This is a genomic window from Collinsella aerofaciens (assembly GCF_015554145.1).
Lineage (GTDB): Bacteria > Actinomycetota > Coriobacteriia > Coriobacteriales > Coriobacteriaceae > Collinsella > Collinsella aerofaciens_AA.
In genome coordinates this window covers 1-57,671 of sequence record NZ_JADNHZ010000015.1, presented here as the reverse complement: position 1 = coordinate 57,671, position 57,671 = coordinate 1, and the positions used below count along the sequence as shown (strand labels likewise).

The following is a 57,671-nucleotide window of genomic DNA, read 5'->3' as shown; positions in this document are numbered from 1 at the left end:
CCGGAGGCGAGGGGCGGCTTTCCGCAGCCGACCTCATCGAGTGGATCGTCGCCCACCATGAGGGAATCGAGCGCGATGACCTGCCGAGACTGCTCGCGAACGATCTGGGCATCACGTGCCCGGCACCGCTTCTGACGACGACCATTTACAACTCCGACGTCTACTACGACGACATCGGGGACGCATATTACTCATCCATGGAGGCATGGAAGAAGGAGGCACGAAATGAGCTTGCTTGAGGAAGGGATCGCGACTGGCAACGTCCTGCCGACGGGTCGCAAGGAGAAGCACTCCATCGACAACGTGACGCGCGACTTCGACATCTACCGCATCAAGTGCGATCTGCTGTTCTACAACGACCAGAACGACCGCATCGCCACTTGGGTAAGCGAGTACAACTCCGCGCAGGGCGCGGATCTGCTCGCCCTTGGCCGCGACGAGTACAACGGCGTCATCGAGGACTTCATCGTCGAGAGCAACCCCGGCGCGCTCAGGAAGACCGAGAAGAGCATCGCCCTTCGCGGCCAGCTTAGGCCGGGCATCGTGCTCAACGACGGACGCGTCATCGACGGCAACCGACGCCTGACCTGCGTCCGCCGCCTCGCGCGGGCGAACAACGAGGCGGGCTGGTTCGAGGCCGCCATCCTCGACGACGCCACAGGCAGCGACCCCAAGCGCATCAAGCTGCTCGAGCTCGCCATCCAAATCGGCGAAGAGGAGAAGGTGGCGTACGATCCCGTCGACCGCCTCGTCGGCGTATACCGCGACGTGGTTAAGAACCACCTCATAACCCCTGCGGAGTACGGCAACGCGACGGGCATGACCGAGGCGGAGGTGAAAAAACTCGTCGACCGCGCCCAGTACATGGAGGAGTTCCTCGAATTCTGCCAGGCCCCCGAGCAGTACCACCTCGCCCGCGCCCTCAAGGTCGATGGCCCCTTGGGCGAGTTCAGCCGCGTGCTGAAGAAGTACGACAACAGGCGCGACAAACAGCTTGTCAAACGACTCATGTTCGCCAACATGGTGGTGCAGCCCGAGGGCGACATCACCCGATACGTGAGAGACTTCGGCAGCGTGGCAGGCACGGATGCGGAGGCCGACTTCAAGGCCGCCGAGCTGCAGGCCATGTCCGAGCTCCTCGAGAAGATGGGTCCCGACGCCCTCACGCGCGAGAAGGTGAGCGAGCTGCGCTCGGACGGCAACCTCGTCGACGGCTTCAAGCGCGCAGGCGACCGCGCAAGAGAGACCGTGCGCCGCGTCAAGCTCATGGACACGCCCGCCAAGAAATCCGCCGACTGCCTCTCCGAGCTCGAGAAGATCCTTCCCGAGATGCTCGACGTGCTGGGACCCGACGAGCTCGAGAAGGTGCGCCGCAACCTCGTTGCCGTCGCCGACAAGGTGGAAGAGCTGATCGGTGAGATCGATGAGCGCGCCTAGGGCCGTCGTCTGCTACGACGAGGCGCGCCCCGGCATGTACCTGCGCATCGAGGGGCAAGACATCGCCTCGTTCATGGCCTCGGCCGCATGGCGCGCCTGGCTGTACTACCCGGCGAGCGCCGTCGACGGCACCGATCGCGACCGCATCCTACTCGACGGCGGCATGGGCCTTCGCGAGTGCCAGGACATGCTCGAGGCGATCATGGAGGCCGACGGCCACGGCGTCGAGGTCGCGGTTGGCCCGAGCTTCGGCGCCTTCGTGAACGCCGGCGAGACCTACATCCGCGAGCGCTCCGAGGTGGGGTTGGCCATCAAGGCGCAGACCGCCGAGGGCATCGCCGACGACCCCCAGCTGGGGCCGCGCTTCCGGGAGTTCCGCGACGTAGTGAACGCCTCGATGGTGCGTCCCCTGCGCGACCGGCAGATGCTCGACGCCTTCTTCATGGCGACGGTTGGGCGCGCGGCCGACTTCTCGGTGCCCGGCGCCGGCAAGACCGCGACGGTGCTCGGCGTGTTCGCCTACCTTCGCCATTTGGGGCTCGCGCGCCGCATCGTGGTGGTTTGCCCCAAGAACGGCTTCGAGTCGTGGGAGAAGGAGTGGGTCGCCACCTTCGGGGATAAGCTGCCTTTGAGCTGCTTCTCGCTGGGAGACCCCGCCATAGCGGCGATGTCGACCGAGCGCAGGCGCAACGCGCTGTCGCTCGACAGCGGCGCGTGCAACCTGTTCACGTTCAACTACGAGTCGCTCTCGGGCTACGTGCGGGAGCTGCATGCCATCATCCCCGACCAGACCCTGCTCGTCTTCGACGAGGTGCACCGGGTGAAGGCCATCGGCGGCAGGCGCGCGGAAGCCGCGCTCGAGGCGGCCGACGGCGCGAAGTTCGTGATCGCCCTTACGGGAACGCCCATCCCGAACACCTACCAGGACATCTACAACCTGCTGCACATCCTGTACCCCGAGGACTACGACACGTTCTTCGGCTACGAGCCGGGCGAGCTCCGCGCGCCCGATGCGGACCTCCAGGCAAGCCTCAACGACAGCCTGGCGCCCTTCTTCTGCCGAACGAACAAGGACGAGCTCGGCGTGCCGCGCCCGGAGCCCGACGAGATCGTGGAGGTCGAGGCGACGCCCGATGAGGACACATTGCTGCGAGTCCTGTACGCGTCTTGCCCCAACGCGCTCGCGAGGATCATACGCACCCTGCAGCTCGAGAGCGACCCCGAGATGCTCTGCTCTGCAGTGGACCCAGGCGACCTCGAGTACGTGCTCGACCAGGTCGGCGATGACTACTCGGATATCGACTACGTCGACTTCTCGCAGACGTTCTACGAGGCCATCGAGCGAAGCCGCCCGAGCTCGAAGCTCGTGGCGTGCGAGCGGCTCGTGGAGCGCATCGTCGCCGAAGGCCGCCCCGTCATAGTATGGTGCATCTTCGTACGCAGCATCAGCAACCTCCGCCGCGACCTCGCCGCCATGGGGATTCCGGCAGAGGCGATCTACGGCGCCACGCCACAGGAAGAGAGACGCGAGATTCTGGACGACTTCCGCGCGGGGCGCTTCAGGGTGCTCGTGACCAACCCGCAGACGCTTGCCGAGTCGGTCTCTCTGCACAGCGTCTGCCACGACGCGGTGTATTTCGAGTACAGCTACAACTTGGTGCACCTGCTGCAGTCAAAGGACCGCATACACCGTCTGGGCCTGCCCGACGACCAGAAGACGCGCTACTACTTCATGCGCGAGAAGTTCATGCGCGACGGCAGGGAGCTATCCCTCGACGCCGTGATCTACGACCGCTTGAAGGAGAAGGAGCAGACGATGCTCGACGCCATCGACCGCGGCTGCCTTGAGGGCGGCTACCTCGATGACGAGGACCTGCGTATCGTCTTCGAGCGCCTGCTGGGAGAAGATGCCAAGAGCCTGGAATACTAAGAGGCCGAACGGCGCACTGACGATATTGGCTCATAAGTAACAACTGCGAAGGAAAGATAGGGCTTTAAGGATGGATGCAGGAAAATCTACGATAAGCGGCGTGTTCAACGGATCGCGCCTGCTCGAAATACCTTTCTACCAAAGGGCGTACGTCTGGGGAGAAGAGCAATGGGAGCGCTTCCTCGGCGACATGGAGTTCGTCACGGCTTCGAAGCGACCTTATTTCCTGGGCTCGATCATCCTGAAGCAAGCCTCCTCCGGCAACACTTGGTCCGAGGTGTCCGAGGTTCGCACAGTCATCGACGGCCAGCAGCGCCTCACGACCATGGTCATCTTCTTCAAGGCACTCTGCGCGAGAATCGACGCCGATAGGCTGTTCGAGCGAGATTTCGTCCTGGAGACCGGCGAAGTCGCCTTGAGACATGGCAAGTACGACCGGCAGGATTTCGAGAAGGTCGTCAGCGCCACGGGCTGCGAGCCTGTCGAGGGCTCCTCGTCCATCGTCCTTGCCTACAACTATTTCCTCAAGAACATCGACCCAGAGAAGGTCGACAGGAACACGATCAAGTCGAACGTCCAGTTCGTCTGCATCGATCTCACCGAGGGCGAGGACGAGCAGCAGATATTCGACACCATCAACTCGCTCGGGGTGCGCCTGACGACGGCGGAGCTCCTCAAGAACTACTTCTTCAACCGCGAGAACGAGCAGGCGTTCAAGGAGTGCTGGGAGGACGTCTTCGAACCCACGGCGGAGAAGAGGGAGTATTGGGAGCAGGAGGTCGTTACCGGGCGCATCAAGCGCACGCTCGTCGACCTGTTCTTCGACGCGTTCCTCCAGATCCTGGTTCAGGACAAGAAGCGCGGCGTCACGACCGAGGACAAGCTCTTCTATTCGCGCACGTCCAACCTCTTCCAGTCCTACAAGGACTTCATCGGCAGGTACTGCAACGGAGACAAGGACGAGATCCTCGACAGCATGAAGGCGTATGCCGAGGTGTTCGAGTCCACGTTCGACCCCGGCTACTGCGACGCGGACATCCCCTCCGCTCCCGGCGTCGAGCGCCTGAACGTGCTGATATTCGGCCTCAAGAACTCGACGCTCATCCCGTACGTGCTCTACGTTCGCAAGAACGCGGAGTCTTCGGGCGAGGAATCCGAGGTCTTCGCCCTGCTTGAGAGCTACATCGTCCGCCGAACGCTGGTTCAGGCGACCACGAAGAACTACAACAGGCTGTTCACCTCGCTGATCCTGAACGAGGTGAAGGACGCGGAGACGCTGAGGAAGGCTCTTGAAGCAAACGAAGAGGCGACGACGTACATGCCCGGCGATGACGAGGTTCGAAGGGCGTTCGAGGAATCGTGTCTGTACAACCTTCAGTCCAAGGGCGTTCTCTATCTGCTGGAAAGCGCCATTCGCCCAGGCATGAGCAGCACGGCCCTGCTCGGGTTCAACCAGTACACCCTCGAACACATGATGCCCAAGAAGCGGCGCAACAAATGGGGAGCCCTCGACGATGAGGCTGCCACGCGAAGGGACAGGAAGCTCCTCACGCTCGGCAACCTCGCCATCATCACGCATTCGCTCAACGCCTCCATCCGCGATGCCGATTGGCCCACCAAGAAGCAGGGAAAGGGATACAAGGACGGTCTTGCCCTCTGCGCCGCCGGCCTTGCGACCATGGCCGGCGCCCTGGAGAAGGAGTCTTGGGACGAGGGCGATATCGCCGATCGCGCCGAATGGCTTGCGGACAAGGCGTTGGAGGTCTGGCGTTAAACCTTACATGCGCCCCATCTCGAAGATGCTTGCGGTGTCGGAGCCCGCATCCATGACGGATGTTGTCGGCTCTTCCAAATGCGAGGTTTGCGGTGGCGCTTCCGTCACTGGTGCCTCAACCCCCTCGCCGAGCGCCAGGAAGAACCTCATCACGAGCTCGATCCTCTGCTGCAGGGACTCGCTCAGCTCGCCGTAGGAGGCCGCCAGCCGTACTTCCTTGGACAACTCCGCCATCGAGTCCTTCAACGCCTTCTGCACGCTTACAGAGGGCCTCACCTCGACCTGGGTATCGGTGAGCTTGGCGATGATGTAGTCCTGCCTGCTCATGCCGCTCCAGGCTGCCATCTCGCATATGAGCTTGTGCTCCTCGGGCGTGCAGCGAAACGCCATCGTCTTGCTGCGCTTGCGGGCGCTGTTCTCGCACGGCATCTTGCTTACCCCCTCGCTCCATCGAGCGCGGCGGCCATCTCGTCCTGCTTCGTGGGGAACAGGTGCGCGTAGCGGTAGGTGATGTCCACCGCCTCGTGGCCCATGCGCTCGGCGATGGCCAGCGCGGAGAAGCCCATCTCGATCAGCAGGCTCACGTGGCTGTGGCGTATGTCGTGTATGCGGATGCGCTTCACGCCCGACGCCTTGCACCCGCGCTCCATCTCGTGGGCCAGGAAGTGCTTGGTCACGGCGAACAGGCGCTCGTCGGGGGCGACGTCGTCGCGCATCTCGATGAAGTCCGCCATCTCGTCGCGAAGGAAGGCGGGCATGACGATCGTGCGCACGGACTTGGGCGTCTTGGGGTCGGTCACGGTGTCCACGCCGTGGAGGCTCTGGTACGACTTGTTGATGCGCAGCCGCGAGCTATCCAGCATGAAGTCGGACGGCGTGAGCGCCAGGAGCTCGCCGCAGCGTATGCCCGTCCAGTACAGCAGCTCGAAGGCGTGGAACGACAGCGGCTTGTCCATGACCGCCTCGCTGAACCTCAGGTACTCGTCCTTGGTCCAGAACTGCATCTCGCCGCCCTTCTTCGAGCCTATCTTGTCGACCCTGCGCACCGGGTTGTCGGTGAGGCCGTAGTAGCGCTCGGCGTGGTTGAAGATGGCGTTCAGTTGGTTGTTCACCGTGCGCAGGTACGTCGGCGCCCAGGGCTTCCCGTCGGCGTCCCGGTGCTCGGTGAGCTCGTTTTGCCACCTGATGAGGTCGATCGGCCTCACGTCGCACATGCGCATGTCTCCGAAGAACGGCACGAGCTTGTCGTTGATGATGTACTCCTTGGTGATCCACGTGTGCTCGCGTACGCGCGGCTTCACCTCGGAGGCGTACACCTCGACGAACTCGGAGAACGTCATGTCCATGGCCCCGCCGTTAAGGCTCTTGAACTGGCTCTCCCACACTGCGGCCTCCACCTCGGAGGAGAAGCCGCGCTTCGTCTTGTGGCGCTTCGAGCCGCGGGCGTCGCGGTAGTAGCACTGCACGTAGAACGTGCCGTTGTTGCCATCCTTGTACACGGGCATGTCAGTCCACCTCCGGGAAGTACAGGGCGTCGAAGACGTCGCTCCGGACGCGTCCGCGGATAACCACGCGCCCGCGCGCCTCCTGCTCGGCGTTTATCTTCCTGATCACCTCGTAGGCGCTGCCTTTCTTGATCCTCAGCAGCTCCGCGACCTCGTCGGCGTCCAGCATGTGCGGCCTCGGCGTCTTCGCCACCTTCTCGTCCATGGCTCCTCCAATCAATGGCGTACGAATACGTACGGTTTACAGATTCAGAGTAAACGTACGTATCTGTACTGTCAATAGAATTGCGTACATTTACGTACGCTGATAAGATGTGCTGGTACGTAATTCCAGGAGGAGGGCTCATGTCCGTAGGCGAGAACATAAGGCGGTACCGCAAGTCGCGCGGCATGACGCAGGCGCAGCTCGCCGAGGCGGTCGGCCTGACCGAGGGGGCCGTGCGCCACTACGAGAGCGGCATCCGCGCCGTGAAGCCCGAGCTGCTCGAGTCCATCTCCGCGGCGCTCGGCGTGTCCGTCAACGCCCTCAAGGATTACGGCGTCGAGACTGCGGGCGACCTCATGTCGCTGCTCGTGCGGCTCGAGGACTCCTTCGGCATCGTGCCCGCAGCCGACGGCACGGGCCTCTCCCTGAACCCCAAGGCGCCGCACGCGCCCAAAGCCGCGATGGCGATCGAACTGTGGGCAGAGAAGCGCGCGCAGCTCGAAAACGGCAAGATCGACGCCGACGAATACGAGGACTGGAAAGCCTCGCTGTAGCGGCTCTCCGCATTTCGCGATCAACGCAACCGAATCAGGACGGTGGACCAGGCGGCGAGCGCCGCTCGGGCCTGCGTAAGCTGAGTTTTTACTCCCCATTGCATGCCAAGGCATTTCCGGCGCACCTGGGGAGTAAATGACGCGGTGGCTTACACGGCGGCACGCGGCAGTACGCCGCGGCATTTCCCCTGGTTACTCCCGTTTTCATTGAGGCGGCGAGATTCTTTACTCCCCATTAACCACCTGGGAAAACGCTGTGAGAAGACCGCCGAAAAGCCTATTGAGTTCGATTTGAGTTTCACAGGCCCCGAAACGGCCCCGTTTGGCTCTCGGAGACAAAAATCGCGCGTCTACTCACTTGGGATGAATCCTTACTCCCGTTCCTCCGAATGCCGCACCGTGCCTTGCCGTCTTGAAACACGGGGGAGTAAATTGCGAAATCGCAGGTGAAAGGGAGTAAAACGACAAAGAAAAAGCCTCCGTCCCAACGCGGGAACGGAGGCTCGGTTATCGTATTTACTCACCAACATCGCTGGCGGCTTTGCCATGACTCTCGTACGAAACGAAACTCAGCGGCACAGTGCGGCACTCAAAAATGCAGGTCAGAACCCTATCAGCCTACTCCCACTCGACCGTGCCGACAGGCTTAGGCGTGAGGTCGTAGCACACGCGGCAGATACCGGGGACCTCCCTTTATACGTTCGGCACAATCGTAGGCGATACCCACAAATTCCAGTCCCGAGCAACAAGAGTACAATTGCTGCTAGTGTTGCCAGCTGTTGGGAGATGGAAGATGGACTGCGATGGCTACCCATGCGTTCCCATGCCGTTAATGTGCACCGCCTTTGTGCCGGGGCAGATTGACGCTGCGGTTGCAGGCATTTCCGACCCCGATTCACGCGCCATCGCCACGGCAGAAGCGCTGTACTTTCGCGGACAGGCCGCACTCGCCGCCAAGACGGCGCACCCCTATCTTGACGTCACCGATCCCGCGCTGCGCTATTCCGCATGCTTTATCTGCGGATACGCCAGTCTGTCGCTCAACCGTATCGCCGACGCCCGCCGGTGCCTTGCGGGCATCCTCGATACGCCGGCCGACGAGGAATCGCCCGCCGTCCACGCCACGCATATCCTGTTCGCCTCGGCCGCGAGCGTCCTGCTGCACTTGCCTTCCCCGTATTCTGCCGAAGAGTTTTATCCACTTGCGGCGCACCTACCCGAAGGCCTGCGACTGTTCGCCAGCTACGTGATGGCGCACGCCTTGTATCTGCGCGGCGAATACGGCCGCAGCCTGGGCATGGCGGAAAACGCCCTAATTATGAAACAGGGAAGCTATCCCATCTCGGAACTGTTCCTGCACCTGGCAGCTTCCATGGCATGCATGAGCCTCAAGGACATCGACGCCGCAAAAGCGCATTTTGGAGCCGCTTGGGACATTGCGCGCCCCGACGGACTTATCGAGCTCATTGGCGAGCACCACGGCCTTTTGCAGGGGCTCATCGAGGCATGCCTAAAAACGCAATACCCTGACGACTTCGCACGCATCATCGAGATCACGTACCGCTTCAGCTACGGCTGGCGGCGCATCCACAACCCCGGTTCGGGCGAGGACGTTGCCGACGATTTAACGACCACAGAGTTCACCATGGCCATGCTCGCCTGCCGCGGATGGACCAACGCTGAAATCGCACGCCATATGGGAGTATCGCCGGGCACCGTCAAAAACCGCCTATCCGGCGTATACGCAAAGCTTGGCATCGGCACACGCGCCGAGCTGGTCGCGCACATGTTGCGTTAGCGACCGGGCTGCCAAGCGCATCGAACGCGTTCCGGAACCCGGCGCCTCGCTCGATCAATTTGGACATTTTGACCCTTGAACGGCACTACCGCCACGAAGCGTCTTCTCGCAAAATTGGATTATTTCCACCGATATTTGCGGGATGGGAGCCCAAGATGCTTGATCGCCGTTCGTTACTTGTTGCTGGAGCGTCCTCGCTGGCGAGCATTATGTTGCCTCGCGTGCCGGGAAGCGAAAATGCCTTCCTGCTGCCGTTCGCGCCCACCGCGGCCTATGCCGACGAAGAAGATCCCTTCAAGGTGCTCGTTCTCTCGCGCACCATGTTTGGTGTGGTCGTGGTCGACGTCGCCAACAAGAATACGCCCATCGCAGGTGCCCAGGTCACGCTCACATCGCGCTATGCCGTAGGCAAGCAGCTCACCGCCACGACCGATGACGAAGGCACGGCCATCTTTGAGGTCGCCCCTCTTTCGGAAGACTACGTGGACGAGGCAACGCTTCTCGACGCGTACGACTTTAACGGCGGCATCTCCATTAGCATGGCGGGCTACCGCGATGTCGAGATTCCCCTTGCGCGTATCCAGGGCGGCACCGCCATAACCGCGCCCACGCGTCCGCTGTCCGACGGCGAGCCGTACTTCCGCCAGCTCACATTCGACGAATGGGACATCCAGTACGCTGATGCCACGTTCATGGCATTGCCGAAGGACGACGCGGCAAACGACCAACCCGACACGCATGCCTTTATTGTACAGGCACATCTGCCACAGGGTGGACAGGCAACGCTGCACATCAACAAGGTAATGCCCGCCACGGGTAGCTCGCCCGAAACCGTCACGCAGATCGGCCAGATCAAGGCCAGCGCATCAGGCGCGGATAATCTGGCGACGTTCACACTCGAAGACAAGTTTCTCGACGCGGCATCGGGCCTTCTGGAGGAAGGGTGCAAGCTGCGCTTTGTCCTCGACTATCAGGGCAAAACCTACACGCTCTCATCCCCCATGGCCGTTGTCACCGCGCCGGCCGCAAAGGCGGAATCGGGCTCGACCACTATCGTCCCCACTACCATGGACCAAGAGGTCACTCCGTTTGATTTCCCCGCGGCGTTTCCCGGCATCGGCGGCAATAAGTTCACGTGCTGGATACCCACATTTCCGATCCTCTTCGATTTCTCGTTTGCTGGATACGTGCTGTTTGGCGGAGGATACAAACCAGCCAGCTATATGAACGATTCGGGCAATCCGGATCCGGAGTACTGGAAGAAGTCACCGCGCGAGTCGGGCGCCAAGCAGGCAAACCGCTACCTCGACGAAATGGAGGGGAAGTGGAATCAGTACAAAAGTATGAGTGCCGGTTCGGGCACCGATCCAAGAAACACCAAGCTCCTTCGCCACCATTGCACGCCGCTGTTCACGATGGATATCGCCACACAGCTGTACGGCTCGCTCGCCTACGATTGGGTGGGCAAAACCTGGGGTAACAACAACGACCCCGCATACGGCAATATTAAGGCCCTCTTCCAGGTAAGAACTGACCTCAATTGGACCGAGCAGTTTACCCTAGGACCGGTGCCATTTTTCCTAAACGTCAACCCTTGGGTGCTGGCGAAGCTGACGCTCGCTGTGGGTGCCCACACGCACGGCAGCGGCGCGGCGTTTTTCAAGAACATTTCGCTCGACTATTCCAACACGTCGGGCTCGTTCACCATCCAGATCGGACTTGCCGTCACCTTTGGAGCCGGCGTTGCAGGCGTCGCTTCGTCTGCCGTGCGCGGTGCCGCATCCCTCACGCTGTTCATTGGGTACGAGAAGGCAGATGGACACCAGCTTCCGCGGCTGCGCGTGGGTGCAGACGTCGATGTCGATGTGATACTCCAGTTCGTAATGTTCAAGTGGACCACCAAGGCTTGGTCGGGGTCGTGGCCCACACTCATCGATTCGTGGAATATGTCGGTGAACAATGGCGACCAGTATGTGCTCCAACGCTCTGAGCTGGCATTGGGTGGAGATACGCCTTATACGCTGGATGCCTGCTTCGGCTCGGCCGGCAACGCCGAGGCAGGTGGTGTGCCGCAGTTTATCGCATCGGCCACCATCGTCACCAACGCCGAGCTGCTCGCACGCGCCGAGGTTAAGGCCACTGCCGTAAACGCCGCGCCTGTCGTGCGCGATTGGGATCAAGCGGTCACGCGCATTGAGCTCGAGACGAACGCGGAGAGCGACGACACGGGACAGGTCGAACATTTCGTCCACGCGCTGATGGAGAACGACGAAAATGCCGCGCCGATGTATGAGTACACCTATATCGGTCAGTCAACGAACGCCGTTGCGGACCCGAACGCCAATTCTGCCGGCGTGTCGGAGGACGAGCGTGGCGGCATAAAACCCTCGAGCGACAACGTGCTGTTTTCCAGCGTGCTCAGCGAAGCCCACATGAAGCTAACGATGATTGCCGGCGTAGAATGCCTGTTCCGTATCGCCTCGGTGCGCTACGGCGACAATGGCCGCTCGCGACTGGTGGTGCACACAAAGGCAAACGGCACGTGGTCCGCTCCCACGCCCGTGGACTTTCCCCTTGGGTTTGGCGAGGGCGACGTGGAGCGCGACGGCATATTCGATTACGACTTCGACGTGGTGGAATATACGGACGGAAGAGGAAACCAGGACGCCTACGTGCTGCTGGTCTCGGGCGAGCGCCCCGCCGGCGACAACACCCTTTTCGATACGGCAAGCACAGCCGGCATACTGTCCGTTGTGCGCCTGCGCATAAGTAATGACGAGATCCGCGTGGTGTCGCATACGTCATGGCGCAGCATCTCGCGCGGCCGCCTGCAAGAGGATGGCTACCATTGCCTGCAGTGCCCGCGCATCACGGTAGGCAAGACGCTGGTCGACGGACGCCTGTCGGGTGCCTACCTCCACCGCCGCGGAACCACCGCAGAGAAGGCGCTCGGCAGCGAGGCCGAGGTTGCGCTGGAATGCTTTACCCTGTGGTCGGATGATTTGGGCGACAGCCTGACGTTCCGCCAAGTTCTTCGCTTTCCGCAGGCACCGTCGAGTATCGAGCTGAGCGAGCCCGAGAATATCAACGGCAAAATGGTGGTGCCCGTTGCGTACGAGACTGCAGGCGGTTGCGGCTGCGCATCGTACGCCGTGATCGGCCAGTCCATTGCGGGCTGGGGCGTTATGCCACCAGACGCCACGGTGCCCCATGCGGTGCCGTGGCCACAACATTCGGGCTTTTTGGCCACCGTCAACGAGCAGCTGCAGCATATTACTTGGACGCGAGGCGCACCGGCATTTGCAACGCAGCCCGTGGGTGCCGCAGGCTGTGGCCCGGCATCGTTTAGCGTAAGCAACAACGGCAGGTGCGCGCTCTATGTAGAGAACACCGATGGCAAGGTGGGGCAAACCTACGACGAAGAAGGCAACCCGGTAGCAGTGATGGGCAAGCACTTCCGCGTCTTCGCCAGCACCTTGGCAGGCGATCTGTTCACGGAGCCGTTCGTGATGTGCGAGCTGGACCATCCCGTCGATCAGATAACGACATTTTTGACGTCGGGAGGCATGCTCTCCGCGCTCGCCACGCACATTGTGAGCGCGGAGAAGAGCGAGGCAGAGCTGCACGGCATCGAAGTGCCCTTGGTGGCGTGTGCCACTCCGACGGGCGCGGTCGCTACCTCGGGCGCGGTGGTGCCCGGAGCAGCAAGCGAATCCTTCATGGTCACGGTGCGAAACGACGGCAACACCTTGCTGGCCGCCGGCACGATCGATCTGTACCGAGAGGGCTCCAGCTAGCCGTTCTCCAGCGCATCCATCGGGTTCGGAGCGAACGCACGCATGGCTTCGATCTACGATCCAGAACTTGCCGAGGGTGCTTCGGCCAACGATATGGCACGCGAGAAATATGCGCTCGAGACGCTGGGCGCGCGTTTTGCAACGCACCCGCTGGTAGCCGACAACGGCAACGCCGTGCTGGCACCGGGTTGCACGGCACAGTTCCGCATGAGCTTTGCCATCCCAGAGAGTTGGAGCGACGAAGTGGGCAAACGCGTCACGCTCTACGCAAAGGCGCGTGACCTGGTGGCACTCGACCCCGTGACGCTCGAGGAAATTCGACCCGGCGCAAACTCGACGCTGGGTGCCGTACTGCACGAGCTTCATGTGCCCGACGCGGCATGCGAACGCTCAGAAGCTCAGGTCGGCGTATGCGACAGTGCGGATACGACAGGACTTCACGACGCCCCGATGACAGCAGACGGCGATGGTGGCTCGAGTGGCGGCGGTACTGACGAGGGCGGCGGCTCCGGCGGAAGCAGCTCCGGCAGCGGCAAGGATCACGGCAATAACAAGCGCTCCGGAAAAGCGGGCGCGCTCGCCGGCACGGGCGACAGCAACGTCCCCCTAACCGCAGCCGCAGCAGCACTCGCCGCAGTTGGGGCCGGCCTTGTCGCCTACAGCGCCCGCCGCACGGCGCTCGAAAAAGACACCGCCAATGAGGTCAATTCGGATAGGCCTCGCTAGCTCCTAGTTACTTTTGTGTGAGACGCCGACTCGGCTTATCGAACACCAAAAGGGGCTGGCCCCGATAACTCGGAGCCAGCCCTGAGTCGCCTGACGTGAGAATCGCGGCGTTATTTGAGCTTCAGTGCCTCCATCATGGGCACGGCGGCGTCCCAATCGATCTTCCAGCCGATCGACACGCGGACGGTTTCACCCGTTGCGGGAGCCGTCGCAAACAGTGTATGGCCGTTGTCGGGACCGGTAAAGCGCAGCCACGTTATGCCGTTGTACTCGACCTGGTCGGTTGTTGTCTCCTTGCCTTCGTAGACCTGCTCTAGGCTTGCAACCTCTTCCTCCGGCGAACGCGGGAAGATGCTGATGTTCAGGCGTCCTCCAGTCTCGTCGTGGAAGAAGTTTGCCTTTTCGCGCTCTTCGTCGGACGAATCCAGCGTGTACCCATCGGCGGCCTCGATGCTGTACGATGCGCAGTCGATGCCCGTTAAATCTGCCTTCTCGCCAGAATCGGCCACGCCGCCGGCCGCCTTGAACTCCTTGGTCTCGCATCCCGTGGTGTCAAAGTGCATGGCCTCATAATTCTTGGCGGGGGCGTAAGCGTCTACGAACTCGACAGTGATGGGCCCGTAGTACGCCGTCTTGGGGGCCCAGAAATACACGTACTCAACGGTCTCGCCCGGGCCGATATCTGGCCTCTTGGAAAGATCGATGCCCTCGTGAAGCTCATCGGGAGCCTCGCTTGCAACGTAGTCGAGCACGGCCGCCTTGCCGGAAGTAAACAACGGGTCGCCTGCCTCAAGATCGCCCTGGGCAGCATGCACGTTAAAGGAACTGAACGTCCTGTTCTTTGTGTTGTTGTTGGTAATCTTGATGTGCAGGTAAAAGCCGTCCTGCTTCTTGGCATCACCGCGATAGAACGTACCGTGAGCCACCGACTCATAGGTAATGCCTGCCACCTCGACCGTCTGCGACTCATAGGCCTTGGGCTTCTCGGCCTTCTCCTGCACAGGTGCGCTCCCGCCCGAGCCACTCGGCGCATTACCGCCGCAGCCGGCCACCGTACATGCCAGCACGGCCGAAAGCGTCACGGTGGGAATTCCTAACAGCAGCTTCTTCGTCATGGGCTTCATCATCCTCACCGCTCCTTTCGGCTTGCAGCTCATCCGTTGCCCGAGTCCCAAGTCGACCCCGTGGCATCGGCTTCCGCTATGAGCGTATGACGAAACACGACGCCGGCGAAGTGACCCACGGCCCAAATAACGACCCGCCAGCGTTCCTTATGGGCCAAAGGGACTCGCACACGCACGCCCGTGGCCCATAAAACGAGACGCTTGTCCCACTGTTCGATTCGGAACAACAATCCGCACGACACGTTTTACCCGTTAATCCGAACGATTGTTCGATGGATTTCGTGTTGGGTGGAATCGCCCAAGGGCTGGGCTATGCTACCTTGACTATCTATATGACTTAAACGCAGCAAAGGAGTATCGAGAGAGCGAGCATGGCAAAAAACACCGCAAACTATGGTAACGACAGTATTCGTCAGCTCAAGGACGAGGAGCGCGTACGCCTGCGCCCCGCCGTCATCTTTGGCTCGGACGGGCTCGACGGTTGCGCGCATGCCGCCTTCGAGATCCTGTCCAACGCCGTTGACGAGGCGCGCCAGGGCTACGGCAAACTCATCACCCTTACCGCCTTTCGCGATGGCTCCATTCAGGTAGAGGACAACGGCCGCGGCTGCCCGCTCGACTGGAACCCTTCTGAGAAGCGCTTTAACTGGGAGCTCGTCTTCTGCGAGCTCTACGCCGGCGGCAAGTATAACAACAACCAGGGCGGCGACTACGACTTCTCGCTCGGCACCAACGGCCTGGGCTCCTGCGCGACCCAGTACGCTTCCGAGTACATGGACGTCACTGTCTGGCGTGACGGTAACAAGTACTCCTTACACTTTAAGAAGGGCAAGGTCGTCGGCGCCAAGAAGAAGGCGCTCGAGATTGAGCCCAGCGACGAGGACCGCACCGGCACCACCATCAAGTGGCGCCCCGATCTTGAGGTCTTTACCTCCATCAGCATCCCCCACGATTGGTATCGCGAGACCATGCGCCGCCAGGCCGTGGTCAATGCCAACGTGACCTTCCGCCTATGCATTGAGGGCGACGATGGCGAATTTACCGAAGAGGATTTTTGCTATCCCAAGGGCATCGAGGACTACGTGCTCGAGAAGGTCGGTGCCGACTACCTCACCGAGCCCTTCTTTATCGAGGCCGACCGCCGCGGTCGCGACCGCGAGGACCTGCCCGACTACAACGTCAAGATTACCGCGTGCATGTGCTTCTCGCGCACCTTCATGATGCAGGAGTACTACCACAACTCATCATGGCTCGAGAACGGCGGTTCGCCCGAAAAGGCCGCCCGTAGTGCTCTGACCAGCGCCATCGATGCCTACATCAAGCAACAGGGCAAGTACAACAAAAACGAGAGCGGCATTAAGTGGCAGGACGTCCAGGACTGTCTGGTGCTGGTGACCAACTGCTTCTCCACCCAGACGTCCTACGAAAACCAGACTAAGAAGGCCATCAATAACCGCTTTATCCAGCAGGCGATGACGGCATTCTTTAAGGAGCGCCTCTCGACCTATCTGATCGAGAACAAAGACGCCGCCAACAAGATCATGGAGCAGGTGCTCATCAACAAGCGCTCGCGCGAGAACGCCGAGAAGACGCGCCAGAGCATCAAGACCAATCTGCAACAGAAGACCGACATGGCCAACCGCGTGCAAAAGTTCATCGATTGCCGCTCCAAGGACAAGAGCCGCCGCGAGATCTACATCGTAGAGGGCGACTCGGCAGCAGGCGCCATTCGCACGTCGCGCGATGCCGAGTTCCAGGGTGTCATGCCCGTCCGCGGCAAGATCCTCAACTGCCTAAAGGAAGATTATCCGCGCATCTTTAAGTCCGACATCATCATGGACCTCATGCGCGTGCTGGGCTGCGGCGTAGAGATCAAGGACAAGCGCATCAAGAACCTCGGTGCCTTCGACCTGGACAACCTCAACTGGAACAAGGTCATCATCTGTACGGACGCCGACGTCGACGGTTATCACATCCGCACGCTTGTGCTCACCATGCTCTATCGCCTGGTGCCCACGCTTATCGACGAGGGCTACGTCTATATCGCCGAGTCGCCGCTCTACGAGATTAACTGCAAAGAGAAGACCTACTTTGCCTACACCGAGCTCGAGAAGAACGGGATCCTCAAGGAGATTGGCGACCAGAAGTGCTCCATCAACCGCTCCAAGGGTCTTGGTGAGAACGATCCGGACATGATGTGGCTCACCACCATGAACCCCGAGACGCGCCGCCTGATCAAGGTAGAACCCGAGGACGTCACCAAGATGGAGACCATGTTCAACCTGTTGCTGGGCAACGACGAGACGGGCCGCAAGCGTCACATCTCCGAGCACGGCAAGGAATACCTGGACCAGCTGGACCTGCAGTAGCAGCAAATCGATAACGACGGCCCATAAGAAGTTCAAGAGGAAATCGTGGCAAAGAAGAAGACGAAGAACCAGCCCAAGAAAAAGCAGGTCAACGCCGAGAACGTCATCGGCCTGCACTCCGAGGTCACCGATCAGCCGATCACGCAGACGCTCGAGGTCAACTACATGCCCTACGCTATGAGCGTCAACGTCTCGCGTGCGTTCCCCGAGATTGACGGCTTTAAGCCCTCGCACCGCAAGCTGCTCTACACCATGTACAAGATGGGTCTGCTCAAGGGCGAGCGCCAGAAGAGCGCCAACATCGTGGGCCAGACCATGAAGCTCAACCCGCACGGCGACGCCGCGATCTACGAGACGATGGTGCGCCTGGCCACCGGCAACGAGGCGTTGCTCGCCCCCTTCGTGGAGTCGAAGGGCAACTTTGGCAAGTACTATTCGGGCGACCTGAGCTACGCCGCCTCGCGCTATACCGAGGCAAAGCTCTCCCCCATTAGCGCCGAGATCTTCAAGGACATCGACAAGGACCCGGTCGACTTCGTCGACAGCTACGACGGCGCCATGAAGGAGCCACGCCTGCTGCCCACCACGTTCCCCAACATCCTCGTCTCGGCCAACAAGGGCATCGGCGTCGCCATGGCATCCGATATCTGCGGTTTCAACCTCAACGAGGTCTGTACCGCCACAATGCATTACCTGCAGGATCCCGACTGCGACCTGCTCGAGTACATGCCCATGCCCGACTTCTCGACCGGCGGCGAAATTATCTACCGCCGCGAGGAGATGGAAAAGATAATCGAGACCGGCCTTGGCAGCTTCCAGATCCGCTCCCGCTGGCGCTGGATTCCCGAAGAGCGCATCATCGAGGTCTACGAGATCCCCTACACCACCAAAACCGATGTCATCATCGAGCGCATCGTCAAGCTCTCCAAGGAGGGCAAGGTCAAAGAGATCGCCGACATCCGTGACGAGACCGACCTTTCGGGCCTGCGTATCGCCATCGATCTTAAGCGCGGCGTCGACCCCGACAAGCTCATGGCCAAGCTCTATCGCTCGACCACGCTGCAGGATTCGTTCTCGTGCAACTTCAATGTGCTGGTCGATGGTTACCCTCGCGTTATGGGTGTGCGCCAGATCCTGCACGAGTGGGTCAAGTGGCGTATTGAGTCCACGCGTCGCCGCATTAACTTTGACCTGGGCAAAAAGTCCGAGCGTCTGCACCTGCTGCACGGCCTCGAGGCAATTCTGCTCGACATCGACAAGGCGATCGCCATCATCCGCGGCACCAAGCTCGAGGCCGAGGTCGTGCCCAACCTTATGAAGGGTTTCGACATCGACGAGACCCAGGCCGAGTTTGTTGCCGAGCTCAAGCTCCGCAACATCAACGAGGAGTACATCCTCAACCGCACCAAGGACATTGCCAAGCTTGAGGGCGAGATTGCCGAGCTTGAGGAGATCCTCTCCAGCGAGGAGAACATCAAGAAAGTCATCAGCGACGAGCTGGCAGCGGTCAACAAGAAGTACGTGATGCCGCGCCGCACGGGCAGGATCGAGCCCCATGAGGTTATCGAGGTGAGCCTGGAGCCCGAGGTCGAGGAGTACCCGGTCACCATCATGCTCTCGCGCGATGGCTATCTTAAGAAGATGACGGACCGCGTGCTCAAGAAGGCGACCACGCTCAAGTACAAGGACGGCGACAAACCCTTTATCGAGTTCCCGTCCTCCAACACCCACGAGCTGCTGGTCTTTACCAATAAGAGCCAGGTGTACAAGTGCAAGGTTGCGGCGTTTGAGGACACCAAGTCGGCCCAGCTGGGCTCGTACCTGCCGACCGATCTTGAGATGGAACCCGACGAGAGCGTCATCTGGGTCATCGACCCCGAGGATTACAAGGCCGATGTGCTGTTCGTCTTTGAGAACGGCCGCGTGGTGCGCGTCGCACTTTCCGGATACGTCACCAAGACCAACCGCAAGCGCCTCAAGAACGCCATCTACGGCGGCAGCAAGCTGCTGTATGCGCAGGTGCTCAAGGAAGACCGCGACCTCGCGCTGGTCTCGAGCGACTACCGCCTGATGAACTTCAACACGTCGCTGCTCAAGACCAAGACGACCACCAACACGCAGGGCGTCCAGGCTTTCACGGCCAAGAAAGGCCGCTCGGTCACCACCGTCGGCACGACCGAGGAGATTCTTGGCGCCGGTGTCTCGGCCGAGAAGTTCACCGCACAGAGCCTCCCCTCTGCCGGTGCGCTCATGAAGGAAAACGACATGCCGAGCTTGTTTGACTAAAACAACGGCGACCAAACCGTCATGGGTTCACAAAGCAGCGGGGCCCGGAGCGCATCAGCATTGCGCTCCGGGCCCCGCTCGTTGCAACGTATATCATATGCCCCACACGGGAATCGCTTGGACATCCTTGGTAATAAGGTATGGATCCGGGGTTTGACAGACAACGTGTCCAAACCCAATTTCATAGCCGGTCAGGCCCTCGAGACAGGAAAAATTCTTTACTGCATCTTTGCCCACCGTGGCTGACATCTTCACCTCGACGGGATGGAGAATATGGCCCTCTTGAATGAGCAAATCAATTTCGCGCTTCTTTTGGTCTCGATAGAACCATACGTCGCGAAGGCTCTTCCCCGCGTTCATAAAGCTCTTCAAAATTTCCGAGACAACGAACGTCTCAAATATATGCCCCGCCGCGGCCCCGTTGCGCAATTGCTCCGGCGTTATCCACCTCGTTAGATGACAAACAAGACCTGTATCCATAAAGAATATCTTAGGGGTCTTGGTCAGACGCTTATCGACATTAGGCCAAAAGGGCTCGACAATCCGAACGATGTTCGACGCCTGCAAAACCGAGAGCCAAGCCTTCACCGTCTTACGGTCGACGTCAACGGTGTTTCCAATATCGGTGGCATTTAACAGTTGCCCCGTTCTCGCTGCGCACGCGACCATAAAGCTGTAGAACTTCGCCTCATCCTTCACGTTTACAAGATCGCGAACATCGCGTTCGAGATATGCGGCAACGTAGTCGGAATAATAGGAGTCCCAATCGATATTTGGGTCTTGCAGTTCGGGCATCGAACCCCTATGGATGATGTTCCAAATATTTCCCGAAGACATCTTAGAGGCCAAGGAAACCTTTTTGGGGATATACGGACGAGGGCCCTGGGAACCACCAACAAGCTCTCGCAAGCTTAAAGAGGGCATCTCCAGAATTCTAATCCTCCCCGCCAAAGATTCGCTCACCCCTTTCATGAGGTGATATGTCTGGGATCCCGTGAGGACGATTCGGCCCTTCTCCTCTGATTGATCGACAACCCACTTCACCGGAGAAAAAAGCTCAGGCACGCGCTGAATCTCATCAATGATGATCGGCAAATCATGAGACTCGAAAAACAGGGCGGCATCCTCTTTTGCAAGAAGATAGTCCCGCGGGTTCTCCATCGAAACATAGTCGAATCGGTCGCCTAGATGTTGCTTGAGAACCGTCGTCTTCCCAACTTGGCGCGCTCCGGTCACCAGGACAACTTTTCCCTGTCCCAGCATCGAATCTATCGTCTGTTCAATTTCGCGCTCGATGTACATAGAATCGCCTCCCGTTATGGAGCCTATTATCTCGTACAAACGTTAATTGGTCAAAATCGGGAGTGCTACTCCCGATTTTCACTCACAATCTTCTGCCTGATTCTGGATCCAGCAGGGTCTCGGAGATCGCCAAGCGTATGGGCGTCGCCAGCAACTATGCAAGCCAGTACAAGCGCCGCCTCCTCGAGGACGGCGTTATCGGGGAACGTGGACGTGGCCTCGTCGGCTTCGACATCCCCGCGTTCAGGGAATTCTTGAGCGAGAAGGCGTTTTAGCACACCGGAATTGTCCGCTGGGGCATCGACGCATGGCAATCAGCATTCCTCTTGATAAGGACAGCAAGCATTTCCACCAACGCCGATTGCCATGCGTTCTTCTTACCCTTAGGCGAGCTTGCGAGCGAGCTCGCGCACCTCTTTCAACTTGGGCGAGGATGCCATGCTGTCGCGCTCGGTCTCATTGCCTGACAACTCCTCAACTGTCTTGATTCTCTCTCCGAGAATTGAACAGCAAATCGTTGGCCGCAAAGTGTCGACTGTGGGAAAATTAACTAGAGCTTTCTCCTGCTCGCGTGAGCGTTCGCGTGTATGAGCCTGGCCGAATCGGGCAGGCGCAATATAGATCCACGGAAACCGGCCTACGAACAAGGAGCGCCTTATGTATGGACAGCATGTTACACCGCAAACCCATAACAAACGCACTGGCCTGTCTATCCGCAACGTCAAGCTTCATGCAGGCGCCAGAGTCGTCGCCTTCGGATTAAGCATTCTTATGGCAGGGCAGCTTTTGCTACCCTGCGTAGCACTGGCGACCGAAATGCCCGAATCCGATGTCGCAACACTCATCACCTGCGACGAAGTCAACGCGGAAGGCAGTCTCACAGCAACCACCGTCGTCGATCATTACTACGATTTGGAGCTACCCCCTGCTTTCGAGTTGGTCCAGAACGAGGCTCTTGTATACGATTTTCCCGACAAACCCGAGGACTTCATCAACGGGCTTAACGACACCGTCCATCTCTTCAAGATCGACACCGATACCGAAAGCCTTATAAAAACCGAGAACCCCAAAGAGGCCAGCGTCTCTATTGCCCTGACCATGATCGACAATCACGTTAGAGCAACCGTAGTCTTTACAGGCAGTTACGCCGACGACCAAATCCCTTACAGGCTGAACCTCAACAGCTCAACCTACCTTGGCACACACGTTGACCGTGACTTCGACAGCGGGCAAGGGATTATGCACGAAACGCGGCACGATTACTACATCCGTTACGTCTTCGACAGTGACGTGCACTTGATTGCAACCGATACGAGCGGTTCCAAACCCGAACCGGAAACCAAGACCGAGCCCACACCGCAGCCCAATGCAAAAAAGCCCACGGCAAATCCCGTTTCCACCAAGGCAGTAGCGGCGGTTAAACCAGCCGGGGCCACCCTACCCGCGACGGGCGACAACGGTGCGATGGCAGCCGCCCTGAGTGTTGCCGGTGCTGTAGTTGCGGCAGTTGGCATTTCTGCAACAAGGCGTCGCAACCGCTAGCCAGCATTTCGTACCCCGCAGACAAAGCTCTATCCCCGCTCCGATGAGCTTTACTCACCGAGAAGTTTCTTCCCCACGAAAATGAGCTTTTCCAACGGTCGCCTTCACGCCATCAACGCCCCGCGAAACCGACGAAACAGACTGTGCCGAACCGCCATCGAGCTCTGCCCCATCGCAAACAGCGTCGACGGCGTCTTCTGGCAACATTTTTGGTCGCCATAGCTCCGATTCGGCAGGGCCCAGTCTCCGCTCGATCTCGAGCAAGACTTGTAAGGAGTCCTCAGTCAAGATCAACTACGGAAATCGTGACGAGCCGATACCGCTCGCAAGCCTCCTTCGGAATAGGTGCTGAGCAGTTCCTGGGCATGGGCGAACTCGGGTCCCCGCCTCCAACCGAGCAGGCGGTTGACCGCGAGGTTTCCCTGAACGCTGTGGACAAAGAGCGGTACCGCAAGGTAACCGACTGGTTCGATGCGCACGCGCATCAGAAGATTCTTTTCCTTGAACTGGGCGTGGAATTGCGCAACGGCGTCATAAAGCGCATGCTCGCTCAGATCGCAAACGCCTGCGAACACATCACGTACACCGAGTTCAACTACAGCCAGGCCATGGCGCCCGATACTTCGTGCGAGACGATTCTCGTTGATGGCGATATGGCCCCGGCCTTCGCGCGAGAACCTCGAGCGACACGAGCGCTTTGTGCGCGAGCGCAGCAACGGCCGCGTGCTGTTGCTGGAGCTCGGCGTGGGCGAAATGACCCCTGGTATCATCACGCTCCCGTTCTGGAGCATGGCCGCGAAGCTGCCGGATGCGCACCTGTTGAGCGTCAACATCACGGGCGACTCAGCCCCATTGCAGCTCGGGAGCAAGGAAGAGGCGATTCAGGCCGATTTGAGCACGCTGCTCTCGGTGACGCGGACGGGCGACGGTGCTTAAGCCTCCTTGTTGGTCGCTTTAAGGTACGCGTCGTCGTCCACAGGCTCCAGCCACTCGCTAGAGCCATCCTCGCCCGGAACCTCCAGCGCCAGATGGGAGAACCAGCTGTCGGGCACGGCGCCGTGCCAGTGCTTCACTCCCGGGGCGATGTTGACCACGTCGCCGGGGTGCAGCTCCTGTGCCGGCTTGCCCCACTCCTGGTAAAACCCTCGACCAGCCACGCAGACGAGGATCTGTCCGCCACCGCTTTTGGCGTGATGGATATGCCAGTTGTTGCGGCAGCCAGGCTCAAACGTCACGTTGTAGACGCCAACCTGCTCGGTGGAAAGGGGCGCGAGGTAGCTTTGACCGATAAAGAACTTCGCGAAGGCGTCGTTGGGGGCACCGATGGGGAAAACCATCTCGTTTTGGTGCTGAGCCTTTGCGTCGGCGGCATCGTCGTCCACCCAGACCTCCTTCGCCATGCGGAAGGCCGCCCATGCCTTGGGCCAACCCGCGTAAAACGCCGCGTGCGTAAGGATTTCCGCTATCTCCGCCCTGGTCACGCCGTTGTTCTTCGCGGACGTCAGGTGATATTTGAACGAAGAGTCCGTCAGTCCCTGCGCCATTAGGGCCACCACCGTCACCACGCTGCGGTCGCGCAAGGAGAGCTCGCCCTCCCGGCTCCATACCTCGCCGAACAGCACGTCGTCATTGAGCTGTGCGAATTTGGGAGCGAACTCCCCCAGGGCATCTCTGCCCGCCGTCTGCTTAATCGTCATGTTTGATTCCTCCTGCCGATGGTTTTGAGTACAAACTGCTTTCGCGCAGCTAAGCCGCGCCTAGATTTCCATGCCCATTCGTTGCGCCTGCTCCAGAGCGGGATGCCCGGCGATATCGCCCACACCGTTCACGCCGCCGGCGAATACCGTTCCGGCAAGCGTGCAGCGGGGGAAGCAGTCAACCCATCCCTGCACTGCCTTCTTCGCGCCGTCGAAGGTCGAGCGCCCGTCCTCCGCCGCCGTCGCCAGCAGATACGCCTCGGTGAATGCGTAATCGGAGCCGAAGAGCGGGTTGGCGCGGTCCAGCATGGTCTTGAGCTGGCCGCAAACGCTGTAGTAGTAGACGGGCGTTGCGAACACCAACACATCCGCATCGTGCATCTTGGCGGCAATTTCCACGGCATCGTCTTGGATGACGCAGTGCCCCAGCTTTAGGCAGGCAAGACAGCCCTTGCAGAAGCCGAGCTGCTTCTCGCGCAGGTGCACGGTCTCCACGCTGTGGCCTGCTTCCCGCGCGCCTTTGGCGAAAGCATCCACCAACGTCTCGGAATTGCCATTCTTTCGAGGGCTTGAAGAGACTATCAAAACCGTTTTGCTCATTACGGAATACCCCTTGCACTCCTTATATATATTGACGAAAATAAAGGTAATATCTAAACCTAACTTTAGGTCAAGGAGTAAATTCGAAATTCGTCCGGAGGGACCATGTACACAATCGGACAGGTAGCGGAGATGTTCGGTCTGCCCGTTTCCACACTGCGGTATTACGACAAACAGGGATTGTTTCCGGAATTGGAGCGGACGTCCGGCATTCGCCGATTCGGCGATACGGAACTCGAGGCGCTTCGGGTCATCGAATGCCTAAAGAAGGCAGGGATGGAAATCAAGGACATCCGGCTGTTCATGAAATGGTGTTCGGAGGGCCCATCGACATATCCCAAACGCAAGGCCATGTTCGAAGAGCGGAAGGCCCACATGGAATCGGAGATCGCGAAGATGAACCGTGCACTGGACATGCTGAAGTTCAAATGCTGGTACTACGAGCAGGCAATCCAAGATGGCAACGAGGATAGAGTGAAGGCGCTGATTCCCGACAATTTGCCAGAAGAAATCAAAGATACCTACGATAACGCCCACGCTCAATAATACCACCCGATGCTCAAGGGGCTTTGGCAAGGGGCTCTTTCCGAGCAGAACGAAAAAGAAAGCCTCCGAGCCAGAGGGTCCAGAGGCTGTTATTCCCGTTATTTCGCTGGTGGCTTTGCTCTGTGGCGACGCCGAAACAGCATCAGGCGGTACTCGACAGCACCAGAACGCGAGTTTAGAAGCCAGTTCCCGCTATTCCCACTCAGCGACTAATCCAGTCCGAGTGTTGTCGATGCGTGTCGCATCGTGCCGCCCAAGGGCTGATTCGTGCACAATTTGGGCGAATCAGGCCCTTGATTCGCGATTTAGGGAATGACTCAATTGATTCGCAAAACCGCAGGTCGCTCCTTTAATGACTCCCTGGTTTCCGCCGGGGTTCGTAGCGGGTGGCGTAACAAGGGGTGATTCAAAGGGTCGGAGAGATGCCCATAGCGCAATCGTCAGGTATTGGCGCGGTGAGGGACTTCTCGCCTCCATCAGTCCAAATCGTCAAGCTCCGAAAGACGTCGAGCTAGAGAAAAGGACCTATTTTCCCGTCATGGATTGGATTTACCTGCATGACTAGAGCCCTGGTGTAATTGGCTGGATCACCGTTCCGAGAACCAGTTTCGACCCACCTGTCCGCCAAGCTCCTTCTTCAGCTCCAGCCTAGCATCTGACTCGCGCCGCTATAAGCGAAAGCCGAAGAGATGCGTCTTAGCCAAGAAAATAAGGTTAGTCCTATCTTACTACATGATACGCGTGTTATAGTTAGATTGCTCTAACTATTTGGGGGCGATAGCCATGCACGAACGCAAGGGCTTCTGGGACAAGAATGCCGGTCGGTACAACCGTTTCATGCGAAACGACCGGGCGGCGTATGAGAAGATGTATGGGCTGATCCGGCCGGTGGTGAAAGCAAAAACCGTACTGGAGGTTGCCACCGGCACGGGGCTTATCGCAAAGAGCATCGTGGATGCGGCGGCGCACATCGAGGCTACGGACGCTTCTGCAAAGATGATCCTTGAAGCAAAGCGGGACAATCAATCCGCAAAGCTGCACTTTTCCGTACAAGATATGTTCCGCCTGCCCTATGCACAGAAGTCCTTCGAAGTGGTGATCGCGTCCAACGCGCTTCACATAGTGCCGCATCCGGAAAAGGCCCTGCAAGAAATCAGACGGGTGCTGAAGGACGACGGCGTGCTCATCGCGCCAACCTTCACTCACGCGGGGAGCTCGGTTTCCGGCAAGGCAAAAGCCTTTTTCATGAGTATGGCGGGATTCCCCCTCCACAGCAGGTGGACAAGCGAGGAATACCTATGTTTCCTGCGTCAAAACGGCTGGGCGGTGCAGAAAAGCGCAGTGCTGAAGGCCTCGTTCCCGTTGACCTATGCGGAATGCACGAAATCGGAGGGGCCAGATGTCGTTCTTTGAAAACACCCGCAAGCCCGTGGGCCTCGGCGGAAAACTTATGGTTGCCATGATGAATCTGGGCCACAGCCCTGTGGCGCGGTGGGGGCTTCGATTTCTACGACTTGCGCCAAACGCCAAGGTGCTGGATTGCGGCTGCGGAGGCGGGGCGAACATAAAACGGCTGCTGAAAAAATACTCGCATGGCATCGTCAAGGGCATCGACTATTCGCCCGTCAGCGTGGAGAAGGCTAGAAAGCTCAACCGAACTGCAATTCAGGAGGGGCGTTGCGCCGTTCTGCAAGGCAGTGTGGCGGATATGGCGTTTGAGAATAGCTACTTCGATGCTGCCACGGCCTTTGAGACCGTCTATTTTTGGCCTGATTTGCCCCGATGCTTCCGTGAGGTCTGGCGGACGCTGAAGCCAGGCGGGACAATTCTTATCTGCAACGAGAGCAATGGCGATACGGACAAGGACGAGAGGTGGACGCAGATCATCGGCGGCATGACCATCTACAATGACATTGAATTAAAGGCGTGCCTGGAGCAGGCGGGTTTTCACGAGGTGCAGATACACAAAAAGAAAAAGTGGCTCTGCGTCACGGCGCGGAAGTAGGGGTATCAAGCACGGGTATTTTTGCATCCATCCTGCACATGGCGATAGGCATGACGGTCATAGCGGCTATGCTGGCGGCAATTATGACAGTTTTTATTCACTGAGGAAGAAACCTATGAAATGTAAAACTGAGAAAAACACCGTGCAGGAGACGCTGATCCTCCCGCTGTATTCCCGGAAGCTGTGTACGGAGTTGTACCCGAACCTTTACAGGGATGAAACAGCGGTTCGTCTGCTCGACCAGATCGACTACGACTTTTCAGAGGCAGAGAAAAACTCCCGCAGCCTGATGCAGCGCTTTGGTGCGCTGGAGGTGGCCACACGGCAGAGTGATCTTGCTTTCGAGGTGCGGGATTACCCGAAAGGCCACCCCAATGCGGCGGTGGTCAATCTGGGCTGCGGGCTGGACAACACCGGCAGAACCTGCGACAACGGTAGATGCAAGATCTACAATCTGGACTTCCCGGATGTGATTGCCTTGCGGCAGCAGCTACTGCCCGCCGGGGATCGAGAACAAAATATCCCCTGCGACCTGAAAGACACCGCATGGTTTAGCAAAATCGATGCCTCCGGCGGGGCGGTGTTCTTTGCCTCCGGGGTGTTCTATTACTTTCTGACCCAGCAGGTCCGGGAACTGGTGCGGGGGATGGCGGACGCTTTCCCCGGCGGCGTGCTGGTCTTTGATGCTGCCAATCGGACGGCAGTAAAGATGATCGCAAAAACATGGCTTAAGACTGCAAAAATCAAGGATGTGGGGGCATATTTTGCGGTTTCGGATGCCGCCAAGGAAATCGGCACGTGGAACAGCCGTCTGCAGGTCGTAAGTCGCGGCTATATGCTGGGTTACAACGATTTGAGAGACCCTTCTGTCAGCGGCTTTTTCCGGTTTCTCGCAAGGGTCGGTGACAACGGGATGAAAATGCAAATCGTGAAAATAAGATTTTGAGAGGCAAAAATGAAGCGCATTCACTTTGACGTTGAAGAAGACGGCTTTTACGGCGCATATTGGGCGTGCAAGGACACGCATACAGCAGCGGGCACGGATTCGATTGAAACCGTGCCCGCTATCTGATGCTATATTATTTTATCGAACGTCTGTTCTATTCCCATTCAATGGTCGCGGGCGGCTTGGACGTGATGTCGTAGCACACGCGGTTGGCGCCGGGGACCTCAGCCACGATGCGGCCGGAGATGCGGGCCAGGATGTCGTAGGGCAGCTTGGCCCAGTCGGCGGTCATGGCGTCGCTGGACTCGACGGCGCGCAGGATGATCGGGCGCTGGTAAGTACGCTCGTCGCCCATAACGCCGACGGACTTGATGTCGGGCAGGACCGCGAAATACTGCCAGCAGCTGTGCTCGGAGTTGCGCTCGCCGGTCTGTTCAAACAGACGCTGGTTGTAAGCATCGAGCTCCTCGCGCACGATGGCGTCGGCATTCTTGAGAATCTCGAGCTTCTCCTTGTCGACCGCACCGATGATGCGGATGGCCAGACCCGGGCCCGGGAAAGGCTGACGGAACACAATGTGGCCCGGCAGACCGAGCGCCAGACCAAGCGCACGGACCTCGTCCTTAAAGAAGTGATCGAGCGGCTCGATAAGGTCGAAGTGCACGCCCTCGGGGAACGGGATCAGGTTGTGATGGCTCTTGATGGTGGCCGTCTTGCCGCCCGTCTTACGAGCGCCGGACTCGATGATGTCGGGGTAGATGGTGCCCTGAGCCAGATACTTGACCGGCTTGCCATCGCACTCGAGCTGCTGAGCAACCGCGAAGAACTCTTTCCAGAACTGCGTGCCGATGATGCGGCGCTTCTCCTCGGGCTCGGTCACGCCGGCCAGAAGCTCGGCATAACGGTCCTCGGCGTGGACGTGGATAAAGTCGACGTCGAACTGTTTGGTGAAGACCTCCTCCACCTGCTCGGGCTCGCCCTTGCGCAGCAGACCGTGGTTGATGAACACGCAGGTCATCTGCTTGCCCACGGCGCGAGCGCCCAGCGCAGCCACGACGGAGGAGTCGACGCCACCGGACAGGGCCAGAATCACGCGGTCGTCGCCGACCTTCTCGCGGAACTCGGCCGTCATGGTCTCGACCAGGTTGTCCATGCTCCAGTTGGGCTCCAGGCCGCAGATCTCAAACAAGAAGTTGCTCAGCAGCTGCTGACCGTACTCGGAGTGCTTGACCTCGGGGTGGAACTGCGTGGTGAAAATCTTGCGCTCGACGCACTCCATGGCGGCAACCGGGCACACGTCGGTGCTGGCGGTAACGGTAAAGCCCTCGGGCACCTCGGACACGGCATCGCGGTGGCTCATCCACACGGTCTGCTCCATAGGCGTGGAGTTAAAGAGCTTGGCGCCGGCCGTACGCGTGATGGTAGCACGGCCGTATTCGCCCACCTCGGAGTGGCCGACCTTGCCGCCAAGCGTCACGGCCGTGATCTGATGGCCGTAGCAAAAGCCCAGGACGGGAAGGCCCAGGTCAAAGATGGCGGGGTCGATGGACGGAGCGTCCTCGGCATACACAGAAGCCGGGCCGCCAGAAAGGATGAGCGCAGAGGCGTTCATCTCGCGAATCTCATCGGCCGAGATGTCGCAGGGAACGATCTCGGAATACACGTTGAGGTCGCGGACGCGACGGGCAATGAGCTGACCGTACTGCGCACCAAAGTCGAGTACGAGGATCTTTGCGGAAGCCTTTTGATCCATGGTTTCCCCCTCTTGTTGGCGGGGAGCCGGTGCCCACCCGCGCGAATAAACGAAAACAACTTTCATAGTGTACACGTTATATGGGGTTTCTCGTCCCTCGCAGCCATCAGCGCACGGCAAACGCACGACCTGGGCCCCTATTTGACGGCAATTGGAGTGTTACCAAACGTTACAGATGATGTAATACGTTTGAACATTGGACGCCCTGTGCCACAATACTGCCGAACGACTCCGCCTCTGTGGCGGCAAATACGATAGGAATACCAGAATGAAGCGCATCCTTCTCATCGCCACGGGCGGCACCATCGCATCGACCGAGGACGGCAACGGCCTCTCCCCCGCCCTGACCGGTGAGGAGCTCGCCCAGAGCGTCCCCGAGATCTCGGGCCTCTGCGAACTCGACGTCGTGCAGCCCATGAACATCGACAGCACCAACATGCGCCCCAGTGACTGGATGCGCATCCGCGACGTCATCGTCGAGGGTTATGCCGACCACGACGGCTTCGTGATTCTGCACGGCACCGACACCATGAGCTACACCGCGGCAGCGCTTTCCTACCTGATTCAGGACAGCCCCAAGCCCATCGTGCTCACCGGCTCGCAAAAGCCCATGGGCAATCCATTTACCGACGCCAAGCTCAACCTGTACCAGAGCCTGCTCTATGCGCTCGACGAGCACTCGCACGATGTCTCGATTGTGTTTGGCGGCGTCGCCATTGCCGGCACGCGCGCCCGCAAGCAGCGTACCATGAGCTTTAACGCGTTCATTAGCGTCAACTATCCGCCCATTGCCTATATCCGCAACGACCGCATCGTTCGCAACGGACTCCACGGCACTCACCAGAACGAAAACCCGGTTCGTTTCTACGACAACATCGACCCGCGCGTATTTGTACTCAAGCTTACGCCCGGCGTAAACCCGGGCATCCTCGATGCCCTTGCCGATAGCTACGACGCCGTGATTCTGGAGACCTTTGGCATTGGCGGTATCCCCGAGTTTGGTGAGTCGGGCGAGTCATTCCAAGAGGCAATTTTCCGCTGGGTCGATTCGGGCCGCACCGTCGTTATGACCACGCAGGTCCCCGAAGAGGGCCTCGATCTGGGCGTTTATGAGGTCGGCCGTGCTTACGCCGATCATCCGGGCATTCTGCGCGGCGACGATATGACAACCGAGACGCTCGTGGCCAAAACCATGTGGGCACTCGGCCAGTCACGCGATGCCGCCGAGATCCAGCGCCTGTTCTACAGCCAAGTCAACCACGACCGAATCCCGATGGTGTAATCCCTAAGGCAGTTCCACTTATCGCAGCCTTAAACGACAGGTGGGCCCCCTCGGGTCGTGCAAAAATCGGAGTATTCTGCAATTTCTCCGCCGGAGGCATAGAATCGGCCGATTGTTAGACGAGCTTTTAGGACGAAGGGGCCGTCTAGTAAATATTTATTCCTCATTTTTATTTAGCGTGTGGATTAACTACTGCCAAAAAGGCAAAGCCAGCCGCTCGAGCTACCATCTACGGCTGAGCAGGTGCTGAATACTCGCGATTTTGCACATCGCAACCAGGGGGACCCGCCCAAAGAGCGTCAAATACAGCGGTGGAACGCCCTATTCGATACCCTCGAGAAGCTCTGACACCGTCATGCCGAGTGCGGGCGCGATCTTAAATAGAACCTTGATCGTGAAATTTGCCGTCCCATCTTCGATTCGGTCGAGGTAGGGTCGACTGATTCCTGTCGCCACACAAAAATCAACCTTGGAGATACCAAGGTCTCTGCGTGTCTCTTCGACCCGCCTGCCAAGAATCTGTTTCGCACGTTCGTCCATGCAGCCGAGTTTGAAATGGAGCCGAACATAAACGTAAACTATAGTTTACGTTTTGCCTAATACACAGGAGTTTTCTATGTCGGGTTCTTCGGTCCGCACGTACCGAGCCACGCTTCGCACAAACAGCGCACCGCCCAAGCTCGTCGTCGTTGAAGCAGAATGTCTTTCGCCCGATGAGCGCACAGCATTTGCATTGCTATCAAGTCGCGTCGCCGCCGTTCTGGTCCCTTGCCCGGCGCAAGGTGAACTTGCCATCCAATGCCAAACGCATAGCTGCTCGCTCAATCAGGCTGCCGTAATCGCAACCAGCCAACGCGGCCTGCCCCTTCTCCTGGAAGCCGGTACCGCGCTCACCCTTCGCGGCGCCGGATACGAAAACGAGGCCGCCGCCGATATGGTCTTTAAGCCACGATCGAGCGGCGGCCTCGCAGCAGCCATTGAATATGCGTGCAGGCTCGTTGCCTAAAAGGACAGGCTAGAAACCAAAGCCAAAGCCCGTTCCGGTAATCGCCGAGTACATAAAGTAAACGTTGATAACGTTGAGGAACACACCCGTGATGCAACCGTTGCGCAGGTAGCGCTCGCACACGATGCGCGCCATGGCGGCGGAGTCCTCATTGTTCTTGGCCTGGCGTCCCGCCGTAAAGTACGTCGCCACGCTCAGCAGCAGGTTGAGCACCGGCAGTGCCAGCAGCTCGTAGCTCTTGCCCCAGCGCGTCACCTCGCCGGCTGCGTTAAACTTCGTTGCTACCTCGGGACCAATGTTGGGGATAACAAACGCTGCGACCACCAGCGGAAGCACCGCGAGCACCAGCAGCGCGATGCCCATGTAGCCAGCTTTTTTGCCATATTTAAACATGCGCGTCGTCCTTACACGTTAAAGCGGAAGTGCACGACGTCGCCATCGGCCATGACATAGTCCTTGCCCTCGATGCGCAGCTTGCCGGCAGCCTTGGCGCCCTGCTCGCCGCCGAGCTCGATGTAGTCGTCGTAGCCAATGACCTCGGCCTTAATAAAGCCGCGCTCAAAGTCGGTGTGGATGACGCCGGCGGCCTGCGGGGCGGTCGCGCCCTGACGTACCGTCCAAGCCTTGACCTCCATCTCGCCAGCCGTAAAGAACGACTGCAGGCCGAGCAGCTTATAGGCCGCCTGCGCGAGCACGTCCAGGCCGGGCTGCTCCAGGCCCAAGCTCTCCAGGTAGTCGGCCGCGTCCTCGGGATCGAGCTCGGAAAGCTCGGCCTCGATCTTGGCACAGATGGGCAGCGGCTTGACGCCGTCGATGGGCGCCAGGTCCTCGTTGAGCATGTCCTCGTCTACGTTGGCCACGTACAGGATGGGCTTCATGGTGAGCAGGAACAGGCCCTTAGCGGCAGCACGTTCCTCGTCGGTCATCTCCATGGACGCGGCGCGCTTGCCCTCGTTGAGCCAGGCAAGCAGGCGCTTGGCGACCTCGAACTTGGGCATGAGCTCCTTGTCGCGCTTGGCCTCTTTCTCGAGCTTGGGCAGCTGCTTCTCGAGCGTGCCCATGTCGGCCAGGATAAGCTCGGTCATGATGGTGTCGGCGTCACCGGCGGGGTCGACGAACTCGCCCGTGCGGCCCACCTCACGCATGACGTTGGGGTCCTTAAAGTAACGTACGACCTCGCAGATGGCGTCGGTCTCGCGAATGTTGGCCAGGAACTGGTTACCCAGACCCTCGCCCTCGTTAGCGCCCTTCACCAGACCTGCGATGTCGACGAACTCGACCGTCGCTGGCACAATGCGACCCGGGTTAACGATGTCGGCGAGCTTTTGCAAGCGGCTATCGGGCACATCGACGATACCCACGTTGGGGTCGATTGTGGCAAACGGGTAGTTGGCGGCAAGGCCGGTCTTTTTGGTAAGCGCGGTGAACAGCGTCGACTTGCCCACGTTGGGCAGGCCCACGATACCGATGGAAAGGGACACGACAGCTCCTTTTGGTACAAGCATTTCAAACTGCATAAGTATAGCGCCGCCGCAGCATCTGGGCGAACCCGGACGCCACGGCGGCACGAATGAAGCAGAGATAGGGGTCGCTGACTAGTCCGCGAGCTTTTCCACCTGGTCGAGCATCTTGTCAAGCTTGGCCTTTGCCTCGGCCTTGACCTTCTCAGCTTCTTCGTGAGCCTTCGCCTTCTGGGCGGCCTTTTCCTCGGCTTCGGGATCGACGACGACCAGATTGGACGCGTCATGCTCAACCAACTTGAGCGCGTGCTCGGGGCACACCTTGACGCATGCTCCGCAGCCTAGGCAATACGTGGACTCCAGTGCAAAGCGCCCGCTTCCCACCAGATCGCAGGCAAACGTGGGGCACACATTGACGCACTCGCCGCACGACGTGCACTTGTCAAAATCGCACTCCGGCGTGCTCACCTGCATGTTCTGGGCAAGCTCGGGATGGTTTTGCAGCGTCGAGAGTACCAGCTGTCGCCCGTGCGTAAGCGTACGGCGACGTTTGGCCGTCGTGGTGCCGCACATGGTGTTGAGCGTACGCTCAAGCTGCGTAATCTGGTGACGGTGGGCCTTCAACTTCTGCGTCACCGAGGCCAGTGCCGCAGTCGCCGGGTTGAGCTTAGTCACGGTTAGGCCCGTGGTGCGGGCGATCTTTTCCATGTACTCCTTGCGCTCGTACTCGCGGCGCTTATGACATTTGAGGCTCTTGGGGTCGACCTCCAGGCCCATGCCCGTACCGGCCCACTCCTCGGCAGTGGCGATGGCCTCGCCCAGAATATCCTCGCCACCGGTGTTGCGGCACTTATCGCACACGCCCAGCGGCAGGTACACGCTCACGTTGGGATAGTCGGCCAGCACCGAGAACCAGGTCTCGGCCGTAATATCGCCCACACAGGCGACGACGACTTCATTTTCGCGCGGCATGCGCTTGAGGGCGCGCGTGCAGGTAACGTAGGCGGTCTCGTGGCTCGTAGCAGCAGAGACGATATCGTCATACAGGTTTTTGGGCGCCAGGCGCGGCGAGATGATCGCCTCGGTCGGACAGGCAGCGGCGCACAGGCCGCACTTGCGACAGGAGTCGAGGATCTCAATGGCGTCTTCCTCGACCTCGATAGCGTTGACCGGGCACACGTCCATGCACGCGGTGCAGCCGCTCTTTTCGTTTTTGCAGTTCAGGCACGGAATCGTGTTGCCGCGCGGACGCTCCTTATAGTCGGCAGGATTCCACTGCGGCGCTGACGGATCGAGTGCATCGGTCACGCCGCCAAGCGGGTTTTTAAGAAAGTCGAAACCCTTGCTGATCTCAATAATGTCATCAAATAGATCGTGTTCCTGCGCCATGCGCGGCCCCTCCCTGAGCAGTGCAAACAAGCAAGAGATAATGATACGCTATCGGCCCACGCCTCGGGCAAATTACACGCGGAGCACCTTTGAGGCAAATAGCCCATGGCCTATCGCCGCCTCGATTGCACAGGGTCGATCAAGCGCCAAACTATGCCTCGCGCATGAGCTCGACGAGCTTTTGTTTGGTCACCTTGGCCTGCTCGTTGGCCATATTGCGTTCGTTTCTAAAGGCCGCATCCGCAACGCTCATCAGGTCGGCATCGGAAATCTCGCCAAGGCCCAGCTCCTCGAGCGTCGTCGGCAGACCGACACGCCGGCAAAACTCAAGCACCTGATCCAGCTCGGGCGCACGCTCCAGGCGCAGTTGAACCACCAGACCAAACGCCACGGCCTCGCCGTGCATGGCCTTGCACTCAGGCAGAATCGTCAGGCCGTTGGCGATGGCATGCGCCAGCGCCAAACCGCCACTCTCAAAGCCAACGCCCGAAAGCAGAATATTGCACTCGATCAGGCGCTCAACCGCTAGTGACATGCGGCCCTTCTTGAGGTCGCGCTTAGCAGCGACACCACACTCCATAAGCGTGTCGTAGCAGGCACGTGCCGCGACCAGGGCCAAGTGCCCCGGCGTTCCACCATGCTCGTTGGCGCCGTGCGCCGCGGCGCACGAACGCGCCTCAAAGTACGTTGCCAGCGCGTCGCCCATACCGGCGACCGTCATGCGCAGTGGGGCCGCTGCGACCACATTGGTATCGACCACGACCAGGTCTGGATTCTTCTCGAGCATCAGATAGCGATCGAACGATCCATCCTCGTGATACAGCACCGAAATCGCGCTGCACGGACCGTCCATCGAAGCCGCCGTGGGGCATACGCACAACGGCAGCTCGGCATAAAACGCAACGGCCTTAGCGATATCGAGCATCTTGCCACCACCGATACCGACTACCATGTCGCAATACTCAGCCCGGGCTTCCTTGGCCATTTCGACAACGGCATCTTCCGTACAGGGACCGTTGTAAATTTTAAAGAACGGCTCGCTTAGATCTTCATCCAGAAATCCATCGACGATCTGCCTGCACAGCCGATCCTCGGTGCCCTGGTCAAACAATACATAGGCAGCGCAGCCCAACCATGACAAATACCTGCCCTGACGCGAAAGTTCGCCCGGCCCCTGAACATACCGGCCGGGACCGCCATAAACCATAGGAAGCGCCATACGCGAATCCGCCCTTCATCGAACAAAGATTGATGCAAAGTAACCTGTCCCCCCTGCACCAACTTGTGCATTGGAACAGGTTACTTTGCACCATAGCAAAAAGGGGCAAAGCCATCTTCCGGCTTTGCCCCTTCCTTAGCTTGATTTACTCATCCATGAGATAGTAGTGGCCCAGCGCGTCGGCACCCAGGATGGCGTTTGCGACCATCTCGGGCGTCACCTCAAAGGGCATGTTGCACATGGTGTCATCGGGTGCGCAGGCGGCCTCGGCAACAATCATGGCCTGCTCGCGCGTAAGCTCGGCAACGCCAAGTTCCTTCATCGTGACCGGCAGGCCAAGCTCAATGCAGAAGCCCAAGACTTCCTCGAGCTTCTCGGTCGGGGCATCCTCGAGTACCAGCTGGACGATAGTGCCGAAGGCGACCTTCTCGCCGTGATACATGCCGTGGCACTCGGGCAGCATCGTCAGACCATTGTGGATGGCATGAGCAGCGGCAAGGCCCGAGCTCTCAAAGCCAATGCCCGAAAGCAGCGTATTGGCCTCGATGATGTGCTCGACGGCAGGCGTGAGCGCGCCCTTCTCCAGCGCGACCTTGGCCTTGACGCCATCGGCCATAAGCGTCTCGTAGCAGAGCTTGGCGAGCGCCAGACCGGCCATTCCGCCCTTGCCGCCGGCGCAGGTGCCGCCGTCGGCATCGTGCGTCGCCTGAGCCTCGAAATAGGTTGCGAGCGCATCGCCCATACCGGAAACCGTCAGGCGCACCGGGCTCGCCGCGATAACCGTCGTATCCATCAGGACGATATTGGGGTTTGCCTTAAGGAAGAGGTACTTATCAAACTGGCCGTCATCGGTGTAAAGCACCGAAAGTGCCGAGCACGGTGCATCGGTCGAGGCAATGGTGGGGCAAATGATAACCGGGGACTCCAGGTAATAGGCGACGGCCTTCGCGGTGTCGAGGATCTTGCCGCCACCGACGCCGACGATGATGTCGCAACCGTTGTCGCGAGCGAGCGCAACCAGGCGATCGACCTCGCCCTTGGAGCACTCGCCGTTAAAGTCCTCAAACAGCAGCTCGGCCTTGGCCTCGGCAAAGCCGCCCTCGATCTTGGCACCGACGCGCTTCTTGCCCGAAGGCGTCACGATGACGAGGGCCTTAGCGCCGAGCGGCTCGACATAGGAGCCGAGCTTGGCCAGCTCGTCCGGACCCTGGATGTACTTGCTGGGGCTATTGAAAATTGCAGCCATAACTATCCCATTCTCTAAAAAAGAAAGGGGCTCCGTACGGATACGTGCGGAGCCCCTCGTTACGATAACAAGAGTCGATTAGAAATCGATGTCGGTGTCGTAGTAGCAGGCCTTGAGGATCTTCTCGAAGTCGGCAGCCTTGGTCTCACGCGGGTTCTCGGGCGTGCAGGCGTCCTGCTCGGCGTTCGCGGCGATCTCGGGCAGCTTGGCGAGGAACTCCTCCTCGGAAACCATCTGCGGGTTCTCGGCGTCGACCTTCACGCCACCATTCGCGTAATCCTTGATGGACTGCGGAATGTTGAGCTGGTCGTTGAGGTCGCGGATCTTCTGGACGAGCGCAGCGATGAGCTCCTCGTTGGTCTCGCCGGGAAGGTGCAGGATCTCCTTGGCCACGTAAGCGTAACGCTCGGCAGCACGGGGATCCTTGGAGTTCCACTGGATGACCTTGCCCAGGTACATGGCGTTAGCGGCACCGTGGATGATGTGGCCGTTCTCGAAGGCAGCACCGGTCTTGTGAGCCATGGAGTGAACGATGCCGAGCAGGCCCGAGGAGAAGGCGATACCGGCGATGCACTGAGCCTCGTGCATGTGCTGACGGGCCTCATGGTCGCCAGCATAGGACTTGGGCAGCCACTCGACGATCTCGCGGATGCCGTGCAGGGCGTTGGCGTCGGTGAACATAGAGGCGCAGGTGGAAACGTAGGCCTCCATGCAGTGGGTCAGAGCATCCATGCCGGTGTGAGCGCACAGCTTGGCGGGCATGGTGTAGGTGAGCTCGGGGTCGACGATGGCGACATCAGGGGTGATGTTGAAGTCGGCCAGCGGGTACTTGATGCCCTTGGCGTAGTCGGTAATGACGGAGAACGCGGTGACCTCGGTAGCGGTGCCGGAGGTAGAGGAGATGGCGCAGAAATGAGCCTTCTGACGCAGCTCAGGGAAGCTGAACGGCTGGATGATGTTATCGAAGGACTCCTCGGGATACTCGTAGAAGACCCACATGGCCTTAGCGGCATCGATGGGCGAGCCGCCGCCGATGGCGATAATCCAGTCGGGCTCGAACTCGCGCATGGCCTCGGCGCCCTTCATGACCGTCTCGATGGACGGGTCGGACTCGACGCCCTCGAACAGCTTGACCTCGAAGCCGCCCTCTTTGAGGTCGGCCTCAACGTCCTGCAGGAACCCGCCGCGGCGCATAGAGCTGCCGCCAGAAACGATGATGGCCTTCTTGCCCTTGAGGTTCTTCACCTCGTGGCGAGCGCCCTCACCAAAGTACAGATCGCGAGGATTGGTAAAACGTCCCATACTGTGCCTCCTAAACAAGCCCCTCTTAGACTTGCGTATATAACGGAGCACCCAATTGGCTCCGTTAGGACCGGTTTGCGCGTTGCCGGCGATGACAATGCGCGATGTCTAAACGTCTCAACGCTCAGACAAACACTATTTTACCGTTCTGGTTGGTCAGTTATTCACCTAAAGCCAACAATGATGAAACGTTTTTTCTATCCCTGAAGACCCTTGTGCGGCATCCATACTCCCAAGCTGGGCAAACGTTTTATCAAGGTTGACCACATATCCCGGGCAGGACTGTGCCCCTCCAAAATGCGCCCCGTTCGCCGCCAAAAATCGACCGTTTGCGGCACAGTGATACCACTCAGTCGTCCAAGGTGCCGACATTTGTGCGACATCCGTCTTCGTGGTGCAAAGGTGCATGTCCAAGTGCGGCACCCCCGGTGTGCCACATGCGGGTAAACTAGAACCTCATATAGAGATATTTGAACCCTAACCGCAGCAAAGGAGGCCCCATGGCATTCGATCCCATTCAAGAGGATTGCCATCGCCTCGTTCTTGAGGCCTTGCGCCGCGACAATATCCCGCTCACCGACGCTGCCGCCGTAGAGCGTCTGATGGAACAATTCACCCGCAACCCCGCACCGCTCATCGTGCACGACCGCGACCGCGCCGGGCACCTCATTGCCAAGGTGGTCGAGGCTGTCGACTACCGCATTCCCTTTATCCCCGACGATGCCCAGGCCGAGCAGGAAGAGGCCGCTGCCGAGAACATGCTTCGCGAGGCCGCCGCACTCGATCCGGCCAACTGGGACGCCCAGCGCATGCTGACGGCACTCACCGCCGAATCCAACGAGGAATACGTACAGTACCTGGTGTCCAAGTGCGATGAGGTCGAGCACGACCTGGCGCTCAAGATCGCCTCGGCGCAAGACCCCTACGAGCGTGAGGCCGCAGGCGACCTGACCCGCCGTCCCTACCTGCGCTGGCTTGCCGGCCTTGCGTCGCGCGCCCTCATTAGCGGCCGCTACCGCATGTCGCTCGAAGCCGCAAACCGCAGCTTGGACTTTGCGCCCAACGACCCCGCTGGTGTCCGCCACACCGCGATGCTCGCCATGGCAAAGCTCGAATACCCCGCCGAGGAGCTCAAGCGCTTTCGCTCTGCCCACTCCGTGCCGTACCTCGCGAATACCCCGCTGCGCCGCCGCCCCAAAGATGCGGAGCGCGACTTGGACCCGTGGACGCTCATCGCACTGATGAGCGCAGCCTGGCGCGAGCTGGACTACGAGGGTGCCGAGCACTACCTGCGTATCCTTGCACGCTCGTGTCCGCACGCGGCCGAGGCGCTCTACTTCCAAACCGAGTTTCCCGATGGCGTCTATGCCCGCGTCAACGTGGGTGCGGGCTCCACCGACGAGCTTGTCCTTGCGCTATCCGAGGCGACGCCGGTACTGCAGGAGGGCCTGGGCGCCCCCGACAACGCCAGCTTTGCCGCCTGGGTCGCCACCAACGATATCGTGCGTTCCCAAATCGATGAGCGCATACTGCGGGCGGCCGAGCAGGGTTTGCCGTTTAAGGGAGGAGACCTCTAATGGATCCGAGCGTCTACATCCCCGCCTACCTGGAGCGCGCCTACGTTGCGTCGCACCCCGAGCTCACCGATGCAGCACGCGAGCTTGTCCATAACGACATTAGCGCGAATCCCCAAAAGTACGCGCAGTCCGAGCATGCCCAGGCGCTGCTGTCCTATGCCGGTGTTCATCGCCACCTGCTCGACGAGCTCCATCGCATCGAGGACATGGGCAGCGACGAGGAATTCGAGCAGACGCGCAATCGTCTGTTCGACGACATGCGCGATGAGCTGCTCAAGATTGTCCGCGTCGATGCGTATGTCCTCGATGCCCAGCTGCTCGCCATCATCCTGGCTGACACGCCCGTTGACGCCTGCCTGGGCGACCTGATGAAGCTCGAGGCGACCACAACCGATTACCTGCAGCAAAGCGTGCCCGGGTTCGACATGGAAGCCCCGCACTACTGGGCCAATAAGGTTTTGACGGACGGTGTGACGGCGGCAGAGCTCACCGTGAGCGAGCCGGCTCTTATCGGGTGGCTTCACACACTCGAGGCCATCTCGCAGCTGTGCATGGCGAGCGCTCGCTACCGTGCTGCCGCCAACTACGCCCGCCGTGTTCTTAAGGCGGAAGGCTACCCCACCCGAGCCGCAGGCACCGTGTTGCTCGCCCTCGCTCGCCTGGAAGACCAGGACGGCTTTTTTGCCCTGGCCCACCAGCTCGAGGAAGAGATCGGGGCTGACGCGCTCGAGAACTCTCCTTGGTATCTGCTCGCCCGCACGATTCTGCTGTTCAAAACAAACAAGATGCGCCCGGCGACACGCGCGCTGCGTGAGTTTGCCAACCGTTGCGAGGGCGGTGCGTTCTTCTTACTGAACCCCATGTACCAGACACCGTACCTTCCCTGCCGGCCCGAGCCACACGATCCCTGGGATCTTTCGCACCAGGCCGTTTGGGAAGCGGACGGTATTATCTCGGACACTCCCGACTTTGCCCCCTGGGCCAATGCCTGCGAAGACGTGTCGCAGCTTGCCCAGGAATTTGCGCGCCGCTACGGTTTTTAGTGACGCACTCGACCCGACCATGTCGTTTACGTTAGGAACGGTTTCATGAACCTCCGCTCATCTCTTGCCTGCACCTCGAGCGATATCGCTCGCTGGGGGCTGCGCTCCGTCCTTAAGCGCCAGGGTGGCGTGCTTCCCGGCCGCATCGCCATGAAGATCGACCCCGAGTTGCTGAGCGACCTCGCTGCCCTTGTCGACCGCAGCGTGGTGATCACCGGCACCAACGGCAAGACCACCACCTCCAACCTCATCGCCGACGCCGTTGCCGCCAGCGGCGCCACCGTGGTATGCAACCGCGCCGGCAACAACATGGAGCCGGGCGTGGTGGGCGCACTGCTCGAGGCGCGCAGCGGCCTCAAGCGAGCCGGTGGCAAGCGCGTGGGCGTTTTTGAGTGCGATGAGCTTTACACCGTACGCGTTCTGCCCAAGCTCAAGCCGACGTACTTCGTGCTGCTCAACCTGTTCCGCGACCAGCTAGATCGCTATGGCGAGATCGATCACACCCAGGAGGTCATCGCCCATGCGTTGGAGCTTTCGCCGGCAACAACGCTCATCTACAACGCAGACGACCCGCTGTGTGCCGCGATCGCCGCACGCGTTCCCAATGCAAGCATCGCCTTTGGCATCGACGGCGCCACCAACACCGAGTCCGACCGTATTAGCGACTCGCGCTTTTGCTCACAGTGCAACGCGCCGCTGGAGTATGACTACGTGCAATACGGCCAGCTTGGCGCATACCATTGCCCCTCGTGCGGTTGGGCACGCCCCGCACTGGTCCGCCGTGTGACGGGCGTGAAGCTCGGCTGCGACGGCTACGGCTTCGACCTGGTCTTTGGATCTGCGCCCGACGCGGCTGCCGTACACATCGCCACACGCTACAACGGTCTGCACATGGTCTATAACGTTGCCGCCGCCTTCTTTGCCGCACGCGAGTTGGGCGTGGACACGGCGTTTCTACAGCCTACGCTCGATGCCTACGTCCCCGCCGGCGGACGTATGGGCCGCTGGGAGATCGCCGGCCGTACCGTCGAGGCAAACCTGGCCAAAAATCCCGTGGGCTTCGATCGCCAGATCCAGTCCATTAAAACGGCAGGCGGCAGGCTCTGCGCCTTCTTCCTGAACGACAACGACGCCGACGGCCACGATGTCTCGTGGATCTACGACGTCGACTTCGAGCGCATCGCCGACACACCGGGTCTTGTCGCCTTTGCCGGAGGCACGCGTGCGCACGACATGCAGGTACGCCTCAAGTACGCCGGCATCGATGCCGCGATTATCTCGGACGTCGCGCAGGCAATTGGCGCCGTTGCGGATGAAGCCGCAGGCGACACTTTCTATGCCGTCGCCAACTACACGGCCTTCCCGCCGCTGGTCAAAGAACTCGATGGGCTGAAGGGTGCCGATGCAGCCACGGTTGCTGCCCGCGCTGCAACGTGTGCCGATGGCAGTGCCGTCCCCGTCGGCATCGCGCCAGTCGAGCTTTCGCGCCCGCTGCGCATCGTCTACCTGTACCCCGATGCCCTCAACCTCTACGGCGACGGCGGCAACGTTATCGCCCTCGAGCGTCGCTGCGCCTGGCGCGGCATCCCCGTTCGCGTGGACGAGGTCCGTATGGGCGAGTCACTCGATCTCACCGATGCCGATATCGTCATGATGGGTGGCGGCTCCGACCGCGACCAGCTAGCCGTGGCACACGAGCTGCTCGCCCAAAAAGACAAGGTCGCATCCTATGTTGAGGATGGCGGCTCGCTGCTCGCCATCTGTGGCAGCTATCAGCTGCTCGGCCGTTCGTACTATATGGGCGAGGATCGCATTGAGGGTCTGGGGGTCATTGCCGCCGAAACCGTACGCGGCTCCGACCGCCTGATCGGCAACGTAGCCGTCAAAACCGACCTGGCACCTGAGCCCTTTGTGGGATTCGAGAACCATGGCGGCCGCACGCTTTTGGACGCCGATGCCACGCCGCTCGGAACGTCCGTCGTCACGGGCACCGGCAACAACGGCGACGATGGCTTTGAGGGCCTGATCTACAAGGGCGTCATCGGCACGTACCTGCATGGCCCGGCGCTGCCCAAGAACCCCGAGCTCGCCGACTGGTTGATCGCCCATGCCCTCGAGCGCCGTGGCGATGCACAGGCCGCCGCCCTGCTGCCGCTCAAGCCCCTCGACGACACCTACGAGCACGCCGCCCACGACGCCGCCATGAAGCTCCTCCCCTAGCACCTCACCACCACAAAGGGGACAGGCACCTTTGTGGTGGTTTTCCAGTTTGCCAACGATATACGCGCCGGCAAAAAAGTCTGCTATACTCTTTCCCGCTGTCCCCATCGTCTAGCGGCCAAGGACGCCACCCTTTCAAGGTGGATATCGCGGGTTCGAATCCCGCTGGGGGCACCATTTGAAATGCAAAGCCCGTTACCCTTGCGGTGACGGGCTTTTTTCTTCTCCAACGCCGAGATTCGAACCCCGAAGGCATAAAATCACACTGTCATCCAAGGGCCCGTGGACAAAAAATAGCAAATATGAGTACTGTTACCAATTTAGTAACAGCGATTTCATGCCATCAGAGGGCGATTTGGACACAAGGCGTCCTACGGCGGAAGAATTGCAGGCGTTTATCAGCTAAGTACTTGGACATATGTTGCGTAACACTGCATATTTTGCAAAAAGATAATGCTACAGGGCTTGTGACAGTACTCATATTTGACGTTTTTTGCCCACGACCCCTTATTGCGTGGGCGAATCAGTTGCAAAGCGGGATCCAAAGCGTCCTTCGCAAACAAATAGCCGGGGCCCGCGCGATGCGGACCCCGGCTCAATACCGTGACGATATGTCGGTTACGCTCTACACGTAGAACAGGATGTCGTCGTAGGTCGGGACCGGCCAGTAGTCGGCGGCCACGATCTCCTCCATGGCATCCACGGCGGCGCGCAGCGTATCCATAGCGGGAACGACCTCGTGCGCGTATACGTTGGCCTGCTCCTGGCCATCGAGAGCCTCGGCCTTCTGATGTACGGCGTCGAGCGCCTTGATGGAGTCGTTGATGGCGGTGATACCGTTGCAGAGCTTGTTGAGCGTGTTCTGCTCGCACTGCATGGCGGCCTCAGCACCGGCGGCACGAATAGTCTCAAGGCCCTTAGCGACCTTGGTGGCATAGGCGGTAATGACCGGGCGATAGGTACGACGCGCCTCGCGAACCATCGTGGTAGCCTCGATGTTCATGAGCTTGTTGTACTTCTCGAGCTTGCAGTCATAGCGGCACTGAGCCTCGGCCTTGGTCAGGACGCCCGTCTCCTCAAAGAGCGCAATGGCCTTATCGGAAACAAAGGCGGGAAGAGCGTCGGCCGTGGTCTTGTTGTTGGCAAGGCCGCGCTTCTCGGCCTCGATGGGCCACTCGTCGGAGTAACCGTCGCCGGAGAACAGGATGCGCTGGTGATCGGTCAGGACCTTCTTGCAGTACTCGAGCGCAGCGTCCTGGAACTCATCCTCGGGCGTACCCTCGAGTGCGTCGGCGAAGGACTTGAGCGACTTGGCCACGGCGGCATCGAGCACCAGGTTGGAGTCGGAGACGTTCTGCTCGGAGCCGCAGGCACGGAACTCGAACTTATTGCCGGTGAAGGCAAACGGGGAGGTGCGGTTGCGGTCGGTGTTGTCCTGCATCAGCTTGGGCAGGGTATCGGCGCCCAGGTCGAGCACGCCGCGCGTGGCATGGACGGAAGCCTTGCCATCGATGATCTTCTCGACGACCTCGGTAAGCTGGTCACCCAGGAAGATGGACATAATCGCCGGAGGAGCCTCGTTGGCGCCCAGACGATGGTCGTTGCCGGCCGAGGCAACGGAGGCACGCAGGAGCTCCTGATAGTTATCGACGGCCTCGATCACCGCGGTGAGGAAGACGATGAACTGCAGGTTGTCGAGCGGGGTGTCGCCCGGATCGAGCAGGTTCTCGGACTCGGTGCCAAGCGACCAGTTGTTGTGCTTGCCCGAACCGTTGATGCCCTCAAAGGGCTTCTCGTGCAGCAGGCAGACCAAGTCGTGGCGGGAGGCGATGAGCTTCATCTTCTCCATCATGACCAGATTCTGGTCGATGGCCTCGTTGACTTCGCCATAGACGGGGGCAAGCTCATGCTGGCAGGGAGCAACCTCGTTGTGCTTGGTCTTGGCGGGAATGCCAAGCGCCCACAGCTCATCGTCCAGATCCTTCATATAGGCCGAGACGGTGGGGCGGATAGCGCCAAAGTAGTGCTCCTCGAGCTCCTGGCCCTTGCAGGGAGCGGCGCCAAAGAGGGTGCGGCCGGTAATGACCAGGTCCTTGCGCTTGCGGTAAGCGTCCTTCTTGATCAGGAAGTACTCCTGCTCATCGCCCACGGAAGGAACGACCTTCTTGGGGGTCTTGCCAAACAGCGCCAAAACGCGCTTGGACTCACGCGAGAGCGCGGTCATGGAGCGCAGCAGCGGGGTCTTCTTGTCTAGGGCCTCGCCCGTGTAGGAGCAGAAAGCCGTGGGGATGCACAGGACGTCGTCCTTGATAAAGGCGGGGCTAGTGGGATCCCAAGCGGTGTAGCCACGGGCCTCGAAGGTGGCGCGCAGGCCGCCATTGGGGAAGCTGGAGGCATCGGGCTCGCCCTGGATGAGGTTCTTGCCCGTAAACTTGGTAATGGCGGTGCCGTCGTGGTTGGGCTCCAAGAAGCTGTCGTGCTTCTCGGAAGTAATGCCCGAAAGCGGCTGGAACCAGTGCGCGTAGTGCGTCGCGCCCTTGGAGATGGCCCAGACCTTCATGGCATGGGCAACGGCGTTGGCCACATCCAGGTCGAGCGGCTCACCGCCCTCGAGGGTTGCAGCAAGGCGCTTCCAAATGTCCTTGGGGAGGTAGTCCTTCATGACTTCCTCAGAGAACACCATGGTCCCGAAGCGGTCGGTAAGTTCGGCCATACGGAACTCCCTTCGTATCGGCACCGCGTGAGAAGCGGTGTTGATTACTAACGAACGAGTCATAGCTTAGACTCGCCGTGTTTCCGCGACATTACCGTTATGTTGCTGTCGCGAAACCAATCAATGAGGTTACCCTATCGAGGCGGCGTTGCCACCCTCAACAGCCAATCAACTGTATAAATTGCAGACCTCTCCCCATGGTTTAAGGGTAGTCAATTTGGGATGGAGCTCTATTAACTGGTATTTCGCATCAGATACCAGTCTTTATAGCCCGTGTCAAAATGAGCCGCTCTGCTATAGGAAATGCCGATAGCAAGGCATCTTTGATTGGTATCCCTAAATCGCGAGTAAAACTCCACCGCGGCACAGTGGTGCTGTAGAATCCTTACAACACATCGCACTAAATATCTAAAGGAGCACGATATGCGCGTCGACGAGGTTTTTAAGCAGGCAGCATCCCGAGGCACCACGCCCGTTTCGTTTGAGATGTTCCCGCCCAAGGGTGAGCTTACCCTCGATACGGCTCGCGAAGTGGCGGGCAACCTGTGCAAGCTTTCGCCGAGCTTTGTCTCGGTCACTTGTTCCGCTGGCGGCTCGGGTAACGGTGCCACCACCGCCCCCATCGCACATATGATTACGAGCGAATTCGATACGCCCTCGGTAGCGCACCTCACCTGCGTTGGCCGCACACATGCCGATATCGCCGCCAAGATTGACGAGTATCGCTCGGCCGGCGTGGAAAACGTGCTGGCCCTGCGCGGCGACCTGCCCGCTGGCGCGACCGAGGACGACAAGCCCGCCTCCGACTACGCCTACGCCCGTGACCTCATCCCCGAGCTCGTCGACGCCGGCTTTTGCGTGGGCGCCGCAGCCTACCCCGAGGGCCACATTGCCTGCGAGGATCTCAACCTCTCGATCGAGCACCTCAAGCAAAAGCAAGACGCCGGCGCGAGCTTCTTTGTGACGCAGCTCTTCTTTGATAACGAGTGCTTCTACCGTTTCCGCGAGCTTGCCGACAAGGCCGGTATCACCGTGCCCATTACCGCGGGCATCATGCCGTTTATGGGCAAGTCGCAGATCAGCCGCATGGTCTTTATGTGCGGCGCGTCGCTGCCCTCCCCCGTCATCAAGATTCTCGCCAAGTACGAGAACGACCCCGAGAGCCTGCAGGCAGCCGGTGTAGATTATGCCGCCTGTCAGCTTTGCGACCTTAAGGAGCACGGTGCCGCCGGTCTGCACCTGTACACTATGAATCGTCCTGCGATCGCCGCGACCATTATGGAGCGCCTGGGGTAATGGAAAAACCGCACATCGATACAACCGCTGTCGAAGTGCCGGCCGACCTTGCGTCGCCGGCGCTTTACCGTGTCGATGCTGTGCACCATCCCCGTGTCGACCGCGCCGAGATGCTGCGGTATCTGGGTTACGGCGGCCAGCAGATTGAGCCCGAGCTGTCACGACGTATTGAGCTTGTGGTCGAGCGCCTTGAGCTGGACATTGAGCCCCGCGGCGTGCGGCGCGTGTTTACCGTCGATGCCACGGGCGTGAACGAGCAGGGAGAGCCTTGCATCCGTCTGGTCGGCACCAACGTTGAGCTGCGCGGTCGCGACATCTATCGACATCTCAAGGACGCCCGCATGGCCGCGCTGATGGCCTGCACCCTCGGCATGGACGCCGAGCGTCGTCTGCGCACCACGGGAGCCCAGCAGCCCCTGGAGGGAGCCGTGCTCGACGCCGCATGCTCTGCCTATGTAGAAGCCGCCGTCGAGCAGATGGACCAGCAGGTTAAGGCTGCGGCCGCCGCACACGGACTCGCCGGCAACTGGCGCTTTAGTCCCGGCTACGGCGACTGCCCGCTCTCGGCCCAGCGCTCGATCGTCAATGCGCTCAACGCCACGCGGCTCATCGGCCTGACCGTCACGCCCACCAGCCTGCTCATGCCCACCAAAAGCGTGACCGCGGTGATCGGTCTGTTCGACGGCGAAGTCCACGACGCCCAGACCCGCCCCACCTGCACTATCTGCCGCATGCGCGAGCACTGCCGCTTCCGCGCCGCCCACACCACCTGCTATTCCAGCCATTAGGAGCCCTCAATGTTTACTCCGCTTATCACTCATGATTCTGACGGCACTGCATTGGCGGCACCCGTTGATGCCGCACGTCGCAACGGTGCCACGTACAAGGCGCGCACGATCGACGATCTGCGCATTAAGGACGATCGCCTGCGTGCGGCCATCGAGGGCACGGGACACCTGCTGTTCGACGGCGGCATGGGCACCATGCTGCAGGCCGCTGGCATGAAGGCGGGCGCCCTGCCCGAGCTGCTCAACTTTGAGGAACCCCAGGTCATTACCGACATTCAGCGACAGTACGTCGAGGCCGGCTGCGACGTGATCACCGCCAACACCTTTGGTGCCAACGCCCACAAGCTCGACGGTACCGCCACCGTGGCAGATGTCTTTGCCGCCGCTGTCGCCTGCGCCCGTGCAGCCGGTGCCCACTACGTCGCCGGCGATATCGGCCCCATCGGCGCGCTGCTGCGCCCCTTGGGTACCCTCAGCTTCGACGAGGCCTACGACCTCTTTGCCGAGGAGGTGCGCGCCGGCGTCGCCGCGGGTGTGGACCTCTTTATTATCGAGACTATGACCGACCTTGCCGAGATCAAGGCGGCCGTCCTCGCCTGCCGCGAGAACTCCGACCTGCCCGTCTTTGCCACCATGACCTTTGAGGAAGACGGACGCACCTTCTTGGGCACGAGCCCCGAGGTCGCCGCCATCACCCTCGACGCCATCGGCGCCGACGTTTTGGGCATCAACTGCAGCCAGGGCCCGGCCGAGCTCCGAGGACTCGCCGCGCGTATGCTCACCGTTACGGACAAGCCCGTTATGGTGCAGGCCAATGCGGGACTGCCCCGCGTGGACGACGGCGGTAACACCGTCTTTGACATCCAGGCCCCCGAGTACGCCAAGGCCGTCGCCGGCATGATCGAGGACGGCGTGAGCGTCGTGGGCGGCTGCTGCGGCACCACGCCGGCGCACATGGCAGCCTTGCGCACGCTTATCGACAACCACACGCCCAGCCCGCGCCGCCGCAAGCCCAGCATGTCGGTCACAAGTGCCCAGACTGTGGTGGACCTTCCCTGCGACGGCCACAAGATTGCCGTCATCGGCGAGCGCATCAATCCCACCGGCAAAAAGCGCCTGCAGCAGGCCCTGCGCGACGGCGACCTGGACTACGTCGTGAGCCAGGGCATCAGCCAGCAAGAGCAGGGCGCCGACATCCTGGACGTCAACGTGGGCCTGCCCGAGATCGACGAGGTCAAGGTCATCCAGCAAGCGACCGAGCAGCTCCAAGGCTCCACGCTGTTGCCGTTGCAGATCGACTCCACCGACCCCGCCGCCGTCGAGGCCGCCGTACGTCGCTACGCCGGCAAGCCCATCATCAACTCGGTCAACGGCAAGCAGCAGATCATGGACGAGATCTTCCCGCTGGTCGCCCACTACGGCACCAACGTCGTCGGCCTCACGCTCGACGAAGGTGGCATCCCCGATACCGCCGAGGCTCGCTTCGCCATCGCCGAGCGCATCGTGACCGAGGCCGCCCGCTACGGCATTGGCCCGGACCGCATCCTCATCGACTGCCTGGTCATGACTGCCTCGACCAATCAGCGCCAGGCAGAGCAGATCCTGCGCGCCATGTCCCTGTGCAAGGAGCACCTGGGCGTCAAATGCGCGCTCGGCGTGTCGAACATCAGCTTTGGCCTGCCTGCCCGCCCGCTGCTGGGCTCGGTCTTTTTGGCCGCCGCGTTTGGCGCAGGCCTCGACGCCCCCATCATGAACCCGGGCTCCAAACGCTTTATGGATACCGTCTACAGCTATCGCGTGCTGAGCGTTGAGGACGAGGGCTCGACTGGATACATTGAGCGCTACGCCGGCTGGACCGATCCCTATAAGATCGCCGCAAACCCGGCGGCCGCCCAGGCCGCCTCGACCGACGCCGCGCCCGCTGCTGGCACCACCTGCACCGACGGCAACGACGACCCCATCCGTCGCATGGTCGTCTCGGGCCGCAAGGGCGAGATCGCGGCCGAGACCGAGCGCCTCCTGGCCGACCACGACGCCATGGACCTCATCAACAATCACTTTATCCCCGCCCTCGACGAGGTGGGCGTCCTCTTTGACCAGGGCAAGTTCTTCTTGCCGCAGCTTATGGCCTCGGCCGAGGCCGCGCGCGTGGGCTTCGACACCATCAAGCGCCTGATGCCCGCCGGCGAGATCGCCGACAAGGGCAAGATCTGCGTGGCCACCGTCAAGGGCGATATCCACGACATCGGTAAGAACATCGTCAAGATGCTGCTCGATAACTACGGCTACACCGTCTTTGACCTAGGCCGCGACGTCGATCCGCAGGAGGTACTCAAGACCGTCAAGGAGCGTGACATCAAGCTCGTCGGCCTCTCGGCGCTTATGACCACCACGGTCGTCGCCATGGAAGAGACCATCAAGTTGCTCCATGCCGAGGTTCCGGGCGTCAAGATCATCGTGGGCGGCGCCGTGCTCACCCCCGAATATGCCAAGCAGATCGGCGCGGACTACTACGCCAAGGACGCCGCCGAAAGCGCTCGTATCGCCGAAGAGGTCTTTGGGCAGTAACACAACGGAAACAACCGAGCACCAAAACGTGCCGCACGCGTCACTTGGCACGTGCGGCACGTTAGAATAGAAAAGGCTATGCTCGTTTTGGCAGATAGGAGCGCAAGGATGGCGATCACGCCCGCAGAAATCGCGGAAACCCGCGGCATGGTTGAGGAGCAGAACCTCGACATCAGGACCATCACCATGGGTGTTTCGCTCATGGGTTGCGGTGACGAGAACCTCGACCGCATGTGCACGAAGATCTACGACCACGTGACGCACACGGCTGAGCATCTGGTCGAGACCGTCGAGAACCTCGAGCGCGAGTACGGTATCCCCATCGTCAACAAGCGCGTCTCCGTCACCCCGGTGGCGCAGATCGCCGCGTGCTGCAAGGATGAGGACCTCACCCCCATCGCGCATGCCCTCGACCGCGCGGCAGAGACGCTCGGCATCGATTACCTGGGTGGCTTCTCCGCACTCGTCCAGAAGGGCATCGGCGACGCCGATCGCCGCGTCATCCAGTCCATCCCGCAGGCGCTCGCTACCACGAGCCGAGTCTGCTCCAGTGTCAACGTCGCTAGCCTGCGCGCCGGCATCAACATGGACGCCGTGCTTATGGCCGCCCAGACCATCATCGATGCCGCTAAACTCACGGCCGACCAGGATTCCGTCGGCGCTTCCAAGTTTGTCTGCTTTGCCAACATGGTCGAGGACTCCCCGTTTATGGCGGGCGCCGTCCACGGCGGTGGCGAGGCCGACGCCGTCATCAACGTAGGCGTCTCGGGCCCCGGCGTTATGGCCGCAGCCCTGGAGACGCTGCCCGATTCCGCATCGATGATGGAAGTCGCCGAGAAGATTAAGCAGACCGCCTTTAAGATCACCCGTGCCGGTGAGCTCATGAGCCGCGAGGCCGCCCATCGCCTGGGTGTCGAGAAGGGCATTGTCGACCTGTCGCTGGCTCCCACGCCTGCCATCGGCGACTCCGTCGCACGCATCCTCGAGATCATCGGCGTGGGCACCTGTGGTGGCCCGGGCACGACCTGCGCGCTCGCCATGCTCAACGATGCCGTCAAGAAGGGCGGCGTCATGGCCAGCTCCAGCGTGGGCGGTCTCTCCGGCGCCTTTATCCCCGTATCCGAGGACGCCGGCATGATCGCCGCCGTCGAGGCCGGTGCACTTTCGCTCGAGAAGCTCGAGGCCATGACCTGCGTGTGCTCCGTCGGCCTGGACATGATCGCCATCCCCGGCGACACCCCGGTCGAGACCATCGCCGGCATCATCGCCGACGAGATGGCCATCGGCGTCATCAACAACAAGACCACGGCCGTCCGCGTGATTCCCGCCATCGGCAAGGGCGTGGGCGACTGCGTCGAGTACGGCGGCCTGTTCGGCCGTGCGCCCATCATGCCGGTGAACCCCAACGCCGGCACCGTGCTTGCCCACCGCGGTGGACGCTTCCCGGCGCCGCTGAACTCGCTCAAGAACTAGCTGAGGGGTTCGGGCGAGGAGCCCCGGGGAGGGCAAATATATAAGGTCGCCTGCTCGGACAGTCCTGACTCGCACGGAGAGCACATTAAGTGCTCTCCGGCTCGTGCGGAACTCGCGATCGACCTTATATATTTGCCCTCCCCGGGGCTCCCGCACATCTCAACCTCGGCTGAGTTCTATCCCGGGTGCAGTTGCTTCGCTCCTGCACCACTTGGTTGATACGGCGGTTTGACGTTGGATCGGTTCTTTCTGATATATGCTGGGTGCGGCTCTTCTTTTGGGAGGGGCCGCTTTTTTGTTGCTAGGAGGTTGGCCCGTGGTTGATGGGGATGCTCGCTCTGAGCTTCTTTCTGCGGATTGGAATGGTGAATGGATGCACCTGCAGGCCGCTCGGCATCGGGCTGATGATTCTTTTGAATGGGATAAGCGAGCTCGACATTTTCGACCTCTTGAGACTGCCCCTTATGCTCGGGATTTTATAAAGCTGTTGGCACTTGAGCCCGGCGAGTCAGTGCTCGATATGGGGTGTGGAGCTGGGTCGATTGCTATTCCGCTTGCGCAAGACGGGCATCCCGTGATTGCAGCTGATTTTTCCCCTGCCATGTTGGGCACGCTTGATGCTGGCATTGAGTACTATGGGCTCGAGGATCGCATTACGCCGCTTGAGCTTGCTTGGGATGATGACTGGGATTTGGTTGGACCGGTCGCGAAAGCGGTGGATGTTGCCTTTGCCAGTCGGTCGGTTACGACGACCAATCTAAAAGACGCGCTTGCCAAGCTTGATCGAACGGCTCGTCGGCGTTGTGCTGTCACGATGGTCGCCAACTCCAGCCCGCGCTATGATCTGCACTTGATGAACGCCATCGGCGCCTCGGTTACCTGCAGCAATGGCTTTGTGTACGCCTTTAACATTCTCATTCAGATGGGTGCGTTGCCGCAGGTCACGTACTTTGAATCGCCTCGTCGCGATACCTTCGATAGCCTTGAGGCAGGCGTGGCGGACTTTTCCCGCATGCTTGAGCATGGCAACGAGGATAAGGTCGACCGTCTGCGCGACTACATCGCCCAACACATGATCGAGAATCCCCATGCCGGTGAGCCGGGCTCCAAGGGCGTGCCGCAGGGGTGCTATATGCTCGACCATATCCGTAAGGTTCGCTGGGCGTTTATTGCATGGGAACCGGTCTCTGCGCCCAGCTCATAGCCTGTTCGCAGCCCGCACCGCCCACTCACTCGGCATCCGCATTCTTTTTGAACTGGGCAAACGCGCTCCACACCGCGCCGTTCCTGCGCTATCGTGGGACAGCTCACGTAGATTAAGGCCCCGTCGCGGGGCGCCCCATACATAGAAAGCGAGAACCCATGGCACTGACAGGAGCCCAGGTCAAGCAGCTTCGCAGCATGGCCCATCACCTCAACCCCGCCATCATCATCGGTAAGTCCGATGTCAACGAGGGCACCGTCGAGCAGACGGTCGCCTACCTGGAGAAGCATGAGCTCGTTAAGTGCTCCGTGCTCGATGGCTCCAGTCTTTCCGCCCGCGAGGCCGCCGAAGAGCTCGCTGAGCGTTGCCACGCCGAGGTCGTCCAGGTCATCGGCCGCAAGTTCTCGCTGTATCGCGAGTCCTCGCGCAAGGACATCGAGAAGATCAAGCTCGTCTAAGAGCCAATGATCCGGCGAGCCAACACATAGCAAGCTTACGGGTGCCCAAGTACTTCGGGCGCCCGTTTTTTATCGCTCGACCAGCACGCGATTGAGCCGCCCCTCCACCAAGCGCTCGTATAGACGCCGCGTCTCGGGCTCGGGCACGCCATTGACCTGCTCCCTCAGATGGTGCATATGCCCACTGTATAGCTCAACGATATCGCGCCTCCGCCCCGCCGCACTGTAGACACGCATGGCGCAGCGCACCATATCCTCACGCGCTGTTTCCTGCCGAAGCCCCGACTCCGCCAGCCAAATCGCCGACTGCAGATCGTTTTCTTCTAGAGCGGCATTTGCTCCCTTAATCATGCAATCGATGTACTTTGACTGCATAATGCGCCGCATGCGCAAAAAGTAGGTGGGATTACAGCCATTGGGAACATACAGCGGTCCGGCATAAAGCTGCTCAATCTTAAGGCACAGCTCAACTAAATGGGGCCCGCGCGCACCCGTGCGATTTCCCAAAACCTCGCGGCTTATCTGGTCAAACAGCCGTACATCGGTCTTGACGTAGTCGCCGTTGAGTCCGATGCATTCATTTTGGATGAGCACACACGATTTGCCATCCGGCGTCGGTCCCAAAGCCGACCGCAAGCGCGATATCGTCGAGTACAGGTTGTTGCGGGCGCTATTGAACTCGGCATGGGGCCACAGCTCCATGGCCAGCGTCTCACGATCGACGAGCGCATCCATGCCCAGCGCAAGCCGCTCGGCAAGTGTCGCCGCCTTCTTGCGGCGCCACATTTTGTCCGTGATGGGAAACCCGTCGCGCTCGGCGCGAAACGCCCCAAACATGCGAATCTCGATATGGTCAATGGTATCAACGGCTTCAACCTCACCGGCCTGGAACAGGCGCTCGCCTTCCCCTTCCAAATCGTCGCGCAGCGAGTACCGCGACAGCTCGCGCACGGGAAGCTTCTTGCGAATCCTGGTCGCCGGCTCGCCCAGACAATGCATGGCAAGGCGCGCAAAGAGCCGATACGATGGCTCTAGAATCCCCGCACGATTCATGGACATCCAGGCCGCAAGATCGCTGTCTCGGCCCGCACAGGCCAAATGCAGCGCCACCATCCAGGCCTCCGCTCCACCAACCTGCGTCTGGCTTATATCGAGCAACTCCGCTTCCTCGCGTACCGAAACCATCGAGGTGTTACGCAGATACGCCGCGCGCTCCAGCAGCAATGCGTTATCGCGCATGTACGCAATCGACTCCTCGGCAAGTTTGAGCACTTGGACCGCACGGAACTTTGCATTAACCGGCCGTCCCTCTGCCAGCGACTGCCAGCCTTCTAGCAACAGGCCAAACAGCTGAATCTGGTTGTCGCGCATGCGCACGGCAAAACGATCGAGCTCGTTGAACGCCGCGTCGTCGGTTACCGGCAGGCCGGAAAGGAGCCGCCGTGCCGCCAACACCATGCGCACCCAGATAGCCATCGCCTTAAGCCCACGCACGTCGAGCGCCTTCCGCACCACCGTCATCTCGTCGTCGCGCTCGTCGGTTCCCGTAAACGACCCGTCAAAGAGCTCCACCAGCATGCTATCGGCCCGTATAACAATCCCCGCGATGTCGAGCTCGCAGTCGTAGGCCTTGCTCGTTTTGAGCTGCTGTAGAACGCCGCCGTCATCTCCCCGCTCGGTCAGGCAGCGCTTGACCTCGATATGCGCAGACAACATATCGAGTGCGGTATGGGATGTCTCGATTTCTGGCACGGCCAGGTTCGTAGGAAGCCCAAGCCCGTTGTCCCCATAGCAAACAGCCGTCAGTGTCTGGGCCACCCTCCATGAAACAGGGTCTATTTCGCAGGCCGCCCGTTCGCCCCCGCGCTCGATAACCGATGCCATATAGCGAGCGAGCTTTGTATTGGACACGCTGACCGCCGCCAGATATACGCCAAGCGCCTCGGCAGGCGTTGGCTCTGGAGCCGGATCGTCGGCATCGATCGTGCCCAGCGCTGCTCGGCAGATATCGGCCCCGTGCCCCGTCAGAGCAAGATCGACCCCATACTGCCCAGCAAGTTCAAGGACCGCATCACGGTCCAAAAAGGCGTCCGCCAGGCCCATCGCCGCATCGCATCGGCCCGCCTTAAGCAAAATCCGGGCCGCCCTCGGAACAAGTTCGGGGCGAACCTCGGCCACCAACTTACGCAAACGCAAGCGTCCGTTATCCTCCGTGCCCAGACACGTAAAACTCCGCTCGGCGGGATCCAAGCCAAAGATCGGATAGTCGCGTACAAAGTAGGACTGGTCGACCATCGACAGCCTCACCCCACAAGCCTCGAGTTCTGCGATATTGCCCTCGCCCATCAAAATCATGAGACATGCCACGCAAAACAGCGCATTATTGTCGAGCGAAGCCAGATCGACAAGTGCCGCGCCATATACGTTGACAATCTCGTTTTCGAGCAGACCGGCTACGTCGCCTTGGCCATACAGACCCGTCTGCAATGCCGAAACGAGCTCGGGCACGCCCTGCGTGAGCTGATAAAAGTCGAGCGATGTGCTGATCGAAAACGCCGATGCCCACGCCGAATACTCATAGGCATGCACCTTGAGCATCTGCGCATTGATCTTAACCGAATCGCCCAGCCCATGAATCAGCTGACGATTTGAAGGACGGCAGGAGATAAAGACCCCTACCCCCATGGCGCGCAGGCCGCGAATCCTGTCGATGAGGTCTTCGGTATCGTGCTGATCGAGGTTTGGCACATTATCAATCGCGATAAGGGAGTGCGGTTTGTCTTTGAGTTCTTCGGTAACCACCTCGAGCTGCATAAACACCTCGCGCCCAGTGGCGCGATCGGCCTCGATAATCCGCACGGGGCCTCGCGTCGGGTCGCATTTAACCTCATGGGTGTACTGCAGCAGCACCGAGGTCTTCCCAAACCCGTCGGGTGCATAAAGAACCACGATGCCGGCCTTTCGGCCCTTGGCGAGAAGCTCATTCATCAAGCGTTCGCGTCGCACCATATAGCCACCGCCCAGCGGCATCAGCTCGAGGTCGTCCATACTGCCCAAATCGTTTACCATGCCCGCTCCTCAACTCGACCGTATGGACACTGTAGCCGCAAGACCATACAAGCCGCGCTATGAATAGAGCGACCTTGTGTTTTAGGTTGTCTTTTGGTACGCAAGCGGCAAGTTTTTGTACAGCGAGGGCCGATTCTTATTAATCCCCCGACTAATCGGTCTTTAAGCAGGTAAATGGCTTGTCAGCTTGTCCCATCTAAGCGGCAGTGTAACGCAAATGAACAAGGTTCAGCTATGTCATTCAACTCGCCTAGCACCCGCTACCGTCTACGACCTTTTAGTGGCATTTTTGCATAGAATCTGGTATGGAATGAATCAAGCTGTTGGGCATCCGGCATTCGTCAAGCTTGCGGCAAGATTATGGTCAAGCGGGCGGAGAGGGATAATCAGAACCACCCTTAAAAAGGGTGGTTTGCTCTTAGGGTATAACCCACGGGCCCCGGGCTCGCGTCTAAAGGCGCG

Annotated in this window: 46 protein-coding genes, 1 tRNA gene and 1 pseudogene (1 of these 48 running past the window's edge); 29 read left to right on the top strand and 19 right to left on the bottom strand. The window is 60.1% G+C overall.

The genetic code is table 11. The annotated features are described in order from the left end of the window. The 4 genes from I2E13_RS07230 to I2E13_RS07215 all read left to right on the top strand — a co-directional run. Positions 1-239: the final stretch of a hypothetical protein gene (locus I2E13_RS07230; protein ID WP_161155750.1), read on the top strand. It extends 1,075 nt beyond the left edge of the window; 239 of the gene's 1,314 nt are visible here — the last part of the coding sequence; the start codon falls outside the window, past its left edge; it ends in the stop codon at positions 237-239. Continuing rightward, positions 226-1,437 (top strand): hypothetical protein, encoded by a 1,212-nt coding sequence (locus tag I2E13_RS07225; RefSeq protein WP_079535895.1) that lies wholly within the window; start codon positions 226-228, stop codon positions 1,435-1,437. Before I2E13_RS07230 ends, I2E13_RS07225 begins: the two co-directional genes overlap by 14 nt. Next, complete coding sequence (locus tag I2E13_RS07220) at positions 1,424-3,367, top strand: DEAD/DEAH box helicase (RefSeq protein WP_195404661.1); 1,944 nt, start codon at positions 1,424-1,426, stop codon at positions 3,365-3,367. The genes I2E13_RS07225 and I2E13_RS07220 overlap by 14 nt, the downstream gene beginning before the upstream one ends. Before the next feature lie 70 nt (positions 3,368-3,437). Beyond that, entirely contained in the window at positions 3,438-5,141 is a 1,704-nt protein-coding gene (locus tag I2E13_RS07215) for a DUF262 domain-containing protein (protein WP_195404660.1), read from the top strand. Between the two features lie 3 nt (positions 5,142-5,144). Here the strand turns inward: I2E13_RS07215 and I2E13_RS07210 are convergent, their stop codons facing one another. The 3 genes from I2E13_RS07210 to I2E13_RS07200 are packed head-to-tail and all read right to left on the bottom strand — an operon-like array spanning position 5,145 to position 6,851. Continuing rightward, positions 5,145-5,570: a plasmid mobilization protein gene (locus I2E13_RS07210; RefSeq protein WP_099432718.1), complete on the bottom strand. Its 426-nt coding sequence runs from the start codon at positions 5,568-5,570 to the stop codon at positions 5,145-5,147. A gap of 5 nt (positions 5,571-5,575) precedes the next feature. Continuing rightward, the gene (locus I2E13_RS07205; protein ID WP_101677768.1) at positions 5,576-6,646 is read right to left on the bottom strand and encodes a site-specific integrase; all 1,071 of its coding nucleotides are present in this window, start codon (positions 6,644-6,646) and stop codon (positions 5,576-5,578) included. 1 nt (position 6,647) lies between these two features. Then, positions 6,648-6,851, bottom strand: coding sequence for a hypothetical protein (locus I2E13_RS07200; protein WP_006681531.1), 204 nt, complete (start codon positions 6,849-6,851; stop codon positions 6,648-6,650). Positions 6,852-6,991: 140 nt separating this feature from the next. Between I2E13_RS07200 and I2E13_RS07195 the strand changes: the two genes are divergently transcribed. Further along, positions 6,992-7,405 carry a helix-turn-helix domain-containing protein gene (locus tag I2E13_RS07195; RefSeq protein ID WP_022349661.1) on the top strand — a complete coding sequence of 138 codons (414 nt, stop codon included), beginning with the start codon at positions 6,992-6,994 and terminating at the stop codon, positions 7,403-7,405. A 618-nt stretch (positions 7,406-8,023) separates the two neighbouring features. On the opposite strand, the pseudogene I2E13_RS11105 reads toward I2E13_RS07195, so the two are convergent. Next, positions 8,024-8,089, bottom strand: a pseudogene (locus I2E13_RS11105) (hypothetical protein); the annotation flags it as partial. Between the two features lie 109 nt (positions 8,090-8,198). On the opposite strand from I2E13_RS11105, the gene I2E13_RS10945 reads away from it, so the two are divergent. The 3 genes from I2E13_RS10945 to I2E13_RS07175 all read left to right on the top strand — a co-directional run bounded on the left by I2E13_RS10945 (position 8,199) and on the right by I2E13_RS07175 (position 13,726). Then, entirely contained in the window at positions 8,199-9,203 is a 1,005-nt protein-coding gene (locus tag I2E13_RS10945; protein WP_229057874.1) for a helix-turn-helix domain-containing protein, read from the top strand. Between the two features lie 155 nt (positions 9,204-9,358). After that, the gene (locus I2E13_RS07180) at positions 9,359-13,000 is read left to right on the top strand and encodes a hypothetical protein (protein ID WP_195404659.1); all 3,642 of its coding nucleotides are present in this window, start codon (positions 9,359-9,361) and stop codon (positions 12,998-13,000) included. A 42-nt stretch (positions 13,001-13,042) separates the two neighbouring features. Further along, positions 13,043-13,726 (top strand): hypothetical protein, encoded by a 684-nt coding sequence (locus tag I2E13_RS07175; RefSeq protein WP_195404658.1) that lies wholly within the window; start codon positions 13,043-13,045, stop codon positions 13,724-13,726. A 110-nt stretch (positions 13,727-13,836) separates the two neighbouring features. Here the strand turns inward: I2E13_RS07175 and I2E13_RS07170 are convergent, their stop codons facing one another. Continuing rightward, positions 13,837-14,853, bottom strand: a complete 1,017-nt coding sequence (locus I2E13_RS07170; protein ID WP_195404657.1) for a DUF4352 domain-containing protein — start codon at positions 14,851-14,853, stop codon at positions 13,837-13,839. 368 nt (positions 14,854-15,221) lie between these two features. On the opposite strand from I2E13_RS07170, the gene I2E13_RS07165 reads away from it, so the two are divergent. Together I2E13_RS07165 and I2E13_RS07160 are read left to right on the top strand one after the other, a co-directional pair. After that, positions 15,222-17,219 carry a DNA gyrase/topoisomerase IV subunit B gene (locus I2E13_RS07165; protein ID WP_195404656.1) on the top strand — a complete coding sequence of 666 codons (1,998 nt, stop codon included), beginning with the start codon at positions 15,222-15,224 and terminating at the stop codon, positions 17,217-17,219. 45 nt (positions 17,220-17,264) lie between these two features. Beyond that, positions 17,265-19,505, top strand: a complete 2,241-nt coding sequence (locus tag I2E13_RS07160) for a DNA gyrase subunit A (protein WP_118065700.1) — start codon at positions 17,265-17,267, stop codon at positions 19,503-19,505. A gap of 93 nt (positions 19,506-19,598) precedes the next feature. Here I2E13_RS07160 and I2E13_RS07155 read toward each other — a convergent pair whose 3' ends face one another. Continuing rightward, positions 19,599-20,807: an ATP-binding protein gene (locus tag I2E13_RS07155; RefSeq protein WP_195404655.1), complete on the bottom strand. Its 1,209-nt coding sequence runs from the start codon at positions 20,805-20,807 to the stop codon at positions 19,599-19,601. Between the two features lie 137 nt (positions 20,808-20,944). Between I2E13_RS07155 and I2E13_RS10940 the strand changes: the two genes are divergently transcribed. Next, positions 20,945-21,082, top strand: a complete 138-nt coding sequence (locus tag I2E13_RS10940) for a hypothetical protein (protein WP_229057873.1) — start codon at positions 20,945-20,947, stop codon at positions 21,080-21,082. A gap of 382 nt (positions 21,083-21,464) precedes the next feature. Then, entirely contained in the window at positions 21,465-22,349 is an 885-nt protein-coding gene (locus I2E13_RS07150; RefSeq protein ID WP_195404654.1) for an LPXTG cell wall anchor domain-containing protein, read from the top strand. A 290-nt stretch (positions 22,350-22,639) separates the two neighbouring features. On the opposite strand, the gene I2E13_RS07145 is transcribed toward I2E13_RS07150, so the two are convergent. After that, complete coding sequence (locus I2E13_RS07145; protein WP_195404653.1) at positions 22,640-22,924, bottom strand: hypothetical protein; 285 nt, start codon at positions 22,922-22,924, stop codon at positions 22,640-22,642. Positions 22,925-22,994: 70 nt separating this feature from the next. Between I2E13_RS07145 and I2E13_RS07140 the strand changes: the two genes are divergently transcribed. Further along, positions 22,995-23,285, top strand: coding sequence for a hypothetical protein (locus tag I2E13_RS07140; RefSeq protein WP_195404652.1), 291 nt, complete (start codon positions 22,995-22,997; stop codon positions 23,283-23,285). Here the strand turns inward: I2E13_RS07140 and I2E13_RS07135 are convergent. Continuing rightward, positions 23,282-24,046 (bottom strand): carboxymuconolactone decarboxylase family protein, encoded by a 765-nt coding sequence (locus I2E13_RS07135; protein WP_195404651.1) that lies wholly within the window; start codon positions 24,044-24,046, stop codon positions 23,282-23,284. The genes I2E13_RS07140 and I2E13_RS07135 overlap by 4 nt on opposite strands. Before the next feature lie 60 nt (positions 24,047-24,106). After that, positions 24,107-24,646: a flavodoxin family protein gene (locus I2E13_RS07130; protein ID WP_195404650.1), complete on the bottom strand. Its 540-nt coding sequence runs from the start codon at positions 24,644-24,646 to the stop codon at positions 24,107-24,109. 105 nt (positions 24,647-24,751) lie between these two features. On the opposite strand from I2E13_RS07130, the gene I2E13_RS07125 reads away from it, so the two are divergent. From I2E13_RS07125 to I2E13_RS07110, 4 genes are all read left to right on the top strand, one after another. Beyond that, complete coding sequence (locus I2E13_RS07125) at positions 24,752-25,192, top strand: MerR family transcriptional regulator (RefSeq protein WP_195404649.1); 441 nt, start codon at positions 24,752-24,754, stop codon at positions 25,190-25,192. 783 nt (positions 25,193-25,975) lie between these two features. Further along, positions 25,976-26,605, top strand: coding sequence for a class I SAM-dependent methyltransferase (locus I2E13_RS07120; protein WP_195404648.1), 630 nt, complete (start codon positions 25,976-25,978; stop codon positions 26,603-26,605). Beyond that, entirely contained in the window at positions 26,592-27,197 is a 606-nt protein-coding gene (locus I2E13_RS07115; RefSeq protein WP_195404647.1) for a class I SAM-dependent methyltransferase, read from the top strand. The genes I2E13_RS07120 and I2E13_RS07115 overlap by 14 nt, the downstream gene beginning before the upstream one ends. Before the next feature lie 115 nt (positions 27,198-27,312). Then, positions 27,313-28,143 carry a class I SAM-dependent methyltransferase gene (locus I2E13_RS07110; RefSeq protein ID WP_195404646.1) on the top strand — a complete coding sequence of 277 codons (831 nt, stop codon included), beginning with the start codon at positions 27,313-27,315 and terminating at the stop codon, positions 28,141-28,143. A gap of 154 nt (positions 28,144-28,297) precedes the next feature. Here the strand turns inward: I2E13_RS07110 and guaA are convergent, their stop codons facing one another. Further along, positions 28,298-29,896 (bottom strand): glutamine-hydrolyzing GMP synthase, encoded by a 1,599-nt coding sequence (gene guaA / locus I2E13_RS07105; protein WP_195404645.1) that lies wholly within the window; start codon positions 29,894-29,896, stop codon positions 28,298-28,300. A 268-nt stretch (positions 29,897-30,164) separates the two neighbouring features. Between guaA and I2E13_RS07100 the strand changes: the two genes are divergently transcribed. Next, the gene (locus tag I2E13_RS07100) at positions 30,165-31,178 is read left to right on the top strand and encodes an asparaginase (RefSeq protein WP_195404644.1); all 1,014 of its coding nucleotides are present in this window, start codon (positions 30,165-30,167) and stop codon (positions 31,176-31,178) included. A gap of 321 nt (positions 31,179-31,499) precedes the next feature. Here I2E13_RS07100 and I2E13_RS11280 read toward each other — a convergent pair whose 3' ends face one another. Next, the gene (locus tag I2E13_RS11280) at positions 31,500-31,718 is read right to left on the bottom strand and encodes a helix-turn-helix domain-containing protein (protein ID WP_195404643.1); all 219 of its coding nucleotides are present in this window, start codon (positions 31,716-31,718) and stop codon (positions 31,500-31,502) included. Positions 31,719-31,794: 76 nt separating this feature from the next. On the opposite strand from I2E13_RS11280, the gene I2E13_RS07090 reads away from it, so the two are divergent. Then, complete coding sequence (locus I2E13_RS07090; protein ID WP_195404642.1) at positions 31,795-32,184, top strand: hypothetical protein; 390 nt, start codon at positions 31,795-31,797, stop codon at positions 32,182-32,184. A 9-nt stretch (positions 32,185-32,193) separates the two neighbouring features. Here I2E13_RS07090 and I2E13_RS07085 read toward each other — a convergent pair whose 3' ends face one another. The 6 genes from I2E13_RS07085 to I2E13_RS07060 all read right to left on the bottom strand — a co-directional run bounded on the left by I2E13_RS07085 (position 32,194) and on the right by I2E13_RS07060 (position 38,800). Further along, a complete protein-coding gene (locus tag I2E13_RS07085; protein WP_195363416.1) occupies positions 32,194-32,577 on the bottom strand; it encodes a DUF1648 domain-containing protein in 384 nt (127 codons plus the stop codon). A gap of 11 nt (positions 32,578-32,588) precedes the next feature. After that, positions 32,589-33,665, bottom strand: a complete 1,077-nt coding sequence (gene ychF, locus I2E13_RS07080; RefSeq protein WP_055309950.1) for a redox-regulated ATPase YchF — start codon at positions 33,663-33,665, stop codon at positions 32,589-32,591. A gap of 114 nt (positions 33,666-33,779) precedes the next feature. After that, the gene (locus I2E13_RS07075; RefSeq protein ID WP_195404641.1) at positions 33,780-35,033 is read right to left on the bottom strand and encodes a 4Fe-4S binding protein; all 1,254 of its coding nucleotides are present in this window, start codon (positions 35,031-35,033) and stop codon (positions 33,780-33,782) included. A gap of 151 nt (positions 35,034-35,184) precedes the next feature. Next, positions 35,185-36,252, bottom strand: coding sequence for a glycerol dehydrogenase (locus I2E13_RS07070; protein ID WP_195404640.1), 1,068 nt, complete (start codon positions 36,250-36,252; stop codon positions 35,185-35,187). A 145-nt stretch (positions 36,253-36,397) separates the two neighbouring features. After that, positions 36,398-37,498, bottom strand: a complete 1,101-nt coding sequence (locus I2E13_RS07065) for a glycerol dehydrogenase (protein ID WP_117563611.1) — start codon at positions 37,496-37,498, stop codon at positions 36,398-36,400. Positions 37,499-37,576: 78 nt separating this feature from the next. Next, entirely contained in the window at positions 37,577-38,800 is a 1,224-nt protein-coding gene (locus I2E13_RS07060) for an iron-containing alcohol dehydrogenase (RefSeq protein WP_035136916.1), read from the bottom strand. Positions 38,801-39,300: 500 nt separating this feature from the next. Here I2E13_RS07060 and I2E13_RS07055 point away from each other — a divergent pair, with 500 nt between their 5' ends. From I2E13_RS07055 to I2E13_RS07040, 4 genes are all read left to right on the top strand, one after another. Then, positions 39,301-40,377, top strand: coding sequence for a tetratricopeptide repeat protein (locus I2E13_RS07055; protein WP_195404639.1), 1,077 nt, complete (start codon positions 39,301-39,303; stop codon positions 40,375-40,377). Continuing rightward, the gene (locus I2E13_RS07050; RefSeq protein ID WP_195404638.1) at positions 40,377-41,420 is read left to right on the top strand and encodes a hypothetical protein; all 1,044 of its coding nucleotides are present in this window, start codon (positions 40,377-40,379) and stop codon (positions 41,418-41,420) included. Before I2E13_RS07055 ends, I2E13_RS07050 begins: the two co-directional genes overlap by 1 nt. Before the next feature lie 45 nt (positions 41,421-41,465). Further along, entirely contained in the window at positions 41,466-43,640 is a 2,175-nt protein-coding gene (locus I2E13_RS07045; protein ID WP_195404637.1) for a MurT ligase domain-containing protein, read from the top strand. A gap of 100 nt (positions 43,641-43,740) precedes the next feature. Beyond that, a tRNA-Glu gene (locus I2E13_RS07040) sits at positions 43,741-43,817 on the top strand. Positions 43,818-44,265: 448 nt separating this feature from the next. Here the strand turns inward: I2E13_RS07040 and I2E13_RS07035 are convergent. Next, positions 44,266-46,353 carry a glutamine synthetase III family protein gene (locus I2E13_RS07035; protein ID WP_117745715.1) on the bottom strand — a complete coding sequence of 696 codons (2,088 nt, stop codon included), beginning with the start codon at positions 46,351-46,353 and terminating at the stop codon, positions 44,266-44,268. A gap of 423 nt (positions 46,354-46,776) precedes the next feature. Here I2E13_RS07035 and I2E13_RS07030 point away from each other — a divergent pair, with 423 nt between their 5' ends. From I2E13_RS07030 to I2E13_RS07005, 6 genes are all read left to right on the top strand, one after another. Next, positions 46,777-47,649: a methylenetetrahydrofolate reductase gene (locus tag I2E13_RS07030; protein ID WP_195404636.1), complete on the top strand. Its 873-nt coding sequence runs from the start codon at positions 46,777-46,779 to the stop codon at positions 47,647-47,649. Beyond that, the gene (locus I2E13_RS07025; protein WP_195404635.1) at positions 47,649-48,437 is read left to right on the top strand and encodes a hypothetical protein; all 789 of its coding nucleotides are present in this window, start codon (positions 47,649-47,651) and stop codon (positions 48,435-48,437) included. The genes I2E13_RS07030 and I2E13_RS07025 overlap by 1 nt, the downstream gene beginning before the upstream one ends. 9 nt (positions 48,438-48,446) lie before the next feature. After that, positions 48,447-51,005: a homocysteine S-methyltransferase family protein gene (locus I2E13_RS07020; protein WP_195404634.1), complete on the top strand. Its 2,559-nt coding sequence runs from the start codon at positions 48,447-48,449 to the stop codon at positions 51,003-51,005. Positions 51,006-51,113: 108 nt separating this feature from the next. Further along, positions 51,114-52,478 carry a PFL family protein gene (locus tag I2E13_RS07015; RefSeq protein WP_195404633.1) on the top strand — a complete coding sequence of 455 codons (1,365 nt, stop codon included), beginning with the start codon at positions 51,114-51,116 and terminating at the stop codon, positions 52,476-52,478. 520 nt (positions 52,479-52,998) lie between these two features. Next, positions 52,999-53,682, top strand: a complete 684-nt coding sequence (locus I2E13_RS07010; RefSeq protein WP_229057875.1) for a hypothetical protein — start codon at positions 52,999-53,001, stop codon at positions 53,680-53,682. A gap of 158 nt (positions 53,683-53,840) precedes the next feature. Beyond that, the gene (locus I2E13_RS07005; protein WP_006234690.1) at positions 53,841-54,140 is read left to right on the top strand and encodes a YhbY family RNA-binding protein; all 300 of its coding nucleotides are present in this window, start codon (positions 53,841-53,843) and stop codon (positions 54,138-54,140) included. 69 nt (positions 54,141-54,209) lie between these two features. On the opposite strand, the gene I2E13_RS07000 is transcribed toward I2E13_RS07005, so the two are convergent. Beyond that, entirely contained in the window at positions 54,210-57,209 is a 3,000-nt protein-coding gene (locus I2E13_RS07000) for an AfsR/SARP family transcriptional regulator (RefSeq protein ID WP_195404632.1), read from the bottom strand. Between the last annotated feature and the right edge of the window lie 462 nt (positions 57,210-57,671).

What these genes read in the sequence shown, in the direction of transcription:
- I2E13_RS07065 (WP_117563611.1), bottom strand. Translation starts at nt 37,498, where the DNA reads ATGGCTGCAATTTTCAATAGCCCCAGCAAGTACATCCAGGGTCCGGAC.
- I2E13_RS07140 (WP_195404652.1), top strand. Translation starts at nt 22,995, where the DNA reads ATGGCGATATGGCCCCGGCCTTCGCGCGAGAACCTCGAGCGACACGAG.
- I2E13_RS07005 (WP_006234690.1), top strand. Translation starts at nt 53,841, where the DNA reads ATGGCACTGACAGGAGCCCAGGTCAAGCAGCTTCGCAGCATGGCCCAT.
- I2E13_RS07170 (WP_195404657.1), bottom strand. Translation starts at nt 14,853, where the DNA reads ATGATGAAGCCCATGACGAAGAAGCTGCTGTTAGGAATTCCCACCGTG.
- I2E13_RS07050 (WP_195404638.1), top strand. Translation starts at nt 40,377, where the DNA reads ATGGATCCGAGCGTCTACATCCCCGCCTACCTGGAGCGCGCCTACGTT.
- I2E13_RS07020 (WP_195404634.1), top strand. Translation starts at nt 48,447, where the DNA reads ATGTTTACTCCGCTTATCACTCATGATTCTGACGGCACTGCATTGGCG.
- I2E13_RS07055 (WP_195404639.1), top strand. Translation starts at nt 39,301, where the DNA reads ATGGCATTCGATCCCATTCAAGAGGATTGCCATCGCCTCGTTCTTGAG.
- I2E13_RS07215 (WP_195404660.1), top strand. Translation starts at nt 3,438, where the DNA reads ATGGATGCAGGAAAATCTACGATAAGCGGCGTGTTCAACGGATCGCGC.
- I2E13_RS07135 (WP_195404651.1), bottom strand. Translation starts at nt 24,046, where the DNA reads ATGACGATTAAGCAGACGGCGGGCAGAGATGCCCTGGGGGAGTTCGCT.
- I2E13_RS07090 (WP_195404642.1), top strand. Translation starts at nt 31,795, where the DNA reads ATGTCGGGTTCTTCGGTCCGCACGTACCGAGCCACGCTTCGCACAAAC.
- I2E13_RS07125 (WP_195404649.1), top strand. Translation starts at nt 24,752, where the DNA reads ATGTACACAATCGGACAGGTAGCGGAGATGTTCGGTCTGCCCGTTTCC.
- I2E13_RS07115 (WP_195404647.1), top strand. Translation starts at nt 26,592, where the DNA reads ATGTCGTTCTTTGAAAACACCCGCAAGCCCGTGGGCCTCGGCGGAAAA.
- I2E13_RS10945 (WP_229057874.1), top strand. Translation starts at nt 8,199, where the DNA reads ATGGACTGCGATGGCTACCCATGCGTTCCCATGCCGTTAATGTGCACC.
- I2E13_RS07205 (WP_101677768.1), bottom strand. Translation starts at nt 6,646, where the DNA reads ATGCCCGTGTACAAGGATGGCAACAACGGCACGTTCTACGTGCAGTGC.
- I2E13_RS07100 (WP_195404644.1), top strand. Translation starts at nt 30,165, where the DNA reads ATGAAGCGCATCCTTCTCATCGCCACGGGCGGCACCATCGCATCGACC.
- I2E13_RS07075 (WP_195404641.1), bottom strand. Translation starts at nt 35,033, where the DNA reads ATGGCGCAGGAACACGATCTATTTGATGACATTATTGAGATCAGCAAG.
- I2E13_RS07015 (WP_195404633.1), top strand. Translation starts at nt 51,114, where the DNA reads ATGGCGATCACGCCCGCAGAAATCGCGGAAACCCGCGGCATGGTTGAG.
- I2E13_RS07180 (WP_195404659.1), top strand. Translation starts at nt 9,359, where the DNA reads ATGCTTGATCGCCGTTCGTTACTTGTTGCTGGAGCGTCCTCGCTGGCG.
- I2E13_RS07000 (WP_195404632.1), bottom strand. Translation starts at nt 57,209, where the DNA reads ATGGTAAACGATTTGGGCAGTATGGACGACCTCGAGCTGATGCCGCTG.
- I2E13_RS07085 (WP_195363416.1), bottom strand. Translation starts at nt 32,577, where the DNA reads ATGTTTAAATATGGCAAAAAAGCTGGCTACATGGGCATCGCGCTGCTG.
- I2E13_RS07225 (WP_079535895.1), top strand. Translation starts at nt 226, where the DNA reads ATGAGCTTGCTTGAGGAAGGGATCGCGACTGGCAACGTCCTGCCGACG.
- I2E13_RS07110 (WP_195404646.1), top strand. Translation starts at nt 27,313, where the DNA reads ATGAAATGTAAAACTGAGAAAAACACCGTGCAGGAGACGCTGATCCTC.
- I2E13_RS07035 (WP_117745715.1), bottom strand. Translation starts at nt 46,353, where the DNA reads ATGGCCGAACTTACCGACCGCTTCGGGACCATGGTGTTCTCTGAGGAA.
- I2E13_RS07010 (WP_229057875.1), top strand. Translation starts at nt 52,999, where the DNA reads ATGGGGTGTGGAGCTGGGTCGATTGCTATTCCGCTTGCGCAAGACGGG.
- I2E13_RS07155 (WP_195404655.1), bottom strand. Translation starts at nt 20,807, where the DNA reads ATGTACATCGAGCGCGAAATTGAACAGACGATAGATTCGATGCTGGGA.
- I2E13_RS07150 (WP_195404654.1), top strand. Translation starts at nt 21,465, where the DNA reads ATGTATGGACAGCATGTTACACCGCAAACCCATAACAAACGCACTGGC.
- I2E13_RS07220 (WP_195404661.1), top strand. Translation starts at nt 1,424, where the DNA reads ATGAGCGCGCCTAGGGCCGTCGTCTGCTACGACGAGGCGCGCCCCGGC.
- I2E13_RS07045 (WP_195404637.1), top strand. Translation starts at nt 41,466, where the DNA reads ATGAACCTCCGCTCATCTCTTGCCTGCACCTCGAGCGATATCGCTCGC.
- I2E13_RS07195 (WP_022349661.1), top strand. Translation starts at nt 6,992, where the DNA reads ATGTCCGTAGGCGAGAACATAAGGCGGTACCGCAAGTCGCGCGGCATG.
- I2E13_RS07200 (WP_006681531.1), bottom strand. Translation starts at nt 6,851, where the DNA reads ATGGACGAGAAGGTGGCGAAGACGCCGAGGCCGCACATGCTGGACGCC.
- I2E13_RS07165 (WP_195404656.1), top strand. Translation starts at nt 15,222, where the DNA reads ATGGCAAAAAACACCGCAAACTATGGTAACGACAGTATTCGTCAGCTC.
- I2E13_RS07175 (WP_195404658.1), top strand. Translation starts at nt 13,043, where the DNA reads ATGGCTTCGATCTACGATCCAGAACTTGCCGAGGGTGCTTCGGCCAAC.
- I2E13_RS07025 (WP_195404635.1), top strand. Translation starts at nt 47,649, where the DNA reads ATGGAAAAACCGCACATCGATACAACCGCTGTCGAAGTGCCGGCCGAC.
- I2E13_RS07060 (WP_035136916.1), bottom strand. Translation starts at nt 38,800, where the DNA reads ATGGGACGTTTTACCAATCCTCGCGATCTGTACTTTGGTGAGGGCGCT.
- I2E13_RS11280 (WP_195404643.1), bottom strand. Translation starts at nt 31,718, where the DNA reads ATGGACGAACGTGCGAAACAGATTCTTGGCAGGCGGGTCGAAGAGACA.
- I2E13_RS07030 (WP_195404636.1), top strand. Translation starts at nt 46,777, where the DNA reads ATGCGCGTCGACGAGGTTTTTAAGCAGGCAGCATCCCGAGGCACCACG.
- I2E13_RS07130 (WP_195404650.1), bottom strand. Translation starts at nt 24,646, where the DNA reads ATGAGCAAAACGGTTTTGATAGTCTCTTCAAGCCCTCGAAAGAATGGC.
- I2E13_RS10940 (WP_229057873.1), top strand. Translation starts at nt 20,945, where the DNA reads ATGGGCGTCGCCAGCAACTATGCAAGCCAGTACAAGCGCCGCCTCCTC.
- I2E13_RS07070 (WP_195404640.1), bottom strand. Translation starts at nt 36,252, where the DNA reads ATGGCGCTTCCTATGGTTTATGGCGGTCCCGGCCGGTATGTTCAGGGG.
- guaA (WP_195404645.1), bottom strand. Translation starts at nt 29,896, where the DNA reads ATGGATCAAAAGGCTTCCGCAAAGATCCTCGTACTCGACTTTGGTGCG.
- I2E13_RS07210 (WP_099432718.1), bottom strand. Translation starts at nt 5,570, where the DNA reads ATGCCGTGCGAGAACAGCGCCCGCAAGCGCAGCAAGACGATGGCGTTT.
- I2E13_RS07120 (WP_195404648.1), top strand. Translation starts at nt 25,976, where the DNA reads ATGCACGAACGCAAGGGCTTCTGGGACAAGAATGCCGGTCGGTACAAC.